The 56,502-nt window shown below is 73.2% G+C and carries 49 protein-coding genes and 1 pseudogene (1 of these 50 only partly in view); 26 read left to right on the top strand and 24 right to left on the bottom strand.

The window, feature by feature from the left end; translation table 11 throughout:
- The 4 genes from cofD to ACFV3E_RS35860 all read left to right on the top strand — a co-directional run.
- On the top strand, positions 1-401 hold the end of the coding sequence (gene cofD, locus ACFV3E_RS35875; RefSeq protein WP_500539025.1) for a 2-phospho-L-lactate transferase. It extends 571 nt beyond the left edge of the window; the window shows 401 of its 972 coding nt (coding positions 572-972); its start codon lies off the left edge, out of view; it ends in the stop codon at positions 399-401.
- The gene (locus tag ACFV3E_RS35870) at positions 398-1,702 is read left to right on the top strand and encodes a coenzyme F420-0:L-glutamate ligase (protein WP_500539023.1); all 1,305 of its coding nucleotides are present in this window, start codon (positions 398-400) and stop codon (positions 1,700-1,702) included. Before cofD ends, ACFV3E_RS35870 begins: the two co-directional genes overlap by 4 nt.
- A gap of 82 nt (positions 1,703-1,784) precedes the next feature.
- A complete protein-coding gene (locus ACFV3E_RS35865; protein ID WP_500539021.1) occupies positions 1,785-1,910 on the top strand; it encodes a hypothetical protein in 126 nt (41 codons plus the stop codon).
- Positions 1,911-1,979: 69 nt separating this feature from the next.
- Positions 1,980-2,552, top strand: a complete 573-nt coding sequence (locus tag ACFV3E_RS35860; RefSeq protein ID WP_500539020.1) for a hypothetical protein — start codon at positions 1,980-1,982, stop codon at positions 2,550-2,552.
- A gap of 46 nt (positions 2,553-2,598) precedes the next feature.
- On the opposite strand, the gene ACFV3E_RS35855 is transcribed toward ACFV3E_RS35860, so the two are convergent.
- From ACFV3E_RS35855 to ACFV3E_RS35845, 3 genes are all read right to left on the bottom strand, one after another.
- Positions 2,599-3,576, bottom strand: a complete 978-nt coding sequence (locus ACFV3E_RS35855; protein WP_500539018.1) for a DNA-3-methyladenine glycosylase family protein — start codon at positions 3,574-3,576, stop codon at positions 2,599-2,601.
- A gap of 107 nt (positions 3,577-3,683) precedes the next feature.
- On the bottom strand, positions 3,684-4,766 hold the full coding sequence (manB, locus tag ACFV3E_RS35850) for a mannose-1-phosphate guanylyltransferase (RefSeq protein WP_500539016.1): 1,083 nt from the start codon (positions 4,764-4,766) through the stop codon (positions 3,684-3,686).
- 64 nt (positions 4,767-4,830) lie between these two features.
- Entirely contained in the window at positions 4,831-6,378 is a 1,548-nt protein-coding gene (locus ACFV3E_RS35845) for a peptidoglycan recognition protein family protein (protein WP_500539014.1), read from the bottom strand.
- A gap of 116 nt (positions 6,379-6,494) precedes the next feature.
- Between ACFV3E_RS35845 and ACFV3E_RS35840 the strand changes: the two genes are divergently transcribed.
- The 5 genes from ACFV3E_RS35840 (at position 6,495) to ACFV3E_RS35820 (ending at position 14,340) form a co-directional block, all read left to right on the top strand.
- Positions 6,495-7,247, top strand: coding sequence for a TIGR03089 family protein (locus ACFV3E_RS35840; protein ID WP_500539012.1), 753 nt, complete (start codon positions 6,495-6,497; stop codon positions 7,245-7,247).
- A 129-nt stretch (positions 7,248-7,376) separates the two neighbouring features.
- On the top strand, positions 7,377-8,612 hold the full coding sequence (locus ACFV3E_RS35835; RefSeq protein WP_500539010.1) for an LCP family protein: 1,236 nt from the start codon (positions 7,377-7,379) through the stop codon (positions 8,610-8,612).
- Between the two features lie 120 nt (positions 8,613-8,732).
- Positions 8,733-10,517 (top strand): LCP family protein, encoded by a 1,785-nt coding sequence (locus ACFV3E_RS35830; protein WP_500539008.1) that lies wholly within the window; start codon positions 8,733-8,735, stop codon positions 10,515-10,517.
- Positions 10,518-10,571: 54 nt separating this feature from the next.
- Positions 10,572-12,245, top strand: a complete 1,674-nt coding sequence (locus ACFV3E_RS35825; RefSeq protein WP_500539006.1) for an LCP family protein — start codon at positions 10,572-10,574, stop codon at positions 12,243-12,245.
- A gap of 205 nt (positions 12,246-12,450) precedes the next feature.
- Entirely contained in the window at positions 12,451-14,340 is a 1,890-nt protein-coding gene (locus tag ACFV3E_RS35820; RefSeq protein WP_500539004.1) for an LCP family protein, read from the top strand.
- Positions 14,341-14,356: 16 nt separating this feature from the next.
- Here ACFV3E_RS35820 and ACFV3E_RS35815 read toward each other — a convergent pair.
- Positions 14,357-15,409 (bottom strand): annotated as a pseudogene (locus ACFV3E_RS35815) (glycosyltransferase family 2 protein); the annotation flags it as partial.
- A 74-nt stretch (positions 15,410-15,483) separates the two neighbouring features.
- On the opposite strand from ACFV3E_RS35815, the gene ACFV3E_RS35810 reads away from it, so the two are divergent.
- Positions 15,484-16,932 carry an LCP family protein gene (locus ACFV3E_RS35810; protein WP_500539002.1) on the top strand — a complete coding sequence of 483 codons (1,449 nt, stop codon included), beginning with the start codon at positions 15,484-15,486 and terminating at the stop codon, positions 16,930-16,932.
- A gap of 26 nt (positions 16,933-16,958) precedes the next feature.
- On the opposite strand, the gene ACFV3E_RS35805 is transcribed toward ACFV3E_RS35810, so the two are convergent.
- Positions 16,959-17,501, bottom strand: coding sequence for an acyl-CoA thioesterase (locus tag ACFV3E_RS35805; RefSeq protein ID WP_018559720.1), 543 nt, complete (start codon positions 17,499-17,501; stop codon positions 16,959-16,961).
- A gap of 118 nt (positions 17,502-17,619) precedes the next feature.
- Between ACFV3E_RS35805 and ACFV3E_RS35800 the strand changes: the two genes are divergently transcribed.
- A complete protein-coding gene (locus tag ACFV3E_RS35800; RefSeq protein WP_499512179.1) occupies positions 17,620-17,883 on the top strand; it encodes a DUF1876 domain-containing protein in 264 nt (87 codons plus the stop codon).
- A gap of 118 nt (positions 17,884-18,001) precedes the next feature.
- Complete coding sequence (locus ACFV3E_RS35795; RefSeq protein WP_500539000.1) at positions 18,002-19,231, top strand: LCP family protein; 1,230 nt, start codon at positions 18,002-18,004, stop codon at positions 19,229-19,231.
- Positions 19,232-19,316: 85 nt separating this feature from the next.
- On the opposite strand, the gene ACFV3E_RS35790 is transcribed toward ACFV3E_RS35795, so the two are convergent.
- On the bottom strand, positions 19,317-20,384 hold the full coding sequence (locus ACFV3E_RS35790) for an LCP family protein (protein WP_500538998.1): 1,068 nt from the start codon (positions 20,382-20,384) through the stop codon (positions 19,317-19,319).
- Between the two features lie 180 nt (positions 20,385-20,564).
- On the opposite strand from ACFV3E_RS35790, the gene ACFV3E_RS35785 reads away from it, so the two are divergent.
- Positions 20,565-21,908 carry a UDP-glucose dehydrogenase family protein gene (locus tag ACFV3E_RS35785; protein WP_500538996.1) on the top strand — a complete coding sequence of 448 codons (1,344 nt, stop codon included), beginning with the start codon at positions 20,565-20,567 and terminating at the stop codon, positions 21,906-21,908.
- A gap of 687 nt (positions 21,909-22,595) precedes the next feature.
- Here ACFV3E_RS35785 and ACFV3E_RS35780 read toward each other — a convergent pair.
- On the bottom strand, positions 22,596-24,098 hold the full coding sequence (locus ACFV3E_RS35780) for a peptide MFS transporter (protein ID WP_500538994.1): 1,503 nt from the start codon (positions 24,096-24,098) through the stop codon (positions 22,596-22,598).
- A 343-nt stretch (positions 24,099-24,441) separates the two neighbouring features.
- Between ACFV3E_RS35780 and ACFV3E_RS35775 the strand changes: the two genes are divergently transcribed.
- Together ACFV3E_RS35775 and ACFV3E_RS35770 are read left to right on the top strand one after the other, a co-directional pair.
- Positions 24,442-25,116, top strand: a complete 675-nt coding sequence (locus tag ACFV3E_RS35775; protein ID WP_018559726.1) for a response regulator transcription factor — start codon at positions 24,442-24,444, stop codon at positions 25,114-25,116.
- A 37-nt stretch (positions 25,117-25,153) separates the two neighbouring features.
- Positions 25,154-26,422 (top strand): sensor histidine kinase, encoded by a 1,269-nt coding sequence (locus tag ACFV3E_RS35770; protein WP_499512184.1) that lies wholly within the window; start codon positions 25,154-25,156, stop codon positions 26,420-26,422.
- Between the two features lie 6 nt (positions 26,423-26,428).
- On the opposite strand, the gene ACFV3E_RS35765 is transcribed toward ACFV3E_RS35770, so the two are convergent.
- Positions 26,429-26,983, bottom strand: a complete 555-nt coding sequence (locus tag ACFV3E_RS35765; protein ID WP_500369074.1) for a GtrA family protein — start codon at positions 26,981-26,983, stop codon at positions 26,429-26,431.
- Between the two features lie 106 nt (positions 26,984-27,089).
- Here ACFV3E_RS35765 and ACFV3E_RS35760 point away from each other — a divergent pair, with 106 nt between their 5' ends.
- Genes ACFV3E_RS35760 through ACFV3E_RS35750 form a run of 3 tightly spaced genes read left to right on the top strand, consistent with a single transcriptional unit; the run spans position 27,090 to position 29,965 of the window.
- Positions 27,090-28,229: a 5-(carboxyamino)imidazole ribonucleotide synthase gene (locus ACFV3E_RS35760; protein WP_500538992.1), complete on the top strand. Its 1,140-nt coding sequence runs from the start codon at positions 27,090-27,092 to the stop codon at positions 28,227-28,229.
- A 32-nt stretch (positions 28,230-28,261) separates the two neighbouring features.
- The gene (purE, locus tag ACFV3E_RS35755) at positions 28,262-28,765 is read left to right on the top strand and encodes a 5-(carboxyamino)imidazole ribonucleotide mutase (protein ID WP_361797940.1); all 504 of its coding nucleotides are present in this window, start codon (positions 28,262-28,264) and stop codon (positions 28,763-28,765) included.
- A 3-nt stretch (positions 28,766-28,768) separates the two neighbouring features.
- The gene (locus ACFV3E_RS35750; RefSeq protein ID WP_500538990.1) at positions 28,769-29,965 is read left to right on the top strand and encodes a dipeptidase; all 1,197 of its coding nucleotides are present in this window, start codon (positions 28,769-28,771) and stop codon (positions 29,963-29,965) included.
- Between the two features lie 17 nt (positions 29,966-29,982).
- Here the strand turns inward: ACFV3E_RS35750 and ACFV3E_RS35745 are convergent, their stop codons facing one another.
- From ACFV3E_RS35745 to ACFV3E_RS35715, 7 genes are all read right to left on the bottom strand, one after another.
- Positions 29,983-31,221, bottom strand: a complete 1,239-nt coding sequence (locus ACFV3E_RS35745; RefSeq protein ID WP_500539055.1) for a hypothetical protein — start codon at positions 31,219-31,221, stop codon at positions 29,983-29,985.
- A 44-nt stretch (positions 31,222-31,265) separates the two neighbouring features.
- Positions 31,266-32,273, bottom strand: coding sequence for a hypothetical protein (locus tag ACFV3E_RS35740; protein WP_500538988.1), 1,008 nt, complete (start codon positions 32,271-32,273; stop codon positions 31,266-31,268).
- 5 nt (positions 32,274-32,278) lie between these two features.
- Entirely contained in the window at positions 32,279-33,421 is a 1,143-nt protein-coding gene (locus ACFV3E_RS35735; RefSeq protein WP_500538986.1) for a DUF916 domain-containing protein, read from the bottom strand.
- Between the two features lie 72 nt (positions 33,422-33,493).
- Entirely contained in the window at positions 33,494-34,819 is a 1,326-nt protein-coding gene (locus ACFV3E_RS35730) for a beta-xylosidase (protein ID WP_500538984.1), read from the bottom strand.
- Positions 34,820-34,935: 116 nt separating this feature from the next.
- The gene (locus ACFV3E_RS35725) at positions 34,936-35,577 is read right to left on the bottom strand and encodes an LPXTG cell wall anchor domain-containing protein (RefSeq protein WP_500539053.1); all 642 of its coding nucleotides are present in this window, start codon (positions 35,575-35,577) and stop codon (positions 34,936-34,938) included.
- 142 nt (positions 35,578-35,719) lie between these two features.
- Complete coding sequence (locus tag ACFV3E_RS35720; protein ID WP_500369063.1) at positions 35,720-36,220, bottom strand: ATP-binding protein; 501 nt, start codon at positions 36,218-36,220, stop codon at positions 35,720-35,722.
- 142 nt (positions 36,221-36,362) lie between these two features.
- Entirely contained in the window at positions 36,363-36,731 is a 369-nt protein-coding gene (locus ACFV3E_RS35715) for an STAS domain-containing protein (RefSeq protein ID WP_500369061.1), read from the bottom strand.
- A 196-nt stretch (positions 36,732-36,927) separates the two neighbouring features.
- On the opposite strand from ACFV3E_RS35715, the gene ACFV3E_RS35710 reads away from it, so the two are divergent.
- The gene (locus ACFV3E_RS35710) at positions 36,928-37,812 is read left to right on the top strand and encodes an RNA polymerase sigma factor SigF (protein WP_500369059.1); all 885 of its coding nucleotides are present in this window, start codon (positions 36,928-36,930) and stop codon (positions 37,810-37,812) included.
- Between the two features lie 123 nt (positions 37,813-37,935).
- On the opposite strand, the gene hutI is transcribed toward ACFV3E_RS35710, so the two are convergent.
- Genes hutI through hutU form a run of 4 tightly spaced genes read right to left on the bottom strand, consistent with a single transcriptional unit; the run spans position 37,936 to position 43,359 of the window.
- Positions 37,936-39,108, bottom strand: coding sequence for an imidazolonepropionase (hutI, locus tag ACFV3E_RS35705; protein ID WP_500538982.1), 1,173 nt, complete (start codon positions 39,106-39,108; stop codon positions 37,936-37,938).
- Positions 39,105-40,463, bottom strand: a complete 1,359-nt coding sequence (locus ACFV3E_RS35700; RefSeq protein ID WP_500539051.1) for a formimidoylglutamate deiminase — start codon at positions 40,461-40,463, stop codon at positions 39,105-39,107. The genes hutI and ACFV3E_RS35700 overlap by 4 nt, the downstream gene beginning before the upstream one ends.
- Positions 40,460-41,668 (bottom strand): allantoate amidohydrolase, encoded by a 1,209-nt coding sequence (locus ACFV3E_RS35695; protein WP_500538980.1) that lies wholly within the window; start codon positions 41,666-41,668, stop codon positions 40,460-40,462. Before ACFV3E_RS35695 ends, ACFV3E_RS35700 begins: the two co-directional genes overlap by 4 nt.
- Complete coding sequence (gene hutU / locus ACFV3E_RS35690; protein ID WP_500538978.1) at positions 41,665-43,359, bottom strand: urocanate hydratase; 1,695 nt, start codon at positions 43,357-43,359, stop codon at positions 41,665-41,667. Before hutU ends, ACFV3E_RS35695 begins: the two co-directional genes overlap by 4 nt.
- 197 nt (positions 43,360-43,556) lie before the next feature.
- Between hutU and ACFV3E_RS35685 the strand changes: the two genes are divergently transcribed.
- The gene (locus ACFV3E_RS35685) at positions 43,557-44,846 is read left to right on the top strand and encodes a type III PLP-dependent enzyme domain-containing protein (protein ID WP_500538976.1); all 1,290 of its coding nucleotides are present in this window, start codon (positions 43,557-43,559) and stop codon (positions 44,844-44,846) included.
- A gap of 39 nt (positions 44,847-44,885) precedes the next feature.
- Here ACFV3E_RS35685 and ACFV3E_RS35680 read toward each other — a convergent pair whose 3' ends face one another.
- Positions 44,886-45,464, bottom strand: coding sequence for a hypothetical protein (locus ACFV3E_RS35680; protein ID WP_500369049.1), 579 nt, complete (start codon positions 45,462-45,464; stop codon positions 44,886-44,888).
- A 152-nt stretch (positions 45,465-45,616) separates the two neighbouring features.
- Between ACFV3E_RS35680 and ACFV3E_RS35675 the strand changes: the two genes are divergently transcribed.
- From ACFV3E_RS35675 to ACFV3E_RS35665, 3 genes are all read left to right on the top strand, one after another.
- Entirely contained in the window at positions 45,617-45,826 is a 210-nt protein-coding gene (locus tag ACFV3E_RS35675) for a ferredoxin (RefSeq protein WP_500538974.1), read from the top strand.
- On the top strand, positions 45,816-47,180 hold the full coding sequence (locus ACFV3E_RS35670; protein ID WP_500369047.1) for an NAD(P)/FAD-dependent oxidoreductase: 1,365 nt from the start codon (positions 45,816-45,818) through the stop codon (positions 47,178-47,180). Before ACFV3E_RS35675 ends, ACFV3E_RS35670 begins: the two co-directional genes overlap by 11 nt.
- Before the next feature lie 73 nt (positions 47,181-47,253).
- Positions 47,254-48,474: a cytochrome P450 gene (locus tag ACFV3E_RS35665; protein WP_500538972.1), complete on the top strand. Its 1,221-nt coding sequence runs from the start codon at positions 47,254-47,256 to the stop codon at positions 48,472-48,474.
- 66 nt (positions 48,475-48,540) lie between these two features.
- Here the strand turns inward: ACFV3E_RS35665 and ACFV3E_RS35660 are convergent, their stop codons facing one another.
- Together ACFV3E_RS35660 and ACFV3E_RS35655 are read right to left on the bottom strand one after the other, a co-directional pair.
- On the bottom strand, positions 48,541-49,416 hold the full coding sequence (locus tag ACFV3E_RS35660; RefSeq protein ID WP_499512202.1) for a MurR/RpiR family transcriptional regulator: 876 nt from the start codon (positions 49,414-49,416) through the stop codon (positions 48,541-48,543).
- A 75-nt stretch (positions 49,417-49,491) separates the two neighbouring features.
- Positions 49,492-50,844 (bottom strand): acyl-CoA synthetase, encoded by a 1,353-nt coding sequence (locus ACFV3E_RS35655; RefSeq protein WP_500538970.1) that lies wholly within the window; start codon positions 50,842-50,844, stop codon positions 49,492-49,494.
- Positions 50,845-50,929: 85 nt separating this feature from the next.
- On the opposite strand from ACFV3E_RS35655, the gene ACFV3E_RS35650 reads away from it, so the two are divergent.
- Positions 50,930-51,376: a hypothetical protein gene (locus ACFV3E_RS35650; RefSeq protein ID WP_499512204.1), complete on the top strand. Its 447-nt coding sequence runs from the start codon at positions 50,930-50,932 to the stop codon at positions 51,374-51,376.
- A 184-nt stretch (positions 51,377-51,560) separates the two neighbouring features.
- Here ACFV3E_RS35650 and ACFV3E_RS35645 read toward each other — a convergent pair whose 3' ends face one another.
- Together ACFV3E_RS35645 and ACFV3E_RS35640 are read right to left on the bottom strand one after the other, a co-directional pair.
- On the bottom strand, positions 51,561-52,382 hold the full coding sequence (locus ACFV3E_RS35645) for an inositol monophosphatase family protein (RefSeq protein WP_500538968.1): 822 nt from the start codon (positions 52,380-52,382) through the stop codon (positions 51,561-51,563).
- Positions 52,383-52,747: 365 nt separating this feature from the next.
- Complete coding sequence (locus tag ACFV3E_RS35640) at positions 52,748-54,133, bottom strand: cystathionine beta-synthase (protein ID WP_500328702.1); 1,386 nt, start codon at positions 54,131-54,133, stop codon at positions 52,748-52,750.
- A gap of 201 nt (positions 54,134-54,334) precedes the next feature.
- Between ACFV3E_RS35640 and ACFV3E_RS35635 the strand changes: the two genes are divergently transcribed.
- Positions 54,335-55,171 carry a helix-turn-helix transcriptional regulator gene (locus ACFV3E_RS35635; RefSeq protein ID WP_500369038.1) on the top strand — a complete coding sequence of 279 codons (837 nt, stop codon included), beginning with the start codon at positions 54,335-54,337 and terminating at the stop codon, positions 55,169-55,171.
- 116 nt (positions 55,172-55,287) lie between these two features.
- The gene (locus ACFV3E_RS35630) at positions 55,288-56,313 is read left to right on the top strand and encodes an SGNH/GDSL hydrolase family protein (RefSeq protein WP_500372726.1); all 1,026 of its coding nucleotides are present in this window, start codon (positions 55,288-55,290) and stop codon (positions 56,311-56,313) included.
- Positions 56,314-56,502: the final 189 nt, after the last annotated feature.

Genomic DNA, 56,502 nt, shown 5'->3' with positions numbered 1-56,502 from the left:
AGGCGATCGGCGAGGCGGACGTCATCCTCTTCCCGCCGTCCAACCCGGTGGTGTCGGTCGGGACGATCCTGGCCGTCCCCGGCATCCGCGAGGCCATCGCCGAGGCGGGCGTGCCGGTGGTGGGCCTCTCCCCCATCGTCGGGAACGCGCCGGTGCGGGGCATGGCCGACAAGGTGCTGGCGGCGGTCGGCGTGGAGTCCACGGCGGCGGCGGTCGCCGCGCACTACGGCTCCGGCCTCCTGGACGGCTGGCTGGTCGACACCGTCGACGCCGGAACGGTGGACGAGGTCGAGGCCGCCGGCATCCGGTGCCGGGCCGTGCCGCTGATGATGACGGACCTGGACGCGACGGCCGCGATGGCCCGCGAGGCGCTGACGCTGGCCGGGGAGGTGAGGGCGTGATCGCCTCCTACCGTGTGTGGGCCGTCACGGGCATGCCCGAGGTCGAGCCCGGCGCGGACCTGGCCAAGCTCGTCGCGGCGAGCACGCCGGAACTGGCCGACGGCGACGTCCTCGTCGTCACCTCGAAGATCGTCAGCAAGGCCGAGGGGCGCGTGGTGCGCGCCACGGACCGCGAGGCCGCGATCGACGCGGAGACGGTGCGGCTCGTCGCACGGCGCGGGCCGACCCGGATCGTGGAGACCCGGCACGGCTTCGTCATGGCCGCGGCCGGCGTGGACGCCTCCAACACGGCCCCCGGAACGGTGCTGCTGCTGCCCGAGGACCCGGACGCCTCCGCCCGCGCCATCCGGGCGGGGCTGCGGGACGCGCTCGGCATCAACGTCGGCGTGGTCGTCACCGACACCTTCGGGCGGCCCTGGCGCGAGGGCCTGACCGACGTGGCGATCGGCGCGGCCGGGCTGCACGTGCTGGACGACCTGCGGGGCGCCACGGACTCCCACGGCAACGAACTGGCGGTCACGGTCACGGCCTTGGCCGACGAGCTCGCCGCGGCCGGTGACCTGGTGAAGGGCAAGTCCACCGGCTCGCCCGTCGCCGTCGTCCGGGGTCTGGACCGCCTGGTGCTGCCCGCGGAGGAGGACGGCGAAGGCGGCCGCGCCCTCGTCCGGGTCGCCGCCAACGACATGTTCCGGCTGGGCACTTCGGAGGCCGTCCGCGAGGCGGTCTCCCTGCGGCGCACGATCCGCGAGTTCACCGACGAGCCCGTCGACGGGGCGGCCGTACGGCGCGCCGTGGCCCTCGCGGTCACCGCGCCGGCGCCGCACCACACGACGCCGTGGCGCTTCGTGCTGCTGGAGTCCGAACCGGCACGGGTCCGGCTGCTGGACGCCATGCGCGAGGCGTGGATCGCGGACCTGCGCCGCGACGGCCGCAGCGAGGAGTCCGTCGCCAAGCGGGTGCGCCGCGGCGACGTCCTGCGCAAGGCGCCGTACCTGGTGGTGCCCTGCCTGGTCGCGGACGGGGCGCACGACTACCCGGACGCGCGGCGGTCGGCGGCGGAGCGCGAGATGTTCGTGGTCGCGATGGGCGCGGCCGTGGAGAACTTCCTGGTGGCGCTGGCCGGCGAGCAGTTGGGGTCGGCGTGGGTGTCCTCCACGATGTTCTGCCGCGACGTGGTGCGCGAGGTGCTGGACCTGCCGGAGGACTGGGACCCGATGGGCGCCGTCGCCGTCGGCCGCCCCGCCGCGCCCCCGAAGGAGCGGCCGGGGCGGAGCGCGGAGGCGTTCATCGAGGTGCGCTGAGCGCGGGGCGCAGACCGGTTCGCCGGCGGAAATGGGGCGGCCCCCCGCCCGCGTGCCGTGATCTCATGTGCCCATGGCGGGCATGAGCATCACCGTGTGTCTGCCGGGGGCAGCGCCCGACCTGGTGGACGAGGCGATCGCCGACGCGATGGCACCGTTCGAGATGGACGGCACACGGGACCGGGAACTGGGCATCTGGGACTCCTGATACATCACCGGCGGCGAGGCGATGGGCGGCGGGTTCAACGTGCTGCCCGGCCATGAGCGGGATCCGAGGTTGATCCGGTCGCGCCGGTGGGACAGGAAGTCCGAAAGGCTTCCCAACGACTTCGGCTGGTGCGCGGGCGGGCCCCGTGAGCTCCTCGACTTCTCCGCGTCGCACGAGGAGGCACGCCGCCTGGCGGAGGCGGCCTGGCGGCGGTGGCACGAACTGGCGGCCGAACTCCCGCCGTCCAGCCCGTGGTTCGGGAGGTACGACCGCGAGCAGGCCTCGGCGGACTACCGTGCCCAGCCGCTCGTGAAGGCCTTCGACGCCTATGTCAGGACGTTGCCGAAGGAGCGCTATCGGTACTGGTTCCTCACATTCCTCGACCCGGTCGTCGATGTGGGGCGCACCGAGCGCGAGACGTTTGTCGGGCAACAGGTCTCCTCGTCCCTGCGCACACGCAACGTGCTCACGCTGAACGGCTGGTGGTACGAGGACGGCGGACCGGGGATCCACGGTGAGTGCAACGGCCCCGCGACCTGCCCGCACGAGCCCGAACTGCCCGTGGGGCAGGAGCGCGTCGACGGCTACCTGCGGGACCTTCCCGGGGACACGCTCCTGGTCAACGTGAAGTGCCACGTGTGAAACGGCGGACGCGGCGGGGCGACCCACGCACGCCTCGCAGGCACCGTCACAGCGGCACGATGTTGCCCGGCGCCATGCGCGGGGCGCGGCGTGGGGGGCGGCGGCCGGTGAGGAGGATGAGGCGGGCGGCGCGGTGGCGCTGGCCGGCGTAGGGCTCGAGGAGTTCGAGCATGGTGGCGTCGTCGCAGCGGTGGGCGCCGGTGAGGGCGTAGCCGACGGTGTGCGGCAGGTGGAGGTCGCCGACCGTGATCGCGTCGGGGTCGCCGTTGCTGCGCTGCAGGGTCTCGGCCGCGGTCCAGGGGCCGATGCCGGGAACGGCCTGGAGGCGGGCGAGGGCGTCGGCGGGGGCGAGGGTGGTGGCCTGCTCCATGCGGGCGGCGGCGCGGGCGGCCCGGACCGCGGCGGCGGAGCGCTTGCCGTCGACGTTCGCGCGGTGCCACTCCCAGGAGGGGATCATGGCCCAGCCGCGGGCGTCGGGCATCACGCGCATGCGCAGTTCCTCGCCGGGGCCGGGAGCGGGCTCGCCGAAGCGCCACAGCAGGACCCGCCAGGAGCGGTAGGCCTCGTCGGAGGTGACCTTCTGCTCGAGGATCGCGGGGATGAGGGACTCCAGCACCAGGCCCGTACGGGTCAGCCGCAGGCCGGGGTTGCGGCGGTGGGCCTCGTGGACGACGCGGTGCCGGGCGGTGAAGGCGGCGGGGTCGTCGGCGTCGCCGAGCAGGCCGGGGAGGCGGTCCAGGAGCCAGTCGGCGCCGGGGCCCCAGGCCTCGGCCTCGACCTCGCCGCCGGAGGGGCGGGCGATGCGCAGGGTGCCGGGGCCCTCGGGGGTGCGCGAGGCCCGGTAGACCGCGCGGTCGGCGCCGACGCGGAACGCGGGGTCGCCGGGGCCGCGGCGCAGGGGGCCGAGCGTGAGGCCGAGGTCCAGGGGGCCGCGAGGGGTCCAGCGGCGGGTGCGGCCGGGTGTGCGGGGGCCGGGGACGCGGCCGGTCGCGGCGCGGAGGAGTCGGCTCTGCTCGGGGTGCACCCTCCGAGCGTACGGTGTGGGCCGTCCGGCTTCCGGGTTTCCGGCCGGTGGGCGGGGTGCGCCCACCGGCCGGGGCCCGGGGCGGTCACCGGCCGGCCACCGGTCGGCTACTGGTCGGAGGAGAAGCGGACCGCGCCGTCCAGGATGACCGCGCCGCACCAGATGCGCACCCCGTGCCGCAGTTCGTTGTCGGCACCGATGTGCGCCGAGTCGCCGATGACGGAGCCGTGGACGACGGTGCGCTCGCCGATGACCGCCCCCGCGCCGATGAGGGAGTCGACGACGGTCGCGCCGGGGTGGACGACGGCGCCCGCCAGGACCAGGCTGCCGTCGACGACCGCTCCGGAGCCGATGACGGCGCCCGCGGAGACGGCGGTGCCGCCGGTGAGCTTGGCGTCGTCGGCGACCCTGGCGCCCTCCAGGACGAGGCGTTCCCCGCAGCGGCCGGGGACGGCCGGGGAGGGCGCGTGGCCGAGGACGAGGTCGGCGGAGCCGCGGACGAAGGCGTTCGGGGTGCCGAGGTCGAGCCAGTAGGTGGAGTCGACCATGCCCTGCAGGTGGGCGCCGTCGGCCAGCAGGCCGGGGAAGGTCTCACGCTCGACGGAGACCGCGCGGCCGGTGGGGATGGAGTCGATGACGGAGCGGTCGAAGACGTAGGCACCCGCGTTGACCTGGTCGGTGACGATCTCCTCGGGCGTCTCCGGCTTCTCCAGGAACGCGGTGACGCGGCCGGTGGGGTCGGTCGGCACGAGCCCGAAGGCGCGCGGGTCCTCGACCCGGGTCAGGTGGAGGGAGACGTCGGCGCCGGAGTCCCGGTGGGTGGCGACCAGGCCGGCGATGTCGAGGCCGGTGAGGATGTCCCCGTTGAAGACGAGGACCGGGTCGCCGGGGGCGGAGTCCAGGCGGTCGGCGACGTTGCGGATGGCGCCGCCGGTGCCGAGCGGCTCGTCCTCGGTGACGTACTCCAGGCGCAGCCCGAGGGCGGACCCGTCGCCGAAGTGCGGTTCGAAGACCTCGGCGAGGTAGGAGGTCGCCAGGACGATGTGCTCGACACCCGCCGCGCGCGCCCGGGCGAGCTGGTGCGTGAGGAACGGGACACCGGCCGCGGGGACCATCGGCTTGGGCGTGTGCACCGTCAGGGGGCGCAGTCTGGTGCCCTTGCCGCCGACCAAGAGGATCGCTTCAGTCACCTGTTTTTGTCTCCGCTTCCTGGCGGGCCGAACGCATGAGCGGCCAATCTTATGCAGGGTGCGATCAGCGGCCCTGGAGCCCCGCCGCGGTGCGGCGGATGATGCCGAGATCGTCGTACAGCTCCGTTCCCGGGCATTGCGTGGCGAATCCGTCCCGGTGGCCCGAGATGACGTTCATGCGGACCCGCGTACCCTTCGGGTACTTGTTGCTCCCTCCGGACACCAGGTATGTCATGCCCTCCGGGTCACGGCCGTAAATTCCGAGTTTCCACGCGGCGAGCCGGGCGACGGCCGACAGGGCCTCGCTGGTGGGCTGCTCCTCGGAGTAGTCGCCGAGCACGGCGATGCCCATGGTGTGCTCGTTGAAACCGAGGGTGTGCGCGCCGAAGACGGCCTTGGAGACGCCGCCGCTGCGGCCTTCGTAGATGTTTCCGCACTTGTCGACGAGGAAGTTGTAGCCGATGTCGCGCCAGCCGCTGCTCTTGACGTGGTAGCGGTAGATACCGCGGATGACCGAGGGGGAGTCGGAGCACTCGTAGTCGTTGCCGGTGGCGGTGTGGTGGACGAAGATCGCGCTGACGTCGTCGGTGAGCTCCGAGTCCTCGCTGCGCAGTTGCTCGTCGGCGCCCCAGCCGAACCGGGTGACGATGCGGGGGCGCGCGCCGGTGAAGCGCTGCCCGGTGAGCGCCTCGGTCTGGGAGCGGCTGAGCGCGGGGACGAAGGGGGACTCGACCGGGGTGCCCGAGGTGTCGCTCGGGTCCGCGGCGGTGTCGGTGGTGGTGCCGTCCTGCGGGTGGCGGCCGCCGAGCGGGTAGCCCCCCTCGCTGGGGCCGACGCCGTCGAGCGGGTCGCCCACCTCGCTGGGGCCGACGCCGTCGAAGGGGTCGCCGCCGTCGTAGGGGCCGCCGCCGTCGTAGGGGCCGCCCGTGGTGCCACCGCCGTCCGGGCCACCGCCGTCCGGACCGGTGCCCCCCGGACCGGCGGGGCCGGGGTCCAGCGCGGCGTCGGGGTCGAGGTAGCTGCCGCCCAGGTCGTCGCCGGGGCCGTCGCCGGACGCGTCACCCGGTTCGTCCCCGGGGTCGACCATCTCCAGTCGCAGACCCTTGGGCAGGCCGGGCCGCACTCCGCGCCTGCCGGTGGGGGCCTCGGGCACGACCCGCACCTCGACTCCGTCGGAACGGCCGACCCACAGCGGGGCGGTCGCGCCGCGCACCGCGGAGGCCGAGCCTTCGGGCGAGCCGGCGTCGGGAACGTCGTCGTTGTGCGCCTCGACGGTGCGCCAGCCGGACCAGATGCCGGTGCCGGTGGCGCGGGTCCGGACCTGGACGGTGCCCCGCAGGTCGGTGCCGACGTCGTCCCAGGTGATGCCGATCAGCGAGAACGGCCGCACGGCACGGGCGGGCAGCCCCTGGGCGAGCGGGGTGCCGATGGCACGGCCGGAGGTGGCGAGCGGGGCCAGCGGCAGGGTGTGGGTGTCGCCGGGGGGCGTGCCGGCGGCGGCCGCGCGCGCCGGCGCGTGGATGGTGGCGGTGGCACCGGAGGGGAAGGCGAGCGGCAGGGCGAGGGCAGCCATGCACGCCGCGGAGATCGACGTCGCAAGAAGTGCACGCATGGGAAGAACAGTTACATAAGGCCCCAGAACGCGCAGCCGGGATCTGACGGGCTGTCCTCTTCTGCCGGTCCATCAGAGGCACCCGGGACGCCACCGCCTGACGTAGCCTGGGCCGCGTGACATCGACTGCCCGTACACCCGCCGACCTGCTGCGTTCCGCGCTCGCGGCGGACCCCGCCCGGCCCCTGGTCACCTTCTACGACGACGCCACCGGCGAACGCGTCGAACTGTCGGTGGCCACCTTCGGCAACTGGGTGGCCAAGACCGCCAACCTCATCCAGGACGAACTGGGCGCCCAGCCGGGTGACCGTGCGGCACTGCTGCTGCCGGCGCACTGGCAGACCGCGGTATGGGTGCTCGCCTGCTTCTCCACCGGCGTGGTCGTGGTGCCGGGCGGCGACCCGGGCGAGGCCGACCTCGTGGTCTCCGGCCCGGACACCCTGGAGGAGGCCCGCGCCTGCTCCGGCGAGCGGGTCGCGCTGGCGCTGCGCCCGCTGGGCGGCCGCTTCCCGCAGCCGCCGGAGGGCTTCCTCGACTACGCGGTCGAGGTCCCCTCCCAGGGCGACCGCTTCGTCCCGTACGCGCCGGTGGACGCGGACGCGCCCGCGCTGGAGCTGCCGGGCGGGGAGGAGCTCACCGGCGCGCAGGTGGTCGAACGGGCCCGCGCGTCCGCCGCGGCCCTGGGACTGACGGCCGGGGCGCGGCTGCTCTCGGGCCGGCCGTACGGCGACTGGGACGGTCTGGCTGCCGGGCTGCTGGCACCGCTGGCGGCGGACGCCTCCGTGGTGCTCTGCCGCAACCTGGACCGGCTTCCCCCCGCCGACCTGGACAAACGCCGGGAGAGCGAGCGGGTGACCCACACGGCGTAACCCCGCACCGGCCCACCGTTCCCGAAGACCTCGGACGGAACTGAACAACTCCGCACAACCGAGGACGGGTTTGGACGGTCTCTATAGGTGACCTGATCATCAGCAGCACCTGTAAGGACGGGCCCGGACGTGACCACGCCAGCCGATTCGCCGGAAGCCGAGGACGCCCCTCCCGCCGACACCCCGACCGCCGACACCCCGCCGAGGAAGCGCCGCCGCACCTGGCTGCGCGTCCTCGCCGTCGTCGTCTCCCTGGTGCTGCTCGCGGGGGCCGGGGTCTCCTGGTACCTGTACAAGCAGCTCGACGGGAACATCCACACGGACACGGACACCGCGCACGAGTTGATGCGCGTGCGGTCCGAGCGGCCCAAGGTGCTGCCCGAGGCGACCACCGCCGAGAACATCCTGCTCCTGGGTTCGGACAACCGTGGCGACGGAAACGGCAAGTACGGCCAGGACACCGGCACCCAGCGGTCGGACACCGCGATACTGCTGCACCTGGCCGCGGACCGGAAGAGCGCGACGGCGGTCAGCCTGCCGCGCGACCTCATGGTCGACATCCCCTCCTGCCGGCGGTCCGACGGCAGCATGACCAATCCCCAGTTCGCCCAGTTCAACTGGGCGTTCGAGTTCGGTGGCGCCGCCTGCACGATCCGTACGGTGGAGAAGCTGACCGGGATCCGCGTCGACCACCACCTCGTGGTGGACTTCAACGGCTTCAAGAAGATGGTCGACGCGGTCGACGGCGTCGAGGTCTGCGTCCCGCACGCCGTGCACGACCAGGACGCGCACCTGGACCTGGAGGCCGGCCGCCAGGAGCTGCACGGCGAGCAGGCACTCGGCTACGTCCGGGCCCGCAAGGGCATCGGCGACGGCAGCGACACCCAGCGCATGGACCGCCAGCAGCAGTTCCTCGCCTCCCTGGTGCAGAAGGTCGACTCCACGGGCGTGTTGCTCAACCCCGCCAAGCTCTACCCGCTGCTGGACGCCGCGACCTCCTCGCTCACCGCGGACGAGGGTCTCGACTCGCTGGCCGAGCTGTACGAGCTGGCGCAGAGCCTGCGCAAGACGCCCACGGACCAGGTGCGTTTCCTGACCGTGCCGCGGCGTCCGTACACGGCCGACCGCAACCGTGACGAACTGGTGCAGCCCGCCGCGGACGAACTGTTCACGACCCTGCGCGAGGACGGGCAGGTGACCGTCGAGGGCGACGAGGGCACCGGCTCCGGCTCCGCCAGCCCGACGGCCGGCGGAACCTCCACCGCCTCTCCCGCATCTCCTACACCGTCGGGGTCGGCGAGCGCCTCCCCCTCGTACCGCGGCACCACCGCCGACCGCGACGTGTGCGGCGGCAGTGGGGATTGAACAGTTTGTCCAGGTGTAGGAGAGCGGAATTTGTCAGCGACGGGCGTACACGCTGAACTGTGGGGTTAGTGTGAGCGATCCGGCCTGTTGCAGCGGCCGAGACGGAGGACTCGATCGACCGTGGACACGCAAGGCCGTAGGCAGCACGTCGACCCGGCGGATCAGTGGGTTTTCGATCCCGAGACGGGCAGCTACCAGTTGCGGCTGGACCCCCCGCAGCAGCCGGAACCCGGCGTCCCCCCACAGGGGGCGGGCCGGCGGACACAGCGCGTCCAGCCGCAGGGCGGAAGCCGCGCACGGCAGGGCCGTTCCGGCGCCGAGGGCGAGGGCCGCGCCACGACGGGCGGCCGCTCCCCCGAGGGCGGCCGCGCGGCGGGCACCGGCAGGGCGGCGGGCGGCAGCCGGGCAGGCGGCACCAGGGGCGAGGGCGGCGGCCGGGCGGCCGCGCGCACCAGCCGGCGCCGGCCCAAGTCCCGGAAGTCCGCCAAGAAGCGGGCCCTGATCTGGACCGCCGGCACGCTCGGGGTCGTGGTCATCGCGGCGTGCGTGGGCGTCTACGCGCTGTACCAGCAGCTCAACGGCAACATCCACACGATCGACCCGGGCATCGGCTCCAAGAACGCCACGTCCACCGGGCCGGTCAACATCCTGGTCATCGGCACCGACAGCCGGCAGGGCCTGAAGGGCAAGTACGGCGACGCGGCCAACGTCGGCCACGCCGACACCACGATCCTCTTCCACGTCTCCAAGGACCGCTCCAATGCGACGGCGCTGAGCATCCCCCGGGACATCATCACCGACATCCCGGACTGCCCGACGAAGCAGTCCGACGGCTCCACGAAGATCATCCCGGGTGAGAGCGACGTCCGCTTCAACACCAGCCTGGGCCAGTACGGCCGCGACCCGGGCTGCACGATGCGCACCGTCAAGGCATTGACGGGCATCACCCCGGACCACTTCATGATGGCCAACTTCGACGCGGTGAAGGACCTGTCGACGGCGGTCGGGGGCGTAGAGGTGTGCCTGGCCAAGGACATCGACGACCCGGACTCGCACCTGAAGCTGGACAAGGGCCGGCACATCGTCGCGGGCGAGCAGGCGCTGGCCTTCGTCCGCACCCGGCACAGCGTCGGCTTCGGCGGCGACCTCAGCCGCATCCAGCTGCAGCAGCAGTTCCTCGGCTCGATGATGCGCACGATGAAGTCCGGCGACACGCTGACCAGTCCGACGAAGCTGCTCAAGCTGGCGAACACGGCGACGAAGGCGCTCACCGTCGACACCGGCATCGGCAGCGTGCCCAAGCTCAGCCAACTCGCCAAGGACCTGAGCCGGGTCGACACCAAGAACATCACCTTCGCGACGGTGCCGGTGATAGACAACCCGGCCGAGAAGGTGCACGCCACGGTGGTGCTGGACGAGACCAAGGCGCCGCAGCTGTTCACCATGGTGCGCAACGACGTCTCGCTCACCGAGGTGAAGAAGAAGCAGAAGGCGTCCGACGCGGCCAAGCTCAAGGGCCCCAAGGCCGACGCGATCAACGTGCGGGTCGAGGTGCTGAACGGCAGCGGGGTCTTCGGCGCCGCCCAGGACACCGTCAACTGGCTGCAGAACGACGAGGGCGTCAACCGCTCCACCAACGGCGGCAACGCGCCCACCGAACTGCAGAAGACGACGCTGGAGTACGCCCCCAACCAGGCCGACCAGGCGCGCCGGCTGGCCGACATGATGGGGCTGCCGGCCTCCGCGCTCAAGCAGGGCACCGAGGACGCCGCCCCGCGCGCCAACATGACGCTCACCCTCGGCAAGGACTTCACGCAGGCGGGCACGCCGATCGCCCCGCCGACGAAGGCGCCCGAGGGCATCCAGAAGGTCGAGGCGGACGACAAGAGCGTGTGCGCCAAGTAGCCGCCCGGCACGGGCACCAGGGTCGACAGGGGTATCAGGGGTGGGAACCGGACGATGACGGACAGTCGTGTGCGCGATCTCGGCTGGGACGACAGCCTCTACGACGACCACCCGCGGGACGGGACGCCGCAGCGCGGCACGGACGCGGTGCGGGCCCCGCACACGGACCCGGGACGCGGCGGCGGACAGCCGGGCGGAAGACCGGACGGGCAGCCGGGCGCACGGCCGCCGCAGCGCCGCAGACGCCGGGTCGTCCGGTGGATCGCGGTCACCCTCGCGGTGCTCATACTCGGGACGGCGGGGGCCGGTTACGCGTACTACGAGCACCTCAGCCACAACCTCCGCAAGGGGAAGCGGAACAGCGGCGACAGCGACGTGGCCAAGGCGCCGACGAACGCGCTGAACATCCTGCTGCTGGGCGCCGACGGCCGTAACTCCGCGGAGAACCTCAAGCTCGGCGGCGCCAGGTACACCAAGGACGAACCGCCCCGCGCGGACGTGATCATGCTGCTGCACGTCTCCGCCGACCGCAGCAACATGTCCGTGGTGAGCATCCCGCGCGACACCCGGGTGCCGATCCCGAAGTGCACCGACCCCAAGACGGGCAAGAAGTTCGCCGCCACCACGCACGCGATCATCAACGAGAGCCTGGCGCGCGGCGGCCCCGGCTGCACGCTCGCCACCGTGCAGAACCTCACCAAGGTCTACATCGACCACTGGATGATGATCGACTTCGCGGGTGTGGTGAAGATGGCCGACGCGGTCGGCGGCGTCGAGGTCTGCGTGAAGCAGCCGGTGTGGGACCACCCGACCCCGCAGCAGCCTGGCGGCTCCGGGCTGAAGCTCGAGGCGGGCTCGCAGAAGATCACCGGCAAGAAGGCCCTGCAGTGGCTGCGCACCCGGCACGCCTTCGAGAGCGACCTCGGGCGCGCCAAGGCGCAGCACATGTACATGAACTCGATGGTGCGGGAGCTGCGCTCGCAGAACGTCTTCACCGACGGCGGGCGGCTGCGCGGCCTCGCCGAGGCCGCCACCAACGCACTGCAGGTGTCGGAGGAGATCGGTACCCCGAAGAAGCTCTTCGACCTCGGCATGCAGCTCAAGAGCGTCCCGTCGAACCGGATCACGATGCTGACCATGCCGCCGGTCACGGACACCGAGAACGACCAGCACTACATGCCGGACCCGGTGGCCGCCCCCAAGGTGTGGTCGCGGCTCGTCCACGACCTCCCCTTCGACGACAAGGGGAAGAAGAAGGCGAAGAAGGAGCCCACCGGGCCGGCGGCGCGGCCTGCCGCGGACATCCCGGTCTCGGTCGTCAACGGCACCGCGGGCGACGCCACGGGCACTCCCGTGAACGGCAGGGCGCGCGCCCTGGCCACGGCGCTGGCCCAAGGCGGGTTCGGGAAGGCGGCGGCGGCCACCGCACCGCAGCCGTCGGCGGCCACCGTGATCGAGTACCCGGCCTCCGGGGGCGCGCAGGGCCGCTCGGACGCGCTCGCCGTGGCGAAGCTGTTCAAGCTCCCCAGCGGTGTTGTGAAGGAATCCTCACATGTCGCTTCCGTCACACTCGTCGTGGGCGCGGACTGGCGGGAGGGGACGGTCTTCCAGGGTGCCGCCGACGACGACGGATCGCTGCCCACGAGCGCCGGGGCCCTGAACGGAGCGAATGATTCAGCCTGCATGGACGTGTACAGGCCATATCGCTGGGATCCCGGTTTGGGGTAATGCGCACGATCGTTTTACACAGGCGATAAGAAGCGAATGCCTTGACCCCGTCGCGGTTTATGTATCGTGACCTGCAACCATCCGCGAGCAGGGCTGTTCCGGTTCCACAGGACTTTGACAGTCGCACAGCTGAGAATCACCCACGATCCGCGCGCTGCGGCGCAACCGGTGACCGTAGTGACCAGCGCGTCATGGGAGGGCACACATGCGCCACGGCAGCATCCCCGGAGGGCGGAACGCCCCCTACGATCCTCACGAACCCGGATGGGACGACTCTCCGTACGGGGACGGTCACGGACAGCCGTACATCCCGCAGCAGCCCACCCCGCACCCGACGGTCCCGCAGCAGCCCCAGCGCGGCGGCTACCGCCCGCAGGAGCCGCAGCGCGGCGGGTACCCGCCCCAGGAGCCGTACGCGCCCTACCAGCCGGCGGACTACGAGGCCACGGGCTACGACACCGGGGGCTACGGCGACGACGGCCACCGGGCCGACTACGGCGCCTACGAGGACGACGGGGGCGACGGTGCGTCCACCGGCACCCTGACCGCGACGCAGGGCGACGGGGCGGACGACGACGGCCACGACGGCAGCGGCCGCCGCGGCAACCGCCGCCGCAAGAAGGGCAAGAGGCGCGCCCTGCGCTGGGTGGCGATCGTCACGTCGGTGGCGATACTCGGCTCGGCCGGCGCCGCCTACGCGTACTACCAGCACCTCAACGCGAACATCAAGAAGGACGCGCTGAACCTCGGCGACAGCCAGGCCGCCAAGAGCAAGGCCAACGCCGCCGGCCAGACCCCGCTGAACATCCTGCTGCTGGGCTCCGACAGCCGCGCGTCCAAGGCGAACCAGAAGCTCGGCGGCGCCAAGGCCGACGCCGACCGCAAGCCGCTCGCCGACGTCCAGATGCTGCTGCACGTCTCCGCGGACCGCAGCAACATGACCGTGGTCAGCATCCCTCGCGACACCCGGGTCACCATCCCCAAGTGCACCGACCCGGACGACGGGCAGGTCTATCCCGAGACCACGTCGGAGACGATCAACACGAGCCTCCAGCACGGCGGCCCCGGCTGCACCGTGGCGACCTGGGAGAAGCTCACCGACATATCCATCGACCACTTCATGATGATCGACTTCGCCGGCGTGGTGTCCATGGCCGACGCGGTCGGCGGCGTCCCGGTCTGCGTCAAGGGGAACGTCTGGGACAAGAAGTCCGGGCTCAAGCTCACCAAGGGCGACCACGTCATCAAGGGCAAGCAGGCCCTGCAGTGGCTCCGCACCCGGCACGGCTTCGAGGACGGCAGCGACATCGGCCGCACCCACGCCCAGCACATGTACATGAACGCGATGGTCCGCCAGCTGAAGTCCAGCGCGAAGCTCAACGACCCGGGCAAGCTGACGGGCCTGGCGGAGGCCGCCACCAAGGCGCTGACCGTCGACACCGGCCTCGGCACGGTCAAGAAGCTCTACGACCTGGGCAACGACCTCAAGGGCGTCCCCACCGACCGCATCACCATGACGACGATGCCCTGGGGCGCCGACCCGCAGAACCCGACCGCGCACGTCGTGCCGACCTCCGCGGCGACCAAGCTCTTCACGCTGCTCCGCAACGACCAGGCCGTGGACGGCAAGGCCGCGAAGAAGAAGAAGGCGGCCACGGCCACGGCCACCGCGAAGGCCTCGCCCAAGGGCGAGATCGCGGTGACGGTCCAGAACGGCACCGGCAGCACCTCGGTGCCCGCCACCCCCGGCCGGGCGGGCACGGTCACGGAGAAGCTGAAGACCCTGGGCTTCACCCAGGCCGAGTCCGACTCCACACCGCAGTCGCAGTCCGGCAGCACGATCACCTACGCGAGCGACGACGACCAGGCCGACGCCCTGGCCGTGGCGAAGGCGCTGAAGCTGCCCACGGGCGCGGTGAAGAAGTCCGCGTCCGCCGAGGGCATCACGCTGGTGATCGGCGCCGACTGGACCGCCGGGTCGACCTACCCGGCGGCCAGCAGCTCCGACACCAAGGAAGTGCTGGACAGCGCGAGCGCGCTCAACGCCTCCGACGACTCGGCGTGCATGAAGGTGAACCCCTACAACAGCTGGTAGGGGTCCACCCGCGGCATCACGCGTCGGCCGCCGCCCGCACCGCCGGGCGGCGGCTGGCGATGACCCGCCGGGCGAGCGAGCGCGGGCTGGTCAGGAAGCCGTAGCCCCACGCCATGTGCATCGTGGCGAGCGCCACCGGGATCTGCAGCCGTGCGCCGGCGGACAGGCCCCTGCCGGCCGGGAGCGAGCCCAGCGCGATGGCGGCGAGGTAGCCGCCGGGGACGACGAAGCCGAGCGGGGTGACCGCGGCGCCGACCACCACACCCGCCGCGATGGCCACGACGGCGGCCGGGGCGGCCAGGTAGCGCAGGTTGACCGAGCCCTGGTGGTAGCGGGTGACGACGCGGCGCCAGCGCCCGTAGTCCTTGTACTGCTTGGCCAGCGCGCGCACGCTGGGCCGCGGGCGGTACGAGACGCGCAGCTCGGGCGAGAACCAGATCAGGCCGCCGGCCTCGCGGATGCGGTAGTTCAGCTCCCAGTCCTGGGCGCGGATGAACTCCTCGTTGTACCCGCCCTGCTGCTCCAGCACCTCACGGCGGAAGACCCCGAGGTAGACGGTGTCGGCGGGGGCGGCGGCGCCGCCGGTGTGGAAGGCCGCGTTGCCGACGCCGATCTTCGAGGTCATGGCGGCGGCGACGGCGCGCTCCCAGTCGTTCTCGCCCTCGGCGTGCATGATGCCGCCGACGTTGGCGGCGCCGGTCTCCTCCAGCAGCCGCACCGCGGTCTCGATGTAGTCGGGCGAGAGCATGCCGTGGCCGTCGACCCGCACCACGACGGGGTGCCGGGAGGCCTTGATGGCGGCGTTCAGGGCGGCGGGGGTGCGGCCGGTGGGATTGGGCACCGTGTGGACGCGGGGGTCCTCCCGCACCAGCTCCGCCGCGATCTCGTCCGTGCGGTCGGTGGAGGGGCCGAGGGCGATGACGACCTCGAGCTCGCCCGCGTAGTCCTGTTCGAGGATGTGGCGGACGGAGTTGCGCAGGTGCCGCTCCTCGTCGAGCACCGGCATGATCACGGAGACGGCGGGCAGCACGTGGGGGGTCGCAGCGTTCACAGCCGGACACGTTACCGCGAACGGATGATACGAACACGTGCAGGCGGGCGGGGCTCATCCCGTACGACGGTATGACTCCTTAGCGTGACTCCATGACCGTCGCTCGTCGCCGTCAGCAGCCCATCGCAGCCGCCCGCCGGGCCCGGAAGCGGTCGCCCGTGCGCCGCGGGATGCGCGTCCTCGGCGCCGTCTCGCTGGGCATCCTGACCGCCAGCGGGATCGGGCACGCCGTCCTGGGGCACATGGACGACCGCCTGGCGCGGGTGGACGCCTTCGCCGGGATGAAGAACCGGCCCAACCCCACCAAGGGCACCAACTTCCTGCTGGTCGGCACCGACGTGCGCCGCGGGCTGACCGCGGCGCAGCGCACCGCCCTGCGCCTGGGCGGGGAGCCCTGCGACTGCACCGACACGATGATGCTGGCCCACCTGTCGCGGGACGGCAGGCGGGTCAGCGTGGTCGCCCTGCCGCGGGACTCGTACGCGGAGCTGCCCCGCCCCGGCAAGCTGAAGTGGGCCTGGGGGGTGGGCGGCCCCTCGCTCGCCGTCAGCACGGTCGAGAAGATGACCGGGATCAAGGTCGACCACTACGCCGAGTTCGACTTCGGCTCCTTCATGAAGACCGTCGACAGGATCGGCGGCGTCGACCTCTGCTTCGCCCAGCCGCAGCGGGACCCCTTGACCGGTCTCGACCTGCCCGCCGGCACGGTCCGCGCGGACGGCGGCACGGCGCTGCGGTACGTGCGCTCCGGCCACTTCCCCGGCAGCCCCGACCTCCCGCGGATGCTGAACCAGCAGCGGTTCCTGGCCGCCCTGGTCCGCCGGGTCACCGACATCGGGCTGCTGGAGAACCCGGTCAAGCTCGACCAGGTGGCCCGGGCCGCGCTGGGCTCGGTGCGCGCGGACCGGCAGACCAAGCCGGACGACCTGATCGCGCTCGCCACGGGGCTGCGGGGCGGCTTCGGGGCGCGCTCGGTGGAGTTCGCGTCGGTGCCCGTGGACGCCACGCCGTTCCGGGTGCAGGGGGTGGGCACGACCCTGCGCTGGGACGTCAAGGGCGCCGGGCGGATCTTCGACGCGCTGCGCGAGGACCGCCCGCTGACCGGCCCGGACGGCGGCCCCCTGGCCACGCCCAGCCCGTCGACGGCGCCCGAGCCGGAGCAGGTCGACGTGCCGCCCAAGTCGATCCGCGTCCAGGTCAACAACGGGACGACGGTCAACGGACTGGGGGCGCGCGTGGACAAGGAACTGCGCCGCCTGGGCTTCCGCACCACCGGTGCGCCCGGCAACACCGTCCGGCACGACGCGGAGTACACGGTCATCCACTACGACCCGGGCTGGGACCGCTCCGCCAAGGCCCTGGGGACGGCCCTGCCGTACGCCGAGCTGCGAGCGGTCTCCGGGCTGGGGTCGACGCTGCGGATCACCGTGGGCGCGGACTACGACGGCGTGACCCCGGTGCGGGCCGGTGAGCCGGACCCGCCCGCGCCGCCGCCGGTGGAGCTCCCGCCCGCGCGCGGCGACCGCGTCGCGTGCGGCTGAGGTCCGGGGCCGGCGACCGGGCGCCGTCAGTCCTCGAAGCCTTCGGCGGCTCGCTTCTCGCGCAGCTCCATGATCGCCCGGCGGCGGGCCAGCCGGTGCGTGCGGCGGATCTGCGCCTCCTGCAGACGGCGCCGGTCCCGGTCGGTCTCGGGCTCGATCTGGGGCACCGGGCGCGGCGCGCCCTCGGCGTCCACGGCCACGAAGACCAGGTAGGCGCTGGCCACCTGGGTCGCCGGGCCGGACTCGTTCCAGCGTTCGGCCAGCACGCGCACGCCGACCTCCATGGAGCTCCGCCCGGTCCAGTTGACCTGGGCCTGCACCTTGAGCAGGTCGCCGACCCGCACCGGCTCCAGGAAGGCCATCTCGTCCATGGCGCCGGTCACCGCGGGCCCCTCGGAGTGCCGTCCGGCGACGGCGCCCGCCGCGTCGTCCACGAGCTTCATGACCACGCCGCCGTGCACGGTGCCCAGCAGGTTCGTGTCGTGGTGGGTCATGATGTGCGCCAGCGTGATCCGCGAGGCGGACGTGGGCTTGAACGGGACAGGGTGCGGGGGTGGCTCCTCGAACATGGCTCCACCCTAAGCACTGCCGAGCCGTGCTCCTCCCCGGGCACACCTTGCCCGGCGGCGGGGGCGGGCGGATGCTGAGAAAGGGGCCGACGTCCCGAAGTCCAAGAGGTGATCCGCCATGGAGAAGACGTGGACGATCAAGCTGTCGCTGGAGGAGGACGGCAGCCGCACCGCCTGCACCGCCTCGCTCTCCGGGGACGGCGCCCCGGGCGTGGTGGGCCACGGCTATTCGCGGCGCAATCCGAACGACGAGCCGGACATGCGCATAGGGGAGGACGTGGCCGCCTCCCGGGCCTGCTCCAACCTGGCACACGAACTGCTGGAACAGGCCGCCGGAATGATCGAGACCCACACCAACGCCCCGACGCACCTCACCGGCTGAGAGCAGCCGGACACAACCGGTCACCGCATCACCGCGGTCCTGTGACCTTTGCATCAGCTCTGCTTCAGAAGCGCCACGGAGGCACTGCCGGGCAGGGCGGCAGGGCACACTGCGGTACATGAACGCATGGCCCGACGGTTGGTCCGACGACAGGAACCAGCGGCAGCAGCAGGTGTCCGAGCCGCCGCTGCCCCCCGAGCTGTCCCCGCGCCGTGCGGCGGCGGCTCCCGGCAGCGTGCCGCGCCAGCAGGCGTACGGCAGCGGCGTCCCCGGTCACGCAGGCCCGGGCGCGGGCCACGACGGCTACGGGGGCGGCTCGTACGGCCCGCCGTCCACCGGCGGCCGCACCTCACCGCCCGGCAGCCGCAAGCGGCGGGTGAAGGCCATCCTGATCGGTCTGGTCGTCGTGGTCGCCGCCTGGTCGATCGGCACCTACTTCTGGGCGGACGGCAAGGTGCGCCGCGAGGTGGACCTCGGCACGGTCATAGACCGCCCGGAGACCGGCGAGGGCACCAACTACCTCATCGTCGGCTCCGACAGCCGTGAGGGCCTGTCCGGCGAGCAGAAGAAGCAGCTGCACACCGGCTCCGCCGAGGGCAAGCGGACCGACTCGATGATGATCCTGCACGTCGGTGACAACGGGAACTCGCTGATCTCGCTCCCCCGTGACTCCTACGTCACGATCCCCGAGTTCAAGGGTTCCGAGTCCGGCAAGACGTTCGCCTCGCGCGGCCAGAACAAGCTCAACGCCGCCTACTCGATAGACGGACCGACGCTGCTGGTGCGCACGGTCGAGTACAACACGGGCCTGCACATCGACCACTACGCGGAGATCGGCTTCGCCGGCTTCGCGGGCCTCGTCGACGCGGTCGGCGGTGTCGAGCTGGACATCCCCCGCGACATCGACGACAAGAACTCGGGCCTGCACATCAAGAAGGGCAAGCAGACCCTCAACGGCGACGAGGCCCTGGCCTTCGTCCGCCAGCGCTACCAGGAGGCCGAGGGCGACCTGGGCCGCACCAAGAACCAGCAGAAGTTCCTCGCCGCCCTCGCGGGCCAGACGGCCACGCCGAGCACGGTCCTCAACCCCTTCAAGCTCTACCCCACGATGGGCGCGGGCCTGGACACGCTGATCGTCGACAAGGACATGAGCCTGTGGGACCTGGTGTCGATGTTCTGGGCGATGAAGAGCGTCTCCGGCGGTGAGGGCATCTCGATGAACATGCCGACCTCGGGCTCCATCAGCACCAACGTGGGCAGTGCCCTCAAGTGGGACATGCCGAAGGTCAAGCAGCTCGTCTCGGAGCTGAAGAACGACGACAAGGTCACGGTCACGTCCGGCTCCTGACCCCGTGGGACGGCCGAGGGGCCGGCCGGGCGCGCACACCGCGCCCGGCCGGCCCCTCCGCTCTTCCCGCCGGCGCCCGCGGGGCTCACGGGGTGGAGGAGCCCAGGCGGTCGAGGGAGTGGTTCGCCACGTACTCGGACATGGTGTCGTTGCGCATGGCCTCCCACAGCCGCGCGGTGCCGCTCTCGTCGAGCAGCACCACCGACTGGCCCTTGATCATGTCGAGCCCGCCGACCGGGGCGTTCATGAAGACCATGTCGCCCTCGCGCACCCCGCGCATGCTCCACATCAGGTCGCGCAGGTCCCCGTCGGAGAGCCGGTCGTCGACGCTGACCACACCGGTGACCCGGTCCAGCAACTCCTTCGCCTTCAGCGGGTTGCTCATGGAGTCCTTGGTCAGCGTCTTGGCGATCACCGCACGCAGGAAGGCCTGCTGGCGGTGGGTGCGGTCCAGGTCACCGCGCGGCAGGTCGTAGCGCCAGCGGACATACGCCAGGGCCTCCTCGCCGTTCATGTGCTTCCCGTCCAGGTCCACGCCGCCGATGTCGTCGGTGAGGGTCTTGAAGCCGCTCCAGTCGATGACGGCGAGGTGGTCGACCTTCACGTCGGTGAGCCGCTGCACGGTGTCGATCAGCAGCGGCGGGCCGCCCCAGGAGAAGGCGGCGTTCAGCTTGGCCTTGCCGTTCCCCGGGATCGTGACCCAGCTGTCGCGGGGCAGCGAGACCACGTAGGCGTGCTTGCGGTCGGCCGGCAGGTGCACCAGCATCATCGTGTCGCTGCGCTGGGCGCCGCGCTTCCACTCCGGCGCCTTGGCGTCCCGGCCGGTGGTCGGCAGCTCGGAGCGGGCGTCCACACCGACCAGGAGGAACGTTTCACCGCCCTTGGCGGCCGGCGGCTGCTCGCTCTCGGGCACCTTCGTCGGGAACACGTTGGGGATGCGGTCCACCTTGCCCGTGTAGTGGTCCACCGTCCACCACAACGTCCCGGCCACCCCCAGCACCCCCACGGCCAGCAGGACCAGCGCGCCCAGCAGCACCCTCCGGGTGCGACTGCGCCTCCTGCGGGCCGGCTCCGCCGTCTTCCCCGGTGCCGCTGCCCGCTCCGTTTCCGGGACCGCCGTCTCCTCGTGACCCACCGGATCCGTCGTCGTCATGACCCACCCCCACCCTGTGCACCCGCTCCCCACGCGTGCGTAGGGGGCATTGTGGCGCCTGGGACGGTGCCGTGCCCATGCCCCGGCCTCCTGCGGTGCACGCGCCGGGGAAAGCCCGGTCACCGCCCGGGGCTATGCTCAACATCGCAATCAGGCCACGACCTGGGAGGGACCGTCCGCATGGCGCTCAAGCTCACCGTGATCGGCACCGGCTACCTCGGCGCCACGCACGCCGCGGCGATGGCCGAGCTGGGCTTCGAGGTGCTGGGCCTGGACATCGACCCCGCCAAGATCGAGACCCTCGCGGCGGGCCGCGTGCCCATGTACGAGCCGGGCCTGGAGGAACTGCTGCGCCGCCACGTCGCCGGCCTGCCGGACTCCAGCGGGCGGCTGCGCTTCACCACCTCCTGGGAGGAGGTCGCCGCCTTCGGCGACATCCACTTCGTCTGCGTGAACACCCCGCAGAAGCACGGCGAGTACGCCTGCGACATGAGCTACGTCGACAGCGCCTTCGAGCTGCTCGCCCCGCACCTGGAGCGGCCCGCACTGGTCGTCGGCAAGTCGACCGTCCCGGTCGGCAGCGCGGCACGGCTGGCGGCCCGCCTGGCCGAGCTCGCCCCCGCCGGGGACGGGGCGGAGCTGGCGTGGAACCCCGAGTTCCTGCGCGAGGGCTTCGCGGTCCAGGACACCCTGCACCCGGACCGGATCGTGGTCGGCGTCGCCTCCGGGCACGCCGAGAAGCTGCTGCGCGAGGTCTACGCGACCCCCATCGGCGAGGGCACCCCCTTCGTCGTCGCCGACTACCCGACCGCGGAACTGGTCAAGACGGCGGCCAACGCCTTCCTCGCCACCAAGATCTCCTTCATCAACGCCATGGCCGAGGTCAGCGAGGCGGCCGGCGGCGACGTGGTGAAGCTCGCCGAGGCCATCGGCCACGACGAGCGGATCGGCAACAAGTTCCTGCGCGCGGGCATCGGCTTCGGCGGCGGCTGCCTGCCCAAGGACATCCGCGCCTTCATGGCCCGCGCCGGCGAGCTCGGCGCCGACCAGGCGCTGACCTTCCTGCGCGAGGTCGACTCCATCAACATGCGCCGCCGCGGCCACATGGTCGAGCTCGCCCGCGAGGCCTGCGGCGGCAGCGGCTTCCTCGGCAAGCGGATCGCGGTGCTCGGCGCGGCCTTCAAGCCCGACTCCGACGACGTGCGGGACTCCCCCGCGCTCAACGTCGCCGGGCAGATCCACCTCCAGGGCGGCCAGGTCACCGTGTACGACCCCAAGGCCATGGACAACGCGCGGCGGCTCTTCCCGACGCTCGGGTACGCCTCCACTGCGCTGGAGGCGGTCCGCGGGGCCGACGTCGTGCTGCACCTCACGGAGTGGCGGGAGTTCCGCGAGCTCGACCCGGCGGTGCTCGGGGCGGTGGCCGGGCGCCGGCACGTCATCGACGGGCGGAACGCGCTGGAGCCGGCGGTGTGGCGTGCGGCGGGCTGGACGTTCCGGGCGATGGGCCGCCCCCACGCGTAGCCCTCCGGGGGTGCGGGTTCTTCGTCTGCGGGTGCGTCGTGGTTGCGGCCCGGGGTGCGTTGTTTCCGCCCGGTGGTTGTGTGCGGCTCCGTTGTGTGTTGCGGTTGGGGGTTTCCCCGCCTCCCGCCCGATTGCCCGGCACGGTTGGTGCGAGCCTGCGCTCTGTTGGGTTGGGGTCGGTGGCGCGCCGGCGCACGTCCTCAGCGCTCGCGGTTTAACCCTGCAGTATTCGGCGCCGGGTCCCCCGCTCGTCGCTTCCGGGCGCACCCCGCCACACCCCCTCCCGCTGTGTAGGCGCATGACGGCCGGTGGGGGGTCAGGAGGCGAACCGGGGTCGCCGCGGGTGCCTTACTGAACCCCGTCCGGCCGTCAGTCGCCCCAACCGAACGGGAGGGGGTGTGGCGGGGTGCAGCCATGGGGGTCCCCCCGGCCGAAGGCTGGGGGAGACGAGCGGCGCACCCGGCGCCCAATGATGTGAACGTAAACCGCGAGCGCTGAGGACGTGCGCCGGCGCGGCCACGACCCCACAACGACCGCGCGAGGCGGTCACTGACCGCGCCGGGCAATCGGGCGGGCGGGCGGAGGGAGAACCCCCAACCGCAACCACAACGGCGGCGCACAAAGACGCGCCGAGGGCCCGGAGCGTGGCGCTCCGGGCCCTCGGCGTGCCGCGCGGGGGGCGGAACGTCAGTGGACGTCGCCCATGAGCCGGATGACGCGCTTGCGGTACGCGATGAAGGCCGCGCCCGCGGCGAGCGCCACGAAGCCCTGGACCGCGAAGGAGGTCTCCGACAGGAAGCCGTCGCCGATGACCAGCTGGAGGATGGCCGCCACGCAGTCGCCCGCCGTCACGGCGAGGAACCACAGGCCCATCATCTGGCTGGCGTACTTGGCCGGGGCCAGCTTGGTGGTGACCGACAGGCCCACCGGGGACAGGCACAGCTCGGCGGTGGTCTGGATCAGGTAGACCACGGCCAGCCACAGCGGGGTGACCTTGACGTCGCCCGAGGCGGCGGCCTGCGCCAGCATCATCACGACGAAGGAGGCGCCGATGCCGATGAGACCGAGGGCGAACTTCACGGTCGTGCTCGGGTTCTTCCGGCGCAGCCGCATCCACAGCGCGGCGAAGACCGGGGCCAGGGCCATCACGAACAGCGGGTTCAGCGACTGGAACCAGCTCTCGGGGAAGTCGAAGCCCCACAGCGTGGACGAGGTGTGCTCGGAGGCGAAGACCGTCAGGGTCGAACCGGACTGGTCGTAGATCATCCAGAACACGGCGGCCACGATGAAGAACCAGATGTAGCCGGTGACCTTGGTCTTCTCGTCCGAGGTGAGCTCCTGGTCACGACGGATGCGCGCGAAGTAGTACGTCGGCAGCGCCAGGCCCAGCAGGGAGAGCGGCCACAGTACCCAGTTGATCGTGAAGTGACCGGTGAAGGTGACCACGCCGTAGAAGACGACGGCGGCGACCAGCCACAGCAGGGCCTTCTTCATCAGACCGGCGCGCTCGGCGGCGTCCAGCGGCGTGGGGACCACGCTGGAGACCGGCGCGAGGTTCCTGGTGCCGATGAGGAACTGGGCGAGGCCGAGCGCCATGCCGACACCGGCGAGGGCGAAGCCCAGGTGCCAGTTGACCTGCTGGCCCACGGTGCCGATGACCAGCGGGGCGAGGAAGGCACCGAGGTTGATGCCGATGTAGAAGATCGTGAAGCCGCCGTCGCGGCGCGGGTCGTTGCGGTCCGGGTAGAGCTGGCCGACCATCGTCGAGATGTTCGACTTCAGCAGGCCGGAGCCCACGGCGATGAAGACCAGGCCGACGAAGAACGACGCCTTCACCGGCACGGCCAGCAGGAAGTGGCCGATCATGATGATCGCGCCGCCGATGGCGACCGTACGGCGCGGGCCCCACAGGCGGTCGGCGAACCAGCCGCCCGGCATCGCCAGCAGGTACACCGTGGCGGTGTAGACGCTGTAGATCGCACCGGCGGTGGCGGCCTTCATGCCGAGGCCGCCGTCCGTGACCGAGGCCGTCAGGTAGAGGACGAGCAGCGCCCTCATGCCGTAGTAGCTGAAACGCTCCCACGTCTCGGTGAGGAAGAGAGTGGCCAGGCCGCGGGGGTGGCCGAGGAAGTTCCTGCCGCTGAATCCGGGGTTCGGCGCGGCAAGGCCCTCAGTCAGGCTGGACGCCATGGGCTTTCCTTGCTTCTCGGGACGCGCTGCGAGAGCGGTGCGCGCCCGGGTGGGGGGTGACCGGCACCGGGGCGCACGAAGGCGCACCCGGGATCCACGGCCGACGCCTTCACAGGCGCGGCCCCGGCCTACAGGTCGTTGACTGAAATACTGGTGGGGACCGGTCCCGTCGCAGAAGGGTCCTTCGACGCGTGGGGCGCGCCGGAGGTCCCATGGGCTGTTACGGGCTTTTCGTTACCTTATGGCAGCGCAAGATGTGCTATATGGGATGACTTGAGATGTACCTCACAACAGTCGCGGCCCGCCCGGCGTGCGGTTTCTCCGGGCGGACTACCATCAGCCCATGACCCGCGTACTGCTCGCCGAGGACGACGCATCCATCTCGGAACCGCTCGCACGCGCGCTGCGCCGCGAAGGGTACGAGGTCGAGGTGCGCGAGGACGGACCCGCGGCGCTCGAAGCCGCCCTGCTCGGCTCCTTCGATCTTCTGGTGCTCGACCTGGGGCTGCCCGGAATGGACGGGCTGGAGGTGTGCAGGAGGCTGCGCACCGAAGGCCATGGCTTCCCGGTGCTGGTGCTCACCGCCCGCGCCGACGAAGTGGACACGGTGGTCGGCCTGGACGCCGGCGCCGACGACTACGTGACCAAGCCCTTCCGGCTGGCCGAGCTGCTGGCCCGGGTGCGCGCGCTGCTGCGGCGCGGCACCGCCGAGGCCCAGCATCCCTCCACCCAGGGCGTGCGGATCGACGTCGAGTCGCACCGCGCGTGGATGGGCGACGAGGAACTGCAGCTCACCGCGAAGGAGTTCGACCTCCTACGGGTGCTGGTGCGCGACGCCGGCCGGGTGGTCACCCGGGAGCAGCTGATGCGCGAGGTCTGGGACACCACGTGGTGGTCCTCCACCAAGACCCTGGACATGCACATCTCGTGGCTGCGCAAGAAACTCGGCGACGACGCGGCGGCCCCCCGCTACATCTCCACGGTGCGCGGTGTCGGCTTCCGGTTCGAGAAGAACTAGCACGCCCGGGGCCCTCGCGGTCTGAGACGCTTCACTCATGCGCCGCCGTCTCATCCAGTCCACGCTCGCCGTGGTGCTCGTCGTCATCGCCGTCTTCGGTGTCTCCCTCGTCCTGGTGGAGGCCCGGACGATCGAGAACAGCGCCAAGGAGAGCGTGGACTCGGAGGCGGTGCGGCTGGTCGGCATCGTCGAGAGCAGGATGATCGGCGAGGAGCGGATCAGCCGCGAGGTGCTGGCCCAGCAGATCGCCCCCGGGCGGTACGCGCTGGTGCAGATCCCGGGGGCGGACCCGATCACCATCGGCACCAGGCCCACGGGCCAGGTGATCTCCTCCCGGCAGACCGGCGAGCAGGGCGAGATCGTCACCGTCGAGGAGTCCCGCAGCAAGGTCAGCCAGGAGATCGGCCGCACCCTGCTGATCATCCTCGCGGTGGCGCTGCTGGCGGTGCTGGCCGCCGTCGTGCTCGCGGTGCGCCAGGCGCGCCGGCTCGGCAGCCCGCTGACCGACCTCGCGGAGACCGCGGAGCGCCTGGGCTCGGGCGACCCGAGACCGCGCCACCGGCGCTACGGGGTGCCGGAGCTGGACCGGGTCGCCGACGTGCTGGACCGCAGCGCCGAGCGGATCGCCCGGATGCTGACCGCCGAGCGGCGCCTGGCGGCCGACGCCTCCCACCAGCTGCGGACGCCGCTGACGGCGCTGTCGATGAGGCTGGAGGAGATCATCGCCACGGCCGAGGACGAGGACGCCGTCAAGGAGGAGGCGACGATCGCACTCGGTCAGGTGGAACGGCTCACGGACGTCGTGCAGCGGCTGCTCACCAACGCGCGGGACCCGCGGACCGGCTCGGCGGTCGTCTTCGACATCGACGACGTGATCAAGCAGCAGGTGGAGGAGTGGCGCCCGGCGTACCGCAGCGCGGGCCGGGCCATCACCTCCGCGGGCAAGAAGCGGCTGCGCGCGGTCGGCACCCCCGGGGCGGTGGCCCAGGTGCTGGCGACGCTGATCGAGAACGGGCTGATGCACGGCTCAGGCACGGTCGCGATCTCCACCCGGGTCACCGGGACGCAGGTCGTGGTCGAGGTCACGGACGAGGGCCAGGGCGTGCCGCCGGAGCTGGGGGCCCGGGTCTTCGAGCGCACGGTCAGCGGCCGCAACTCCACCGGCATCGGCCTCGCCGTCGCGCGCGACCTGGCCGAGGCCGACGGCGGCCGGCTGGAGCTGCTGCAGCAGCGTCCTCCGGTCTTCGCGCTCTTCCTGGCAGGGGAGGACCGGGCCACCCGCGGGAGGGGCGCGGAGAAGCGTTAGGGCGCCTCAGCGCGCGGAGGACCGGGCGCCGTGGGTTCCGGTCCGGGCGCCGGGGGTCTCGGTCCCCTTGGCGACCAGGAACGATTCTGCTTCCTGCACCGTCTCGCGGACGGGCAGCGCCTTGAACACCCAGGAGCGGTAGGACCAGAAGCGGAACAGGGTCGCCACGCCGATGCCGATGAACTTGAAGACGTTGCTCTGCAGCGGGCTGTCCCAGCCGAAGGCGTAGGTCGCCGTGTAGAGCACCCCGTTCTCGATCACCAGGCCCACCGCGCTGAACGCCAGGAAGAGGGTCAGCTCGCGGGTACGGCCCGACTTGTCGCGGTCACGGTAGGTGAAGTAGCGGAAGCCCACGTAGTTGAAGACGATCGCGACGACGGTCGCGATGATGCTGGCCCGCACGACCTGGAGGTCGGTGACGTGCCGGACGAGGTTGAAGACCCCGATGTTGACCAGGACCCCCGCCCCGCCGACCGCCCCGAACTTGGCGATCTCGCGGGTCATCGCGGTCAGCCGGTTCCGCAGTCCTGCGCGGGTGCTGGACCCGGTCGCACCGTCCATGTGATCGTTCGGCCCCGTCTGTGTCTGGTCAGTGACCTTCATGCTATCCGGGCCCCCCGCGGGACGGCGGTCGGTGCGACATTCGTGCCCCGATATCCTGGTGACTGTGACATTCCCGGTAGTCGGCATGATCGGCGGCGGCCAGCTCGCCCGTATGACCCACGAGGCGGGCATCCCCCTCGGCATCAGGTTCAAGCTCCTCAGCGACACGCCCGTGGACTCCGCGGCCCTGGTCGCCGGGGAAGTCGTGGTGGGCGACTACCGCGACCTCGACACGTTGCGCGCGTTCGCCGCCGGCTGCGACGTGATCACCTTCGACCACGAGCACGTCCCCACCGAGCACCTGCGGGCGCTGGAGGCCGACGGCATCGCCGTCCGCCCCGGGCCCGACGCGCTGGTGCACGCCCAGGACAAGGGCGTGATGCGGGCGAAGCTCGACTCGATCGGCGTGCCCTGCCCGCGGCACCGCATCGTCTCCGGCCCGGCGGACGTGACGCGCTTCGCCGAGGAGGGCGATGGATACCCCGTCGTGCTCAAGACGGTGCGCGGCGGCTACGACGGCAAGGGCGTGTGGGTCGTCCGCGACGAGGCCGGCGCCGCCGAGCCGTTCCGGGCGGGCGTGCCGGTGCTGGCCGAGGAGAAGGTCGACTTCGTACGGGAGCTGGCGGCCAACGTCGTGCGCTCCCCGCACGGGCAGGCGGTCGCCTACCCGGTGGTGGAGTCCATCCAGGTCGACGGCGTGTGCGACACGGTGATCGCGCCGGCGCCCGAGCTGCCGGAGGCCCGGTCGGCGCAGGCCCAGCAGCTCGCGCTGACCATCGCCAAGGAGCTGGGCGTGGTCGGTCACCTCGCGGTGGAGCTCTTCGAGACCCGGGACGGCCGGATCCTCGTCAACGAGCTGGCCATGCGTCCGCACAACAGCGGCCACTGGACCCAGGACGGCGCCATAACCTCGCAGTTCGCCAACCACCTGCGCGCGGTGCTGGACCTGCCGCTGGGCGATCCGCGCCCGCGCCAGCCGTGGACGGTGATGGCCAACGTGCTCGGCGGCGACTACCCCGACATGTACGCGGCGTACCTGCACTGCATGGCCCGGGACCCGCAGTTGAAGATCCACATGTACGGCAAGGACGTGAAGCCCGGCCGCAAGGTGGGCCATGTCAACACCTACGGCGACGACCTGGCCGAGGTGCGCGAACGCGCCCGGCACGCCGCCGACTACCTGCGAGGGACGATCCAAGAGTGAGCAATCCCGCTGGGCCGCTGGTCGGCATCGTGATGGGTTCCGACTCCGACTGGCCGGTCATGGAGGCCGCCGCCCAGGCGCTGGACGAGTTCGAGGTGCCGTACGAGGTCGACGTCGTCTCCGCGCACCGCATGCCGCGCGAGATGGTCGCGTACGGCGAGCAGGCCGCCGAGCGCGGCCTCAAGGCGATCATCGCGGGCGCCGGCGGCGCGGCGCACCTCCCCGGGATGCTGGCGTCGGTGACGCCGCTGCCGGTGATCGGCGTGCCCGTACCGCTGAAGTACCTGGACGGCATGGACTCGCTGCTGTCCATCGTGCAGATGCCCGCCGGCGTCCCGGTCGCCACGGTCTCGGTGGCCGGCGCGCGCAACGCGGGCCTGCTGGCGGTGCGCATGCTCGCCGCGCACGACGCCGAACTGCTGGAGCGCATGCGGCACTTCCAGGACGAGCTGAACCAGCAGGCCACCGAGAAGGGCAAGCGCCTGCGTGCCAAGGTGGAGGGGTCGGCCGGCTTCGGTTTCGGAGGGAAGAAGTAGTCCATGGACCTGCTCGCACGCGCACAGGAGCTGCTCACCGCCCACCCCGTGGTGGACGGCCACAACGACCTCCCGTGGCGCTTGCGCGAGCAGGTCCGCTACGACCTCGACCGGCGGGACATCGCCGGTGACCAGTCCGCCCACCTGCACACCGACATCCCCCGGCTGCGGGCGGGCGGCGTCGGGGCGCAGTTCTGGTCGGTGTACGTCCGCAGCGACCTCACCGGGGGCGACGCGGTCGTCGCCGTCCTGGAGCAGATCGACTGCGTGCTGCGGCTGGTCGACCGTCACCCGGACGCCCTGCGCCTCGCGGTGACCGCGGACGACATGGAGGCCGCCCGCGCCGAGGGCCGCATCGCCTCCCTGATGGGCGCCGAGGGCGGGCACAGCATCGCCAACTCCCTGGGTGTGCTGCGGATGCTGTACACGCTGGGCGTGCGCTACATGACGCTCACCCACAACGACACCATCGACTGGGCCGACTCGGCCACGGACGAGGCGCGGCACGGCGGCCTGACCGCCTTCGGCGAGGAGGTCGTCCGCGAGATGAACCGCCTCGGCATGCTCGTCGACCTCTCCCACGTCTCCCCCGGCACGATGCGGGCGGCACTGCGGGTCAGCGAGGCCCCGGTGCTCTTCTCGCACTCCTCCTCGCGCGCCGTCTGCGACCACGTCCGCAACGTCCCGGACGACGTCCTGGAGCAACTGCCCCGCAACGGCGGCGTCGCGATGGCCACCTTCGTGCCGCAGTTCATCCTGCCGGCGGCCGCCGAGTGGATCGTCGGCGCGAACGAGAACATGAAGGCCCGCGGTCTGCACCCGCTCGACCAGTCCGCCGAGGCCCAGGCCGTCCAGGAGGCCTACGCGGCCGGCCACCCCCGGCCGGTCGCGGACATCGGCACCGTCGCCGACCACCTCGACCACATGCGCGAGGTCGCCGGTGTCGACCACCTCGGCCTCGGCGGCGACTACGACGGCGTCGTCCACCTCCCCGAGGGCCTCGGCGACGTCTCGGGGTACCCGCGGCTGTTCGCCGAACTCCTGCGCCGTGGCTGGTCCGAGGACGACCTCGCGAAGCTGGCGTGGCGCAACGCGGTCCGGGTGCTGCGCGACGCCGGGTCGGTGGCGGAGGGTCTGCGGGGCCAGCGCGGGCCGTCCAACGCCTCGATCGAGGAGCTGGACGGCCCCACCGCGCGGTAGCCGGTGCGCCCCCCGGGTCAGCGCCGCAGGCGGCTCCACGGGGTGAAGGTGAAGACCGCGCCGCCGAGGAGGAGCACGGTCCCCGCGACGAGGGCGAGGGCGTGCAGGGAGGCCCGGTCGGAGGAACCGGTGTCGGCGAGGCCGCCGGAGGTCCCGGTCGTGCCGCCCGACGTGCCGGACGACCCGCCGGAACCGCCGGTGATGCCGCCCTCCTGGCCGGTGACGTCCAGGGTCAGGGAGACTCCGGGGTCCTCGGTGGGCGTGCAGGTCGTGGTGGTGCCGAGGGCCTCGACGGTCAGCACGCCCGGGGTGAGGGTGGCCTGCCCGTCGTGGGCGGGTGTGTACCTGCCGGTGAGGTCGGGGATCTCGATGGGGTCGCCCGCCTTGATGGGGTCCTTGTTGGTGGGGCCTTCGACGGCGACCTCGCCCTGGTCCACGCCGCCGACCTCGACCTTCATGGAGGGTTTGACGGAGTCGGCGGGTATGTCGGCGGGGCTGTCCATCACGGACTCGCCGAAGTGGACGGTGAGGTCGTAGGCGCCGCCCTTCTCCTCGGCGTCGATCTGCACGGGCGAGACCGCGCTCTTGTCGCCGATCGGGGTCTTGCAGGCGTAGGAGACGTCGACCTCCTTGCCGGTGTGGGAGGTTCCGCCGGTGGCGGTGCCGCTGGGGGTGGTGCTCGGGGTCGTCGTGGGGGTGGTGCTCGGCGTGGTGGTGGGGGTCGTGGTCGGGGTGGTCGTCGGGGTGCCGGTACCGCCGCCGTCCGCGGTCACCTTGATCGTCGCGGCGACCGGGACGGTGCCGGTGGGCACGCACGTGGTGTCCGTGGAGAAGGCGTTGATGGCGTAGCCGCCGGGGGTGAGCGTCACGTCGCCGGGTGCGGTGAGCTTCAGCGTGCCCTTCATGTCGGAGAGCTTCATCTCGCTGTTCTTGGGGATCGCCGGGTTCTCGCGCGGCCCCTCGACGGCCAGGCTGCCGCTCTGGGCGCCGGCGACGGTGATCTCGCCGGACGGCTTGACGCTGTTCGCGGGGAGGTCGATGAGGTCCGGGTTCTTGGAGGCGGCCTGGGTGAACTTCCAGACCACCTCGATCTCGTCGCCCACCGCGGCCGTGGCGGGCGCGCTGATGTCGGCCTTGGTGGTCCCGTTGACCTTGGGCAGGCCGGAGGCCGCGGGCGGGGTGCACTCGGTGGCGTACGCGACTTCGGCGGCCGCGGCCGGGAGGGCCGCGGCGAGGACGCCCGCACCGCTGAGCATCAGGGCGAGGCCGACGGCGGTGGCGGCCCGGGATCGTCGGTGGGTCACGTGTGGTTCCTTTCGTGGCGGTGGGCGGTGCCGTCCGTCCATGGGGTGGCCTCAGCGGTGCGGTGCTGCGGCTGGTGGTCGTGGCTGAACCACGGCAGGGCGGGCGCCGGGCCGGCCGGCGGGACGGCGGGCGGTCCCGCAGGTCCCGGGGCAGGCGGGCGGACCCGGTTGACGACGGCCATGCAGAGCCGGAAGAGCACGGCGGGCACGACGACGCAGAGCAGGAGCCAGAAGAGGGTCACGCCCCAGGGGCGCGGGACGTCCCAGGGCTCGGTCACCAGCACCTTGCCCCCGTGCTCCAGGGTCACGGTGTAGTCGCCGTGGGCGCCGGCCGCCAGCTCGACGGGCAGCTCGACCCGGGCCTTCGTGCCCGGCTGGACGGTGCCGCGCCAGGTGCGCTCCTCCCACTGGGGCCCGAAGAGCCCGTGGGAGGTGCCGACCCGGAAGACGGGGTCCTTGGCCGGACCCGTGCCGAGGTTGCCGACGGTGAGCACCAGGCGCCGGCCGGGCGGGGCGCCGAACCAGGTGAGCAGGCCGTTCGAGCCGTCGAGCCGGGCGCTGAGCACGGCGAGCCGGCCGTCGCCGGTGCGCTCGGGCAGCGGGGCGGTCGGGTGGCCGGCGACGACGAAGGGCGCGTCCACCACCGTGTGCTCACCGGTGACGGTGGCGACGTGGACGACGCACGGGCAGGGCTCGGGCGGCTCCGCGACCGGCATCGCGCGGCGGAAGGCGCCGTGGGCGTCGGTGGTGACGGCCCGGCCGTACGCGTTGGCACAGGAGTTGGTGCCGCCGATCGCGTTCTGCCCGCAGATCAGCAGCGTGAGCAGGGTGTCCGGCCGCCAGCCGGTGCCCCGTACGGTGATGTCGCCGCCGGCGCCGGCCTGCTCGGGACGGACGGTCACGGCCGGGCCGGGAGCCGCCGCGGCGGGGGCGGGGGCGCTCAGGAGGAGCAGCGCGAGGAGGCAGAGGGCCGCCGCGGGGATCCGGTGGGTGCGCCGTCGCATGGGCCTCACGCCGTCCTGCCGCCGACGGTCGCGCCGGTGGCGCCGGGGTCGTCGGGTCCGCCGCCCGCGCGGGCCGCGAGGTCGGTGCGGCCGGCCTCGTACGGCTCCTCCCCCGCCGCCGGGTCCGTCTGCGCCGCCCGGCGCCGCGCGCGGATCCGCACCAGCAGGACGGCCAGGCCCCCGAGGAGGGCCAGGGCGAGGCCCACGGCCGCCCAGGGCACCGCGAGGAACGAGGCGCCGGCGGTCTCGTCGACGTCGGCGCGTACCGCGGTGACGCGCAACCGCACGCCGACCCGGTCGAACTGCGGGGCGCCCGCCCAGGGCTCGGTGAGCTCGACGCGCTGGCCGGGCAGCAGTTCCAGGGGCAGGGTGCGTGCCGGACGGTCCAGCAGCGTGCGGCCGAACAGGCCCCGCGCGGTGACGGCGAGCCGCGGGGTGAGCGAGACGTTGCCCCGGTTCACGAGGGTGTAGCGGATGGTGGCGTGGCTGTCGCCGGTGCCGGGGAACAGCGGTCCGCCGTGGCCGACGGTGACGTGCTCCACGGACAGGGCGGCGAGGCCGGGTCCGGCGACGCGCAGGTAGACACGGGCCCCGACGGCCCTGCGCACGCCCACCCGTACGTCGCCCGGGGCGGCGCCGACCCGGGTGTCGAGGGCGACGATCGCACCGGGGTGGTCGCCGGGCGAGGCGTCGGCGGGGACGGTGACGGTGAAGGGGATGTCGGCGCGGGTGCGGGCGGGGATGGTGATGCTGCTCCGGGCCAGCCGTACCCAGGAGCCGACGTCGGTGTTCTCCTCGTCGGCGCCGCGCACGGCGAAGCCGCCGTCGCGCGGGGTGTTGTAGGCGTCGGCGCCGTAGAGCCGGAAGGTCATCGGCTCGCGCGAGAGGTTGGAGACGGAGACCTTGTCCCGGAGCGTGGTGCCGGGGCCGGCCTCCAGGGTGAAGAAGGGCCGCTCCTGGGCGGTGGGGCTGCGGTCCTTCGCCCCGGCGGCCGGGGCCGGGAAGACCGACCAGCGGCCGTTGTCCGCGGCGAGGGCGGCGGGAGCGGATGCCGCGCCGAGGCCGAGGAGACCGAGGAGGACGAAGAGGACGAGGAGGACGGTCGGGAGCGCGCCGGACGCCCTGGCTCCGGCCCTGGCTCTGGTCATGGCGGCGCTCCCTCGCGGTCCGGTGGTGGGCCGGTCGCGGCGGCCGGCCCACCCGAGCTATCTGACTGTGCGTCAGGTGAGCGTGAGGGTCAAGACTCCGGAGTAGCTTCCCGTGGCGGAGAACGCGGGCACGTCCAGCGACAGCCCCGCGTCCACGGTGAACTCGCCGCCGGTCAGGGTCCCGTCGGACGCCTGGGCCAGCGTCGCGCCCGCGCTGCCCACGGTGCCGGCGGAGCCCGCCGCACAGGTGCTGGGACTGCCGGACGCCGCGACGCACGCGGGCTGCCAGCTGAGCCGGTCGGCGCCGATGAGCGCGCCGCCGGGCCCCTTGAAGTCGGTGACCTTGCCGGTGAGCGACCAGCCCGTGCTCCCGCCGCGGAAGTCCTTGACGGTCACGGTCCGCAGTGCGCCCGTGGAGGGGCCGCCCTCGCCGAAGTCGACGGGGGTCATCTCGACGGTGTCCCCGGCCTGGGTCATCGACAAGGTGCCCGCCTTCACCGAGGTGGTGAGCTTCTGACTGCCGGGCGGCGGCGGGGTGGTGTCGATGACGGTGTAGGCCACCGGCCCGGCGGCGGTCGCCGGGTCGTACCCGCCGCCCTCGAACGCGACGATGCCGGTGGTGTCGAGGTCGCCGACGGCCAGCGTCGCGCTGAAGGCGCCGGAGCCGTCGGCCGTGGCGGAGGTGAACTCACCGGTGGCGGTGGCACCCTGGACGCCCGCGACGGTCACGGCGGCGCCCGCGGTGAAGCCGGTGCCCGTGACCGTGACCTCCGCCCCGATCGGTCCGGAGGAGGAACCCAGCGCGATGTGGCGGCCGTTGGGTGCGGCCACGGTGACGGTCTCGGCGACGGGGGCGGGCGGGTTGAGCACGGTGCAGGGGGTGTCGGCCGAGATGCCGTAGTCGGAGTGGACGTTGTAGTCGCCCGGGGTGAGGGTGATCTGACCGGGCGCGGTGACCGTGAAGGTGCCGGTGATGGTGAAGTTCGGGAAGTCGGCACCGGCCGGGATGACCGGGTTCTCCTTGGGGCCGACGAGGGTGAGCTCCTGCGTCTGCGCACCGCCGAGCCGCACCTTGACGGTCGGGGTGATCTGGTCCTCGGGGATGGGGAGGTTGAAGCTGCTGGTGTTGGCCATGGGGCCGTCCAGCACGTAGGTGACGGTGACCGTGTCGCCGACCTGCGGGGTCGTGTCGCTCACCGAGATGTCGGCGACGGTCGGCCCGTCGAACGGCGGGATGCCGGAGATGCCCGGCGGAATGCAGTGCACCTGGAAGGTGGAGGTCGCCGCGGCGACGGGCCCGGCAAGGAGGGTCCCGCCGCCCAGTGCGAGGGCGAACGCCCCGAGCACGGCGGCGGACCTCCGTCTCCATAAGGCGCCATTGCGAGGAAACGCGATCATTTTGCACCTCTTGATCACTTTTCTGGTACAGAGTCCCTTTCTGTACCGCCGACGGTCATTGACGTCCGGCGATCAAGAGAAGTCAATGCGAAAGCCTGACCGAATTTGACGGACCGTCAGATACGGTGTCCTGGACGGCGGGTCAGCCAGAGCACGCCGGCGGCGCCCAGGAGCAGGACGGTGCCACCGAGGGTGCCCAGGGCGACGGCGCCGTCCTCGGGCCCGGTCTGCGGCAGGGACTCGCCGCCGGATCCGCCCGAACCGCCGGAGGCGGAGCCGCCCTTGGACCCGGCCGCCGCGGTGACGTCGAGGGTCAGCGAGGGCCCCGGGCCGTTCCCCGGGGTGCAGGTCGTCGTCGTACCGAGGGCCTTGATGGTGAGCACCCCCGCGGTGAAGGTGACCTTGCCGCTCCCGCGCGGGACGTAGGTGCCCGACAAGTCGTTGATCTTGATCGGGGTGTTGGCGGGCACGGTCGCGGCGTTCGCGGGACCCGCTACCTTGAGCGACCCGCTGTCGGCCCCGCCGAGGGTGATGAGGGCACTCGGATTCATGGCGCCCTTCCCCAGGTCGACAGGACTGGAGGAGACGCCCTTCCGGAACGACATCACGATCCTGTAGCCCGACCCCGACTTGGCGGCGGTGATGTCGATGGGCGAGACGGCGCTCTTGTCGCCGATCGGGGTCTTGCAGTCGTACGTGACGTCCACGACCTTCGCGTACGCGGCCGGGGCGCTGCCGAGGACGGCCGCCGCCGCCATGACGGCGCCGACGGTCGACACCGCGGCCGCTTTGCGCTTGGGGAGCGACACCGGATGTCTCCCTTCCCCCAGAAGTTACTGACGGACCATCAGATGTGGCGCGACAGTACGCCCGTCAGGGAGAGAGGGGAAGAGATCCGGCTCAGGCCGGGGCGGCGACCTCGGCCCAGACCGTCTTGCCCGGCCGGCCGTCGGCGTGGCGTACGACCCCCCAGTCCAGGCAGAGCCGCTGCACTATGAACATCCCGTGCCCGCCCGGCCGTCCGGCCCGGTGCGGGGTCCGCGGGGCGGGACTGCCGGAGCCGCCGTCGGCGACCTCCAGGCGCAGCGCCTTGGAGTGCCGGAACAGCCGCAGTTCCTCGGGACCGCCCGCGTGCAGGCAGGCGTTGGTGACCAGCTCGGACACCACCAGCAGGACGTCCTCGGCCGCCGCGCGGCGGTCCGCGGTCTCGGCCGGCAGCCAGCCCCAGTCGTAGAGGGCCTGGCGGGTGAAGTCGCGGGCGCTGGGCACCACGCCGGCCACGTCGGCAAGGGAAAGCCGCCGTGTCTCAGCGTCCTGGGCGCCCTGGCCGCGCGGCGGCAGAGCCGCATCGCCCGGATCCGGGTCGCGGTCGTCGGCCGTAGGGGGCCGCGTGGTGCTCATCAGCGCCTCCACTCACCGATGTCCGCCAGTGTCCGAAGTGATCCCGAGGTCTCTCCTGCCCGGGCCGCTCCGGTGAACACCTCCGGATGCGGACGAAACAGGGCGTGCCACAACGCCCCCCGTGGGGAGCCGCTGCGGAGGGTCACTCCTTGAGCGCGTCGTCCAGGGTGTCGTGGACGGTGAACACGGCCTCGGCCCCGGTGATCGCGAAGACCTTGGCCACGGCCGGCTTCATCCCGGCCAGATGGACCGCCCCGCCCGCGGCCTCGGCCTTCAGCCGGGTGCCGAGCAGGACGTTGAGTCCGGTGGAGTCGCAGAACTCCAGATGCGTGCAGTCCACCACGAGGGTGCCGAAGCCGTCCTCGATCAGTTTGTCGAGCGGCTCGCGCAGCAGGTCGGCGGTGTGGTGGTCCAGCTCACCGGCAGGTGCCACGACCGCCTTCGTGCCGTACCGCTGCACGGAAACGTGCAGCCGGTCCCGTCCGGCCGTGTCGACCATCTCGCGGTCCATGCACACTCCTCCCGGACGACTCGGCGATCCGCATCTCGCACCCTACGCGCTTCCTGATCAGGGCGGTAGTCGCTCCGGCGGCGGCCCGGAGATCGACGACCGCCGGGTTGCAATATCCGCGTCGAACGGGGTAGGCGTTGAGTGTGGGCTGAATTTCACGCTCCGCTTGCCCTGCCGCCGCACCGAGGAGGAGAGCATGGCATCCCGGCTCGACGCGCGCGACGCGTCGGCGACCACCGAGGCCAGCGTCCACGAGGAACACGGAACACCGGAGGGCCTGGAGGACCTCCCGGAGATCCCGCCCTTCGACGAGGTGGGTCCGGTCGACGCTCGGGCCCTGTCCAAGACGCTCTTCCAGCGGCTCGAGACGCTGGAGGAGGGCACCCCCGAGTACAGCTACGTACGCAACACCCTGGTCGAGCTCAACCTCGCCCTGGTGAAGTTCGCCGCCTCCCGGTTCCGCTCCCGCAGCGAACCCGTCGAGGACATCATCCAGGTGGGCACGATCGGGCTGATCAAGGCCATCGACCGCTTCGAGCTGAGCCGCGGGGTCGAGTTCCCCACCTTCGCCATGCCGACGATCATCGGCGAGATCAAGCGCTTCTTCCGCGACACCTCCTGGTCCGTGCGGGTCCCGCGCCGGCTCCAGGAGCTGCGGCTGGACCTGGCCAAGGCCGGTGACGAGCTCGCGCAGCAGCTGGACCGCGCGCCGACCGTCGCCGAGCTGGCCGACCGGCTGCAGATCACCGAGTCCGAGGTCGTCGAGGGCATGAGCGCCAGCAACGCGTACACCGCGAGCTCGCTGGACGCCCAGCCCGAGGAGGACGACTCCGAGGGGGCGCTCGCCGACCGCATCGGCTACGAGGACCACGGTCTGGAGGGGATCGAGTACGTGGAGTCCCTCAAGCCGCTGATCGCCGAGCTCCCGGCGCGCGACCGGCAGATCCTCTCGTTGCGCTTCGTGGGCAACATGACACAGTCCGAGATCGGTGAGGAGCTGGGCATCTCCCAGATGCACGTCTCGCGGCTGCTCAGCCGCACCCTCGGGCGGCTGCGACGGGGGCTGCTCGTGGAGGAGTGACCCGCTCCCCCTCCCCGGCACGGCGCGGTGGGCCCGGTGAGAGTTCCCTCTCACCGGGCCCGGCCTGTTGTCGGCCCGGACGTCTGTCACCAGCGCGGCCGCACGCACCGCATGCGGCGCGGATCACGTCGCCGCGCGCACCCCGCGCCGCCACACGGCGGACACCAGCGGCACACCGGGCCGGTAGGCGAGGTGGACGTGCGACGGGGCGTCCAGCACCAGCGCGTCGGCCCGCGCGCCGGGCGCGAGCCGCCCGACGTCGTCCCGGCGCAGCGCCAGCGCCCCGCCCAGGGTCGCGGCCCGCACCGCCTCGTCCGGGGTCATCCGCATGTCCCGTACGGCGACGGCCACGCAGAAGGGCATGGAACTGGTGAAGGAGGAGCCGGGGTTGCAGTCCGTGGACAGCGCGACGGTGGCGCCCGCGTCGATCAGCCGCCGCGCGTCGGGGTAGACGGCGCGGGTGGAGAACTCGGCGCCGGGCAGCAGCGTCGCGACCGTGCGGCTGCTGGCGAGCGCGTCGACGTCGGCGTCGGTGAGGTGCGTGCAGTGGTCGGCGGAGGCCGCGTCCAGCTCCACGGCGAGCTGCACGCCCGGACCGTGGCCGAGCTGGTTGGCGTGCACCCGCGGGACCAGACCGCGGGCGGCACCGGCGGTGAGGACGGCGCGGGCCTGGTCGCCGTCGAAGGCACCGCGCTCGCAGAAGACGTCGACCCAACGGGCGTACGGGGCGCAGGCGTCGAGCATGGGGCCGGTGACCAGGTCGACGTAGCCGGCCGGGTCGTCGGCGTACTCGGGGGCGACGATGTGCGCGCCGAGGAAGGTGACCTCGTCGGCGTGGTCGCCGGCGATGCGCAGGGCGCGGGCCTCGTCCTGCGGGGTGAGGCCGTAGCCGGACTTGGTCTCGATGGTCGTGGTGCCCTGGCGCAGCGCCTCGGCGACGTAGCGGGCGACGTTGGCGTGCAGCTCCTCGTCGCTCGCGGCCCGGGTGGCGGCGACGGTGGTGCGGATGCCGCCCGCGGTGTACGCCTGGCCCGACATGCGGGCGTTGAACTCGCGGGTGCGGTCGCCGGCGAAGACCAGGTGCGAGTGGGAGTCGACGAAGCCGGGGATGACGGCCCGGCCGGCCGCGTCGTACGACTCGTCCGCGGCGGGCGCCGCCGCGGAGGGGCCGACCCAGGCCACGTGCTCGCCGTCGATGACGAGCGCCGCGTCCTCCAGCAGCCCCAGCGGGCCCTCGCCGAGCGCCGGGTCGTTGGTGACCAGGCTGCCGATGTTGGTGATGACGCTGCTGCTCATGACGGGCTTCCTTCGGCGGCGGGGACGGCGGAGATCGCGGCGGCCAGGGCCGCGCCCACGTCGTGGACGAGCTGGTGCGCGCCGTCGCGCACGACGTGGCGGCCGCCGACCACCGTGTGGCGGACGTCGGCGCCGGTGGCCGCGAAGACGGCGGTCTCGGCGCCGAGCCGGGCCGGGGGGCCCGCGGTGCGCGCGCTGTCCAGCGCGATCGTGGTGAAGTCGGCGAGCGCCCCCGCCTCCAGTCGCCCGGCGTCGGCCCAGCCCAGGCCGGCGTGGCCGTCCGCGGTGGCGGCGCGCAGCAGCTCGGCGGCGGTCCAGTGGCCGCGGGTGCGGGTGCGCAGCCGCTCGTCCAGCTCCATGGCCCGCGCCTCCTCGAACAGGTCGATCACGGCGTGGCTGTCGCTGCCGAGGCTGAGCGGGCTGCCCGCCTCCTGCAGCCGCCTGGCCGGGCCGATCCCGTCGGCGAGGTCCCGTTCGGTGGTGGGGCACATGCAGATCGTGGTGCCGGAGCCGCCGAGCAGCGCGATGTCCTCGTCGGTGAGGTGGGTGGCGTGCACGGCCGAGGTGCGCGGCCCGAGCACACCGTGGTCGGCGAGGAGCCGGGTGGGGGTGACGCCGTGCGCCGCGAGGCAGGCCTCGTTCTCGGCGGGCTGTTCGGACAAGTGGACGTGGAGCGGCGCCTGGCGGTCCTCGGCCCAGCGCACGACGGTGGCCAGTTGGTCGGCCGGGACCGCGCGCACCGAGTGCACGGCCGCGCCGATCCGCGCGTGGGGCCGGTCGGCGAGGGCGGACGCGCGCTCGGCCCAGCCCTCGGCGTCGCCGTCGCCGAAGCGCAGCTGGTGCGGTTCGGGGGCGGCGCCGAAGCCGGAGGAGAGGTAGACGGTGTCGAGGAGGGTGATGCGGATGCCGGCCTCGTCCGCGGCGGCGATCAGCGCCTCGCCCATGGCGTTGGGCTCGTCGTAGGGGGCGCCGCCGGGCCGGTGGTGCACGTAGTGGAACTCGCCGACGCAGGTGATGCCCGCCAGGGCCATCTCCGCGTACACGGCGCGGGCGAGGTCGAAGTAGCTGTCGGGGGTGAGCGCGGCCGCGACCCGGTACATGACCTCGCGCCAGGTCCAGAAGGTGCCGCTGCCCTGCTGCACCGTGCCGCGCAGGGCCCGGTGGAAGGCATGGCTGTGGGCGTTGGCCAGCCCCGGCAGGGTGAGCCCGCGCAGCGTCACGGCGCCGACGGGCGGCGCGGCGGCCCCGGTGCGCAGGTCGGCGATCCGGCCGTCGGCGGCGGTGTCGACGACCACGCCCCGTTCGACACGGCCGCCGGTCCACGCGTACTCGGCCCAGTAGCTCTGCGGCGTCAGCGACACGCCAGGCCCTCCAGTACGTCGGCGAGTGCGGTCACCCCGGCCAGGCAGTCGTCCTCGGTGGCCGTCTCGGCCGGGGAGTGCGAGACCCCGGTGGGGTTCCGTACGAACAGCATGGCGGTCGGGACGGCCTCGGAGAGGATGCCGGCGTCGTGTCCCGCCCCGGTCGGCAGCACGGGGACGTCCCCCAGCAGCTTGACGAGCTCGTCGCGCAGGCCGTGCGCGAACTCCACGACCGGGGTGAAGGACTCCCGGGTGACCTCGACCCGGACGCCGTCGCGCTCGCCCCGCTCGACCGCGGCGCGCTCGATCTCGCCGACGACCTCGGCCAGGGTGGCCTCGTCGGCGGCGCGCGAGTCCAGCCAGCCCCGCACGAGGGAGGCGATGGCGTTGACGCCGTTGGGTTCGACGCCGACCTTGCCGAAGGTGGCCAGCGCGCCGGCCAGCCGGGCCTTCTTGCGGGCGGCGAGCACCGTGTTGGCGTACGTCAGCATCGGGTCGCGGCGGTCCTCCAGGCGGGTGGTGCCCGCGTGGTTGGCCTCGCCGTGGAAGTCGAACCGCCAGCGGCCGTGCGGCCAGATGGCGGAGGCGACGCCGACCGCGTGCGGGGTGTCGGCCAGGAAGCGGCCCTGCTCGACATGGAGCTCGACGAACGCGCCGATACGGGCGAGGCGTGCGGGGTCCGGGCCGATCGCCTCGGGGTCGTGCCCGGCCCGCTCCATGGCCTGCGCCAGGGTGACTCCGTCGCCGTCGCGCAGCGCGTGGGCCTTCTCGGCGGTGAGCTGTCCCGCGGTCAGCCGGGAGCCGACGCAGGCCAGCCCGAAGCGGGCGCCCTCCTCGTCGCCGAAGTTGACGATCGCCAGCGGCTTGGCGGGCGCGGCGCCGCGGGCCCGCAGCTCGTCCAGCGCCGCGAAGGACGACACGACGCCCAGCGGCCCGTCGAAGGCACCGCCGTCGGGCACCGAGTCCAGGTGCGAACCGGTCACCACGGCGTCCCCGGCGGCGGGATCACCCAGCCAGGCCCACTGGTTGCCGTTGCGGTCCAGCTCGTACGCCAGGCCCCGGCTCTCGGCCTGCGCCTTGAACCAGGCGCGGCAGTCGGCGTCCGCGCCGGTCCAGGCGTGGCGGCGGTAGCCGCCGGAGCCGGAGTCGCGGCCGATGGGCCGCAGCTCCGTCCACATCTCGTGGAACGAGGAGGTCACGCCTCCCCGCCTTCGACGCCCTCGCCGCCCTCGCGCATGGGCACGCGCACACCGCGCTCGGCGGCGACCTCGTCGGCGCGGTCGTACCCGGCGTCGACGTGCCGGATGACGCCCATGCCCGGGTCGTTGGTGAGCACGCGGCGGATCTTCTCGCCCGCCAGCTTGGTGCCGTCGGCGACGGTGACCTGGCCGGCGTGGATGGAGCGGCCGATGCCGACGCCGCCGCCGTGGTGGATGGAGACCCAGGAGGCGCCGGAGGCGACGTTGACCATGGCGTTGAGCAGCGGCCAGTCGGCGATCGCGTCGGAGCCGTCGAGCATGGCCTCGGTCTCGCGGTACGGGGAGGCGACGGAGCCCGCGTCGAGGTGGTCGCGGCCGATGACGACGGGCGCGGCCAGGGTGCCGTCGGCGACCATCTCGTTGAAGCGCTCGCCGGCCTTGTCGCGCTCGCCGTAGCCGAGCCAGCAGATGCGCGCGGGCAGGCCCTGGAAGTGGACCCGCTCACCGGCCATCTTGATCCAGCGGGCCAGCGACTCGTTCTCCGGGAAGAGCTCCAGGATCGCCTTGTCGGTCTTGGCGATGTCGGCCGGGTCGCCGGACAGCGCCGCCCAGCGGAAGGGGCCCTTGCCCTCGCAGAACAGCGGGCGGATGTAGGCCGGGACGAAGCCGGGGAAGGCGAACGCCCGGTCGTAGCCCGCGAGCTGGGCCTCGCCGCGGATGGAGTTGCCGTAGTCGAAGACCTCGGCGCCCGCGTCCATGAAGCCGACCATGGCCTCGACGTGCTGCGCCATCGCCTCGCGGGCGCGCTGGGTGAACTCGGCGGGCTTCTCGGCCGCGTACGAGGCCATGTCCTCGAAGTCGACGCCGATCGGCAGGTACGCCAGCGGGTCGTGGGCGGAGGTCTGGTCGGTGACGACGTCGATGGGCGCGTCCATGGCGAGCAGTTGCGGCACCAGCTCGGCCGCGTTGCCCAGGACGCCGATGCTGAGCGGCTTGCGCTGGTCGCGGGCCTCGGTGGCGAGGGCGAGCGCGTGCTCCAGGGAGTCGGCGCGCACGTCCAGGTAGCGGTGCTCGATGCGGCGCTCGATGGCGCGCGGGTCGCAGTCGATGCAGATGGCGACGCCGCCGTTCATGGTGACGGCGAGCGGCTGGGCGCCGCCCATGCCGCCGAGACCGGCGGTGAGGGTGATGGTGCCGGCCAGGCTGCCGCCGAACTTCTTCTCCGCGACGGCGGCGAAGGTCTCGTAGGTGCCCTGCAGGATGCCCTGGGTGCCGATGTAGATCCACGAACCGGCCGTCATCTGGCCGTACATGGTCAGGCCCAGCGCCTCCAGGCGGCGGAACTCCTCCCAGGTGGCCCAGTCGCCGACGAGGTTGGAGTTGGCGATGAGCACCCGCGGCGCCCACTCGTGGGTCTGCATCACGCCGACCGGGCGGCCGGACTGGACGAGCATCGTCTCGTCCTGCTTGAGGCCCTGGAGGGTGCGCACCATCGCGTCGAAGGACCGCCAGTCACGGGCGGCCTTGCCGGTGCCTCCGTAGACCACGAGCTTCTCGGGGTGCTCGGCGACCTCGGGGTCGAGGTTGTTCTGCAGCATGCGCAGTGCGGCTTCCTGCTGCCAGCCCTGTGCGGTGAGCGCGCTGCCGCGCGGTGCGCGTACGGTCCTCGGTCCGGCGCCGGTTCCGGTCATGCCCCTGCCTCCTCGCGACTGGATTGAGTCATTCACATCCTTGCCTCCTGAATAGCACTAGTCAACCGGGGCGACGTGTCTCCGGCGCGCCCCGCGGAGACGCGTCCGGGTCACGTTCCCCACGGGCAGGTCGTACCCGCCGGGGGCCCGTCCGTCACGGGCCCGCCCCGAAGGCCTCGGCCTGACACGATGGCGGTATGACGGAGGAACCCGCGGTACGACGGGAACGGGCACTTCGCGCGGCGGTCGGGCAGGGACTGATCGGCACCGACAGGCCGGTGGTGGGGCTGCTGGACCTGGACGGGGTCCGGGCAGCCGCCGCCGATCTGCGGGCGGCCTTCGCGACGCCGGGGGTGGAGGTCACACACACCTTCGCGGTCAAGGCCGCGTCCCTGGTGCCGGTGCTGCGGCTGCTCTCCGAGGAGGGCATCGGCGCGGAGGTCGCCAGCCCCGGTGAACTCGCCCTGGCCAGGGCCGCGGGCGTACCCGCCGGAAGGATCGTGCTGGACTCCCCCGCCAAGACCCCGGACGAGCTGCGGGAGGCGCTGGCCCTCGGCATCGCCCTCAACGCCGACAACCCGCAGGAGCTGGCGCGCCTGGACCGGCTCGTGCCGCCCGGCACCACCGCCGCCCCGCTGGGCCTGCGGGTCAATCCCCAGGTCGGCGCGGGCAGCATCGGCGCGATGAGCACGGCCACCGCCACGTCGAAGTTCGGCGTCGCCCTGCGCGACGAGGGCGCGGCGCAGTGGGTGGTCCGCGCCTACCTCGACCGTCCCTGGCTCACCCGGCTGCACACCCACACCGGCTCGCAGGGCGTGCCCCTGGAGCTGATGGCGGCCGGCGTCCGCGCGGCGTACGAGCTCGCCGAACGGATCAACGCGGCGGCCGGGCGCCGGCAGGTCACCACGCTGGACATCGGCGGCGGCCTGCCGGTCAACTTCGCCTCCGACGAGGTCCGGCCGGGCTTCCGCGCCTACGCCGACGCGCTCCGCGCGGCCGTGCCCGGGCTCTTCGACGGGCGGTACGCGCTGGTCACCGAGTTCGGGCGGTCACTGGTGGCCAAGCAGGGCACGATCCTGGCGCGCGTGGAGTACGCCAAGACGGCCGGGGGCCGCGCGATCGCCGTGACGCACGCCGGCGCCCAGGTCGCCACGCGCACCGTCTTCGCGCCCGGCGCCTGGCCGCTGCGGGTCCTGGCGCTCGACCCGGAGGGACGCCCCAAGGACGGCGCCCCGGTCGTCCAGGACGTCGCCGGGCCGTGCTGCTTCGCGGGCGACCTCGTCGCCACGGCGCGCGAGCTGCCGCTGCTCGCGGAGGGCGACCTCGTGGCGCTGCCCGACACGGGCGCCTACTACTTCTCGACGCACTTCGCGTACAACTCGCTGCCCCGCCCCGCCGTCCACGGCTACTCCGGGCCCGGTCCGGACTTCCGCACCCTGCGCCGTGCCCAGACCCTCGAGGACCTCGTGCGGGAGAGCGGCGGCTGAGCCACGGCCGCGCGGCCGTGGCTCGTTCACCCGGACGGGTCAGCGGGCCGCCGCGGCGCGGCGGCGGGCCGAGCCACCGGGGCCCGCGTCGCCGGCCACGGGTCCGGTGGCCTCGTAGCCGGGGACGGACGCTGCGGCGGGGCCGCGTCCCACGTACTCGGGCCGGACCCACAGCAGCGTCTCGTGCGCCCGCTCCCAGCGCCCCAGGCGCACCGCCTTGGCCCACAGCCCCGCCCCGGCGCCCGCGAGCAGCATCCCCGCCGCGGCGGGCGCGGCCACGCCGGACGCGAGGGCCACCACGAACGCCGCGAGCAGCCACCACCGCCGGGCCCGGGTCCAGGCCCGCGCGGTGACCCGGCGGTCCTGGAGGAAGACGCCCCGGGGCGCGCGCTCGGCCGCCTCCGCGAGGGCCGTGTACCGCCGCCGGCGCACCAGGAAGGCCACCACCGCGGCGACCACGAAGAGTGCGGCGCCACCCAGCACCCCGATGCGGCGTCCGGTCAGTCCGGGCACGAAGACCCCGACACCCGCCGCCACGACCCCCAGCCACCACAGCCACCGCGCCGGCACCCGTACCAGGACCGCCACCCGCGCCAGCGCATACGCTCCGCGCACCACCGCTGTCTCCTCCTCCACGGCTCGTTCCGTCAGTGCTGGGGAGGGAGGTTACTCACGGAACATCAAAATTCCGTGAGAACGGCACCGCGTGCGGGGCCACGGAGGCGGTGCTACCACTGAGGACAGGGGCCTTCGGGGCTGGAGTGGTGCGTATGAACATCGTGGTCGACCTCAATCGCTGCCAGGCCTACGCGCAGTGCGCGTTCCTCGCTCCCGAGGTCTTCGAGCTGCACGGCGAGGAGGCCCTGCTGTACGTCCCGGCCGTCCCGGAGGACCAGCGAGAGCGCGTCCACCGGGCCGCGGTGGCGTGCCCGGTGCAGGCCATCCTCGTGGGCGGGGCGGCGGGTGCCGATGTCCGGTGAGCTGCGCGACGGGCGCATCGTCATCGTCGGCGCCTCCCTGGCCGGTCTGCGAGCCGCCGAGACGCTGCGCGACGAGGGTTTCGCGGGGTCTCTGACGCTGGTGGGCGACGAGCCGCACCCGCCGTACGACCGGCCGCCGCTGTCCAAGCAGGTGCTGCTCGGGCGGGTGCCCGCGACGGCGACCGGGCTCCCGGCACGCCGCCCGGTGGACGCGCAGTGGAAGCTGGGCGTCGCCGCCACGGGGGTCGACGGGATCGGCCGGCGCGTCTTCCTCGCGAACGGCGAGGAGCTGCCCTTCGACCGGTTGCTGATCGCCACCGGCACCCGCGCCCGGCCCTGGCCGAACCCGGCCGAGGCCGCCCTTGACGGTGTGTTCGCGCTGCGGACCAGCGACGACGCGGCCGGGCTCGCCGAACGGCTGGACGCCGGGCCCCGGCGGGTGCTGGTGATCGGCGCCGGTTTCACGGGCTCGGAGATCGCCTCCGCCTGCCGGGAGCGGGACATCCCCGTGACCGTGGTGGAGCGCGGCCCCGCGCCCCTGGTGGGCGCGCTCGGCGGGACGCTCGCCGCGGTCGCCGCCGAGATGCACCGCAGGCACGGGGTGGACCTCCGCTGCGGGGTACAGGTCACCTCCCTGGAGGGTGACGGCCGGCTGACCGGCGCCCGGCTCTCCGACGGGAGCACCGTCGAGGCGGACGTGGCGGTGGTCGCCCTCGGCGCGGTCCGCAACACCGAGTGGCTGGCCGAGTCCGGCCTGGCCGCCGGCCCGCGCGGCGTGACCTGCGACGCCGGCTGCCGTGCCTTCAACATGTACGGCATCGTCACCGACGACGTGTTCGTCGCCGGTGACGTGGCCCGCTTCCCGCACCCCTTGTTCGGCTACCAGCTGCTCGCCCTGGAGCACTGGGGCAACGCGGTCGCGCAGGCCGAGGTGGCGGCGCACAACATGGTCAGCGCGGGGCCGTTCCGGCGGCCGCACCTGGCCGTGCCGACCTTCTGGTCCAGCCAGTTCGGCCACAACATCAAGTCGGTGGGTGTGCCGACCTACTCCGACCAGGTCGTCGTCGCCCAGGGCTCGCTGCGCGAGGCCCGGCTGGTCGTCGTCTACGGCTACAAGGGCCGCATCACGGCGGCGGTGTCGGTGAACCGGGCCAAGTGGCTGGACTACTACCAGAACCTGATCGAGACGGCCGCGCCGTTCCCGCCCGAGCCCGGGGCCGCCGACCGGACCGCCCCGATGATCCCCCTGCCGTCCGACGTGCCCGACCCCGCGGTGCTCTCGCACGGCCCGACGGTCGCCCTCACCGGTCATCTGCCGGACCGGCGCCTGACCCTGGTGCGGCACGGCGGCTGAGGCCGCCGCCGACCGCGCCGCGGACGGGCCGTGGCAGGACGCCGCGGCCCACGACGACGAGGAGCCCCCGCGCATGGCTGCGGACACGCTGTTCCGAAGGATCACCGACTACGCCAGCCGGCCCGATCCCTACCCGCTCTACGCCGAACTCCGCGAGAGCAAGGTGGCGCCGCAGGACGACGGCAGCTACCTCGTCGGCACGTACCACGAGATCACGGCCCTGCTCCACGACCCGCGCATCAGCTCCGACCGGCGCCACCGCAGCGACCCGCAGGAGGCCCGGCTGGCCGGGGAACTGGCGCCGTCCTTCATCGGCGTGGACGATCCCGAGCACGACCGGCTCCGCCGCACCGCCATGCGGCCCTTCGGCCCGCCGCACACCCCCGGCCGGGTCGACGCCATGCACGGTGAGATCGTCCGGATCGCCGACGGCCTCGTCGCCGGGCTCCGGGACAAGCAGCGCATCGACGTCGTCGACGACTTCGCCTACCCGCTCCCGGTCACCGTGATCTGCCGGCTGCTGGGCGTGCCCCGGGAGGACGAGCCGATGTTCCGCGGCTGGTCGGACGCGATCGTCGGCGGACTCGACCTCAACCCCGACGAGGACCCCACGCAGCGCACGCAGGCCGCCACCGAGGCCCGCAGGGCGATGGGGGTCTACCTGGGCGGGCTGGCCGAACAGCGGCGCGGCAAGCCCTCCGACGACCTGCTGTCGGCGTTCGTCAACGACCAGGACCCGGCCGGCGGGCTGAGCCAGATCGAGCTGATGGTGACCTCGGTGCTGCTGCTCGTCGCCGGTCACGAGACCACCGTCAACCTGATCACCAACGGCATGCTCACCTTGCTGCGCCGGCCCGACCAGCTGGACCTGCTGCGCCGCGAACCGGCCCTGATGCCGCAGGCGGTGGAGGAACTGCTGCGGTTCGAGCCGCCCGTGCAGATGCTGCCCCAGCGCACCCCGCTGGTGGACGTCGAGGTCGCGGGGGTCACCGTGCCCAAGGGGGCGCCCCTGGTCCTGGTGCTCGCCTCCGGCAGCCGCGATCCGCGGCGCTTCCGGGACCCGGACCGCTTCGACCCGCAGCGCACGGACAACCAGCACCTGGGCTTCGGCAGCGGCGTCCACAGCTGCTTCGGGGCGCCGCTCGCCCGGCTGGAGGCGCAGATCGCCCTCACCGCGCTGCTGCGCGACCTGGACGGCCTCCGGCTGGCCGAGGACCCGCCGCCGTACCGGCGAAGCCCGGTGCTGCGCGGTCCCCGCCATCTGGTCGTGGAGCACGACGGGGTGCGCGCCTGACCCGGCGTCCGACCCGCCGCCTGCCCCGGGGCCGGGCCCGGTCGCGGCGGGGGCCGCGGGGGCGGCTCACTCCACGAACAGGCCCTGCGCCGCGGCCTTGGCGTCGAACTCCTCCAGCCGCGCCTGCGCGTCCGGCAGCCCGTCGCACATGGCCTCCAGCAGCACCCGCCCGAGCAGCATCGGCGCGCACGCGGTGTCGAAGGCGAGCCCCGTGCCGACGGCCGCCGGGAGCAGGACGTCGGAGTGGGCGGCGACCGGCGCGAAGGCGCTGTCGGCGACGGTGACGACGGTCAGCCCGGCCGAGCGGGCGTACTCCAGGGCCTCGACCACCTCACGGGGATGCCGGGGCAGCGCGAAGCACAGCAGGGCGCTCGCCCCGGCCCGCACGGCCGCGTCGACGCGGTCGGCGAGCATGCTGCCGCCCTCGTCGAGGAGACGGACGTCGGGGTGCACCTTGGCCGCGAAGTAGCCGAAGCCGCGGGCCTGGGCGGCCGCGGCCCGCAGCCCCAGCACGGGCAGCGGCCGGGACGCGGCGAGCAGGGCGCCCGCGCGGGCGACCGGGGCGGGGTCGGCGAGCAGCGCGGCGAGGTGCCGCAGGTTCTCGATCTCGGCCTGCACGGCCTCCTGGTACTCGTTGTACCGGTCGCCGGCCGGCTGCCCCTGCGGCGCCGCGGCGGGGGCGACGTCGCGCAGGTGGCGGCGGAGCGCGGGGTAGCCGTCGAAGCCGAGCGCGACGGCGAAGCGGGTCACGGAGGGCTGGCTGACCCCGGCCAGTTCGGCGACCTCGACGCTGGACAGGAAGGGCGCGTCGGCGGCCCGCCGCACGAGGCAGTGCGCGATGCGGCGCTGGGTGGGCGTGAGCCGGTGCGCCTCGAACAGCTTCATCAGGCGCGCGGACGCGGTGTCGGTCCCGTCGGCTCCGGTGGCGTTCTCGGTGGCCATGACGCCCTCTCCGGTCGGCCATTCATGTGCCGATGACTCTGCATGATTCTATGCAGGAGGGCAAGGCGCCCCGGCTCACACGGGCGGCAGCAGCTTCTTCTGCGGCTTGCCCATCGCGTTGCGCGGCAGTTCGGTCAGGAAGCGGACCTTGCGCGGGCGCTTGTGCACCGACAGGTGACCGGCCACGAAGTCGATCAGCTCGCGCTCGCCCACCCCGTCCGCCACCACGTAGGCCACGATCTCCTGGCCGAGGTCGGTGTGCGGGGCGCCCACCACGGCCGCCTCGCGCACCGCGGGGTGGTCCAGCAGGGCGTTCTCCACCTCGCCCGCGCCGATCCGGTAGCCACCGGACTTGATCAGGTCGGTGGAGGCCCGGCCGACGATACGGTGCATGCCGTCCGGCTCGATCGCCGCGATGTCCCCGGTGCGGAACCAGCCGTCCTCGGTGTACGAGGCCGCGGTCGCCTCCGGCCGTCCCAGGTAGCCGTCGAAGAGGGTGGGCCCGGTGAGCTGGAGCTCGCCGATCTCCGCGCCCGGCTCGGCCGCGATCCGGGTGCGGATCCCCGGCAGCGGCAGCCCGACGGAGCCGGGGCGCCGCTCACCGGCCGCCCGGGTGCTGACCGTGATCAGGGTCTCCGTCATGCCGTAGCGCTCGACCGGCCGCTGCCCGGTCAGCGCCTCCAGCTCGCGGAAGACCGGCGCCGGCAGCGGCGCGCTGCCGGAGACCAGCAAGCGGGCGCCACGCAGCGCCCGGGCGGACTCCGGGTCCCCCGCGACCCGGCCCCAGACGGTCGGCACGCCGAAGTAGAGGCTGCCGCCCGCCGCCGCGTACGCCTGCGGGGTGGGGCGGCCGGTGTGGACCAGACGGCTCCCGGTGCGCAGCGCGCCGAGCACGCCGAGCACCAGACCGTGCACGTGGAACAGGGGCAGCCCGTGGACGAGGGTGTCCTCCGGCGTCCACTCCCAGGCCCCGGCGAGGGCGTCGAGTCCGGCGGCGACCGCGCGGCGCGGGACGAGGACGCCCTTGGGCGCCCCGGTGGTGCCGGAGGTGTACAGGACGAGTGCCGTCGTGTCCGGGTCCGGCTCGGGGGCGTCCCAGGACCGGCGCTCGGTGAGCACGACCGGGGGCGCCTGCACGGCCCCGGAGTCGCGCAGGATGTGGTCGCGCTCGGCCGGTCCCGCGTCGGGCGGCACCGGGACGACCGGGACGCCCGCGAGGAGGCCGCCGACGACCGCCACGACCGTCTCCAGGGACGGCGCCGCGTGCACGGCGACCGCCGGGGCACCCGCGACGCGCGCCGCGAAGGCGCCCGCGGCACCGAGCAGTTCCTCGCGCGAGCAGGCGCGTCCGTCGACGGTGACCGCGTCGGGGCGGTCGGACGGGGCGTGGTGGAGGGCGGTCAGCAGGCGCGGCGCGTGTCCGGTCACCCCACGACCCTACTGGGGCGACCCCCGGGAAGGTTCGGGGGTTTCCCCCAGTGCCACCGGGCCGACCCGTCCGTACGGTGGCGTCATGGACGCCCTTGACCCAGAGCTCAAGAAGGAATTCGCCGCCACCATCCAGGCGCGCAAGGACTTGGGGGAGGAGTACGAGTCGGCCCTCATCGACTCCTTCCTGGAGAAGATGGACCGGCGCATCGACTCCCAGGTCGAGCGGCGGGTACGCCGCGAACTGGCCGAGCACCAGACGGCGTTCGCCCGTGCCGGGCGCCGGGTCGGCCCGGAGGCGCGCGGCCATGGGGGCGGCCGTTTCGGCGCCCGCTACGGCTTCGGGGCGTTCTCCTTGATCATGGCGATCCCGCTGTCCGCCATCGCGGCCGACAAGGGCGACCTGCCCGGGCTCCTCGTCGCCTGGGTCGGCATCGTCGCCGTCAACGCCGCCCATTCGCTGGGATGGCTGTTCAACGAGCGGGGCAGCGCGCCGCGCCGCGGCAAGGACCCGGACGCCTGGGAGGACTGACGGCCCTGAGGCGGCGGGCGGCCCCCTCCCAAGCCGGAACGCGTCCGCGGCGGGGCGCCGCACGAGTCGAGGACGCATGGCCCGACCCGCGGGTGCCCGACTCCGCGGTCGCAGCCGGCGCCGCGCCGGGGAAGGCCCTTCGACGGCGGGCCCCGGGGGTCCGACGCGCCGCCGCCTTCCCGCGCTACGCGGTGAGCAGTGCCACGACGCGGCGGGCCGCGGTCTCGTCGCGTGCCGCGGCGAAGGGAAGCGGCCCGGCGGCCATGCGGAACGGCAGCCCGTCCGCGCCCAGCACCGTTCCGCCCGCCTCGGCGACCAGCAGGACGCCGGCGGAGTGGTCCCAGGGGTTGTCGTAGGCGTAGGTGGCCGCGTCGAGCCGCCCGAGCGCGACGTCGAGGTAGTCGCAGCCGGCGGAGCCGCTCGCCCAGGGCTTGACGCCGTGCGCGGCCCCCAGCTCGTACAGCCTCCGGTGCTGGTCTGCGGTGAGGTGCGCGGGCCGGGCGCCGGCCACCAGCAGCACCTCGTCCGCGTCCTGGGCGCCGCCGGTGCCCAGCCGCAGCGGACGGCCGCCCACGTGCGCGCCCTCGCCGCGCCGGGCGGTGGCGAGGACCCCGTCGACGGGCCGGTACGTCCAGGAGGCGAGCAGCTCACCGCGCGCGGCGAGGGCGACCTGGGTGACGAACGCGGAGTCGCCGCGGACGAAGTTGGAGGTGCCGTCGACCGGGTCGACGATCCAGACGGGAGCCTCGCCCAGCAGTGCCCCGAGCAGCGCGGGGTCGGCGTGCACGGCCTCCTCGCCGATGACGGCGGAGCCCGGCAGCAGGCGGGTGAGCGTACGGGTGAGGCGTTCCTCGACCCGGCGGTCGGCGACCGTGACGAGGTCCAGCGGGCCCTTCTTCTCGTCGACGTCGCCCTCGGCGAGGCGGCCGAAGCGGGCGAGCGCCTCCTCGTCGGCCACGGTGCGTATGGACTCCTCGACGGCTGCGAACGTCTGTGCGCTGATCACGGCGGCCACTCAACCAGAAGAGCGGCCCGCGCGGGGACGCGGACCGCTCTTCCACAGATTGCGCGGGAACCGCCGCACCCCCGGTCACCCGGGGGGCGGGACGACGGCGGTCCCCGCGAGGGACGTGGGCCGGATCAGGGCCGGGCCACACGTCCTGGGGTCACCATGGAGGTCCGGGAGCCGCTCCGGAGGTCCTTGGCGCCACATCCGTGGTGTCGACCGGGCGACCGGTGTGCCGTCCGCCGACATCCACCAATGTGCCGGACCCGTGTTAAGCGCGTGCTGCGGCCACGTGACGTGGGTGTACCACTTCCGCGAACCCGTGGCGGACCTCCCGGGGATTCCCGGAGTCGTCCCGGGTGCCGCTACTTGGCCTCCTCGGCGAGGAAGGCGAGCAGGTCCTGGCGGCTGACCACGCCCGTCGGCTTGCCCTCGACCAGCACGATCGCCGCGTCGGCCGAGCCCAGCACGGCCATCAGGTCGCCGACCGGCTCGCCGGAGCCCACCTGCGGCAGCGGCGCGCTCATGTGCCGCTCCAGCGGGTCGTCCAGGGTGGCGCGCTTGGTGAACAGCGCGTCGAGCAGCTCCCGCTCCACGACCGACCCGATGACCTCGGCGGCCATGACGTCGGGGTGCCCGGCGCCCGGCTTCACGATCGGCATCTGCGAGACGCCGTACTCGCGCAGCACCTCGATGGCCTGGCCGACCGTCTCCTCGGGGTGCATGTGCACCAGCTGCGGGATGCCGCCGTCCTTGCGGTCCAGCACGTCGGAGACGCGGGCCTGGCCGGTGCCCTCCTCCAGGAAGCCGTAGTCGGCCATCCACTCGTCGTTGAAGATCTTCGAGAGGTAGCCGCGGCCGGAGTCCGGCAGCAGGACGACCACGACGTCGTCCGGGCCGAGCCGCTCGGCCACGCGGAGCGCCGCGACGACCGCCATGCCGCAGGAGCCGCCGACGAGCAGGCCCTCCTCCTTGGCGAGGCGGCGGGTCATCTGGAAGGAGTCCTTGTCCGAGACCGCGACGATCTCGTCCGCGACGGTGCGGTCGTAGGCGGTGGGCCAGAAGTCCTCACCGACGCCCTCGACGAGGTACGGCCGGCCGGAGCCGCCGCTGTACACGGAGCCCTCCGGGTCGGCGCCGATGACCTTCACCCTGCCGTCCGAGGCGTCCTTCAGGTAGCGGCCGGTGCCGGAGATGGTGCCGCCGGTGCCGACGCCCGCCACGAAGTGCGTGATCTTCCCCTCGGTCTGCTCCCACAGCTCCGGGCCGGTGGAGTGGTAGTGCGAGGCCGGGTTGTTGGGGTTGCTGTACTGGTCGGGCTTCCAGGCGTTCGGGGTCTCGCGCACCAGCCGGTCGGAGACGTTGTAGTACGAGTCCGGGTGCTCGGGGTCCACGGCGGTGGGGCAGACCACGACCTCGGCGCCGTAGGCCCGCATGACGTTGATCTTGTCCGCGGAGACCTTGTCGGGGCAGACGAAGATGCAGTGGTAGCCCTTCTGCTGGGCCACGATCGCCAGGCCGACGCCCGTGTTGCCCGAGGTGGGCTCCACGATCGTGCCGCCGGGCTTGAGCTCGCCGCTCTTCTCCGCGGCCTCGATCATCCGCAGCGCGATGCGGTCCTTGACCGAACCGCCGGGGTTGAAGTACTCGACCTTGGCCAGGACGGTCGCCTGGATTCCTGCCGTCACGCTGTTGAGCCTCACCAGCGGGGTGTTGCCGACGAGGCTGATCATCGAGTCGTGGAACTGCACCATTGTCTCCGGGTTCTCCGTGATTGTGAGGCCAGGGTAAGCGGTTTTCCGGTGGGGGGTCGCCCACGCCGGCACCGGGCGCCGCATGCTTCACATTGGTGTTACGTACGCCCCGGAAGGTCCGGTTGTAGAGTCACACCGTGGCGCGATCACGACACGTCGCTGTTACGACACCGGGCTTACACAACCGGGGGGTGGGCAATGCCTGACCAGAAACACCCGGACACCACCGAAGCGGGCACGGGCAACACCGACTACGCCGCCGCCCTCAGCGGCCTGGCCGCCGTGGAGTCCGGCCTCGCCTCCGTGCGGGAACGGCTCACGGCGCTCGCCGCCGTGCGCCCGTCCCGGCCGGCCGAGCCGGTGATGCCGGGCGGGATCGCCGAGGTGATCCACGGCGAGACGGAGCAGCAGCACATGATCGAGCAGCTGCAGCGCGAGGCCCGCAAGGAGGTGCTGACCTTCGTGCGGCCGCCGTACGTCGCCGCGGCCGGCAACGTCGTGCAGAAGGAGCGGCTGACCGCCGGGGTCGAGTACCGCTCCCTGTACGAGACGACGGCCCTGGTGTACCCCGGGGCGGCCGACATGCCGGGCTTCGTCGAACCGGGCGAGCTGGCCCGGGCGGCGCCGACCGTGCCGATGAAGCTGATGATCGTCGACGCCGAGCGGGCGCTGCTGCCGCTGTCCGGCGGCCGCGACCGGTCCGTGGTCTCCTCCGCCGGCCTGCTGCTGCTCCACCCCTCGGTGCTGGTCGACGCGCTGCTGGAGCTCTTCGAGGACCGCTGGCTGCGCGGCACGCCGCTGCGCATGCCCTCGCTCGGCGAGACCGAGGAGGACCCGGAGTTCCCCGGCTCCCCCGAGCTCGACGAGCAGCTGCTCTCGCTGCTGATGTCCGGGCTGCCCGACAAGGCGATCGCCTCCCAGCTGGGGATATCCCTGCGCACGCTGCAGCGCAGGATCCGGTCCCTGATGGAGTCCACCGGAACCGCCAACCGCACCCAGCTCGCCTGGTTCGTCGCGCAGCAGCGGCTGACCTGAGTCCGGGCCGCCCAGCGGTTGCGGCGGGCATCGGACGGGGCAACAAATCGTTGTACGGGTCGGGCCACGAGGGTCCGCACACCCGGCGCGGGAGGTGGACGTTGTCCAGGGCAAGGGTGGCGCGGCGGATCGCGACGGCCGCCGCGTACGGAGGTGGCGGCATCGGGCTGCTGGGCGGCGCCGCGGTCGGCCTGGTGCTGACCGAGGCCGCGCTCGCCCGCAGGACCGTGGGCGGCTCCGACGCCGTCCCGCCCCGCGCGGACGGCGTCTACGGCGCCGCCTTCGCGCTGAGCACCGACGAGCGGCCGATCGTGCTGGCCCTCGTGGGCGACTCCACGGCGGCGGGGCAGGGGGTGCACCGGGCGAGCCAGACCCCCGGCGCACTGCTGGCGTCCGGGGTGGCGGCGGTGGCGGAACGGCCGGTGCGGCTGGTCAACGTGGCCAATCCCGGCGCACAGTCCGACGACCTGGCCCGCCAGGTCGATCTTCTGCTGGGGCCCGCTCCCGGTACCGCGCCCGGTCTGTGCGTGATCATGATCGGGGCGAACGACGTGACCCGGCGGATGCCGCTGGCCGTCTCGGTGCGGATGCTGTCCGACGCGGTGCGGCGGCTGCGCGAGGCCGGCTGCGAGGTGATCGTCGGGACCTGCCCCGACCTGGGCACGATCGAGCCGGTCTACCAGCCGCTGCGCTGGATCGCGCGGCGGCTGAGCCGCCAGCTCGCGGCCGCGCAGACCATCGCGGTGGTCGGCCTCGGCGGCCGCACCGTGTCGCTGGGCGACCTGCTCGGGCCCGAGTTCGAGTCCCGGCCCCGCGAGATGTTCGGCCCGGACAACTACCACCCGTCGGCCGAGGGCTACGCGACCGCGGCCATGGCGATGCTGCCGACGCTGTGCTCCGCGGTCGGGCTGTGGCCCGAGGAGGACGAGCGCCCCGACGCCCGGCGCGGCGAGGGCTTCCTCCCGGTGGCCCAGGCCGCCGCGGAAGCCGCCGGCGAGGCCGGCACCGAGGTCACCGCGGCCGCCGGCACGGTCTCCGGCCCCCGCGGCCGCTGGGCCCTCCTCAAGCGCCGCCGCCGTCGCCGCCTCCCCGACGCGACGGAACCCGCCGCCACGGCGGCGGCCGAGGCCGCCCAGAACTAGCGCCTCCCGGCGGGCTGCGGACCCTCCGGGCGGCGGTGCCCGCCGCCGCCGTCCGCGGGTCCGCTGCGCCGGCGGCGCGGGCGTCTCCCACCCACCCGCCCGAACTCCGGGCCACGGGATCACGGACGCGCAAGGGGGTACGCGCCGTGCGGCAACCCGCCGCCGCCGTCCGCGGGTCCGCTGCGCCGG

Source organism: Streptomyces sp. NPDC059718, assembly GCF_042733315.1.
GTDB lineage: Bacteria > Actinomycetota > Actinomycetes > Streptomycetales > Streptomycetaceae > Actinacidiphila.
The sequence above is the reverse complement of the archived record's forward strand: the minus strand, read 5'-3'. Positions and strand labels throughout refer to the sequence as shown.

Excerpts from the sequence above, each read along its gene's own strand:
- hutI (WP_500538982.1), bottom strand. The coding sequence starts at position 39,108 with ATGAGCAGCAGCGTCATCACCAACATCGGCAGCCTGGTCACCAACGAC.
- ACFV3E_RS35765 (WP_500369074.1), bottom strand. The coding sequence starts at position 26,983 with ATGGACGGTGCGACCGGGTCCAGCACCCGCGCAGGACTGCGGAACCGG.
- ACFV3E_RS35820 (WP_500539004.1), top strand. The coding sequence starts at position 12,451 with ATGCGCCACGGCAGCATCCCCGGAGGGCGGAACGCCCCCTACGATCCT.
- ACFV3E_RS35795 (WP_500539000.1), top strand. The coding sequence starts at position 18,002 with ATGAACGCATGGCCCGACGGTTGGTCCGACGACAGGAACCAGCGGCAG.
- ACFV3E_RS35650 (WP_499512204.1), top strand. The coding sequence starts at position 50,930 with ATGGACGCCCTTGACCCAGAGCTCAAGAAGGAATTCGCCGCCACCATC.
- ACFV3E_RS35635 (WP_500369038.1), top strand. The coding sequence starts at position 54,335 with ATGCCTGACCAGAAACACCCGGACACCACCGAAGCGGGCACGGGCAAC.
- ACFV3E_RS35725 (WP_500539053.1), bottom strand. The coding sequence starts at position 35,577 with ATGGCGGCGGCGGCCGTCCTCGGCAGCGCCCCGGCCGCGTACGCGAAG.
- ACFV3E_RS35670 (WP_500369047.1), top strand. The coding sequence starts at position 45,816 with ATGTCCGGTGAGCTGCGCGACGGGCGCATCGTCATCGTCGGCGCCTCC.
- ACFV3E_RS35665 (WP_500538972.1), top strand. The coding sequence starts at position 47,254 with ATGGCTGCGGACACGCTGTTCCGAAGGATCACCGACTACGCCAGCCGG.
- ACFV3E_RS35720 (WP_500369063.1), bottom strand. The coding sequence starts at position 36,220 with ATGAGCACCACGCGGCCCCCTACGGCCGACGACCGCGACCCGGATCCG.
- ACFV3E_RS35790 (WP_500538998.1), bottom strand. The coding sequence starts at position 20,384 with ATGACGACGACGGATCCGGTGGGTCACGAGGAGACGGCGGTCCCGGAA.
- ACFV3E_RS35740 (WP_500538988.1), bottom strand. The coding sequence starts at position 32,273 with ATGCGACGGCGCACCCACCGGATCCCCGCGGCGGCCCTCTGCCTCCTC.
- purE (WP_361797940.1), top strand. The coding sequence starts at position 28,262 with ATGGGTTCCGACTCCGACTGGCCGGTCATGGAGGCCGCCGCCCAGGCG.
- ACFV3E_RS35710 (WP_500369059.1), top strand. The coding sequence starts at position 36,928 with ATGGCATCCCGGCTCGACGCGCGCGACGCGTCGGCGACCACCGAGGCC.
- ACFV3E_RS35730 (WP_500538984.1), bottom strand. The coding sequence starts at position 34,819 with ATGATCGCGTTTCCTCGCAATGGCGCCTTATGGAGACGGAGGTCCGCC.
- ACFV3E_RS35825 (WP_500539006.1), top strand. The coding sequence starts at position 10,572 with ATGACGGACAGTCGTGTGCGCGATCTCGGCTGGGACGACAGCCTCTAC.
- ACFV3E_RS35780 (WP_500538994.1), bottom strand. The coding sequence starts at position 24,098 with ATGGCGTCCAGCCTGACTGAGGGCCTTGCCGCGCCGAACCCCGGATTC.
- ACFV3E_RS35800 (WP_499512179.1), top strand. The coding sequence starts at position 17,620 with ATGGAGAAGACGTGGACGATCAAGCTGTCGCTGGAGGAGGACGGCAGC.
- ACFV3E_RS35810 (WP_500539002.1), top strand. The coding sequence starts at position 15,484 with ATGACCGTCGCTCGTCGCCGTCAGCAGCCCATCGCAGCCGCCCGCCGG.
- ACFV3E_RS35775 (WP_018559726.1), top strand. The coding sequence starts at position 24,442 with ATGACCCGCGTACTGCTCGCCGAGGACGACGCATCCATCTCGGAACCG.
- ACFV3E_RS35770 (WP_499512184.1), top strand. The coding sequence starts at position 25,154 with ATGCGCCGCCGTCTCATCCAGTCCACGCTCGCCGTGGTGCTCGTCGTC.
- ACFV3E_RS35715 (WP_500369061.1), bottom strand. The coding sequence starts at position 36,731 with ATGGACCGCGAGATGGTCGACACGGCCGGACGGGACCGGCTGCACGTT.
- ACFV3E_RS35675 (WP_500538974.1), top strand. The coding sequence starts at position 45,617 with ATGAACATCGTGGTCGACCTCAATCGCTGCCAGGCCTACGCGCAGTGC.
- ACFV3E_RS35805 (WP_018559720.1), bottom strand. The coding sequence starts at position 17,501 with ATGTTCGAGGAGCCACCCCCGCACCCTGTCCCGTTCAAGCCCACGTCC.
- ACFV3E_RS35750 (WP_500538990.1), top strand. The coding sequence starts at position 28,769 with ATGGACCTGCTCGCACGCGCACAGGAGCTGCTCACCGCCCACCCCGTG.
- ACFV3E_RS35785 (WP_500538996.1), top strand. The coding sequence starts at position 20,565 with ATGGCGCTCAAGCTCACCGTGATCGGCACCGGCTACCTCGGCGCCACG.
- hutU (WP_500538978.1), bottom strand. The coding sequence starts at position 43,359 with ATGACCGGAACCGGCGCCGGACCGAGGACCGTACGCGCACCGCGCGGC.
- ACFV3E_RS35865 (WP_500539021.1), top strand. The coding sequence starts at position 1,785 with ATGAGCATCACCGTGTGTCTGCCGGGGGCAGCGCCCGACCTGGTGGAC.
- ACFV3E_RS35660 (WP_499512202.1), bottom strand. The coding sequence starts at position 49,416 with ATGGCCACCGAGAACGCCACCGGAGCCGACGGGACCGACACCGCGTCC.
- ACFV3E_RS35735 (WP_500538986.1), bottom strand. The coding sequence starts at position 33,421 with ATGACCAGAGCCAGGGCCGGAGCCAGGGCGTCCGGCGCGCTCCCGACC.
- ACFV3E_RS35845 (WP_500539014.1), bottom strand. The coding sequence starts at position 6,378 with ATGCGTGCACTTCTTGCGACGTCGATCTCCGCGGCGTGCATGGCTGCC.
- ACFV3E_RS35685 (WP_500538976.1), top strand. The coding sequence starts at position 43,557 with ATGACGGAGGAACCCGCGGTACGACGGGAACGGGCACTTCGCGCGGCG.
- ACFV3E_RS35745 (WP_500539055.1), bottom strand. The coding sequence starts at position 31,221 with ATGCTCAGCGGTGCGGGCGTCCTCGCCGCGGCCCTCCCGGCCGCGGCC.